Raw genomic sequence first — 54395 nt, 5'->3', positions numbered from 1 at the left:
GCGTGTTGCGCAACAGGCCGTCGGCCGGCAGGACGCCCCATGCGATCAGCGCACTCAGCGCGAGCGTTGCGTACAACGCCCAGCGCAGGCCGCGGCGTTCGTTCGCATCGGGCGGCGCGATCGTGTCGGCCGTATCGTCGACATCGGAAGTGGTGTCGAATCGCGGCGCGACATGGCGTTCGGTGACCCACGTCGCGACGCCGACGACGAGCCCCGTCGAGGCCATCATGAAATACCAGTTGGCCGCCGCGCTGACGGTGTAAGCGGGATCGACGAGGCGGGCGGCTTCCTGCGACAGGCCGGACAACAACGGATCAATCGAGCCCAACAGCAGGTTCGCCGAAAACCCACCCGACACGCCCGCGAAGGCCGCCGCCATGCCGACGATCGGATGCCGGCCCGCGCCCTTGAACATCAGCCCCGCGAGCGGGATCAGCAGCACGTAGCCGATTTCGCTGGCCATGTTCGACATCACGCCCGCGAACACGACGACCGGCGTGAGCGCCCAGCGCGGCGCCGCGAATACGAGCCGGCGCAAGGCCGCACCGATCAAGCCCGAATGTTCCGCGACACCAATGCCGATCAGCGAGACCAGCACCGCACCGAGCGGCGCGAAGCCGGTGAAGTTCGGCACCAGGCCGGTGAGCAGGCGATGCAGGCCCTCGCGCGAGAGCAGGTCGACGGGGCGGATCGTTTCGCCGGTGGAAGGATGCGCGGCGGACAGATCCAACCACGTCGCGAGCGACGAGGCGACGATGACGCAGAGCGTGAGCAAGGCGAACAGGGTCGCCGGATGCGGGAGTGCGTTGCCGCCGACTTCGACGACGCGCAGGAAACGGTCGGTCAGGGAGCGTCGCGGTGCTGCGCTTTGCGCGGAAGAGGCCATGGCAGGATCGACTCGGGGAGACCGGCAGTCGAACGCGCAGGCGCGATGCTTTCAATTGTCCCTTCGGGCAAATCCGTCAGGACGAAGCCCAGGGTTTCGCCAATGCCAGGCGCACTGTGCGCACGCCGGGAATGCTGCGCAACACGCCGGGCAATCCGGCATCGGCGCGCACGCCCTGGCCCCCATTGATGCTCAGGCGCCCGACCGCGGTTGCGGTGATCGCTTCGAGCAGCATCGGCGTGGCGCCGGGCAGATAGGGATGCAGGGCGCGTTCGAAATGCGCGAGCGCATCCTTCTGCCGCAGGTCGAGTTTCACCGACAGGCGTTGCGCGTACTGGCTGCACACTTGCGAGAAATCCCAGCAACGCTTCGCACGCAGCGAGAAGCCGCCGCTGAATTCGTCTTCGCGCAGGCCGCCTTCGATCACCAGGATGCGGTCGCGCGTCAGCAACTGCGCGAAGTTGTAATACGCCTCGGCGAAGAACGCGCATTCGATGCGGCCGCGCCCGTCTTCGAGTTGCACGAAGGCCTGGCTGTCGCCGCGCTTGCGCAGGCCGATCACCTGGCCGGCGATCACCACCGCCATTTCCGGGCGCCAGCCCTTGCGTTCTTCGTCCGGGCGCTCGCTCCACATCCGGTCCAGGTCGCTGAGGTCGTGGCCGACCAGGCCGCGCAGTTCCTCGCGATACGGATCGAGTGGATGGCCGCTGAGATAGTGGCCGAGCGTCTCGCGCTCGCCCTGCAGCTTCTGCAGCAGCGACCATTCCTCGGATTCGGGCAGCGACAGGTGCAGTGCGGGTGCTTCGGGCATCGCGCCGAACAGCGATACCTGGCCGGCTTCGCGTTCGCGCGCGAGCTGGTCGGTGGCCTTCAGCACTTCAGGCAACTGCAGCATCAGCGAGGCGCGGTTGCGGCCGAGTGCATCGAGCGCACCGGCGTTGACCAGCGCTTCGAGCGCGCGGCGATTGAGCTTGGAGCCTTCCACGCGCTTGCAGAAATCGAGCAGGTCGACGAACACGCCGTTGCGCTCGCGCTCTTCGGCGATCGCCTCGCACACGCCGCGGCCGACGCCTTTCACCGCGCCCAGGCCGTAGCGGATGGTTTTCGGATCGATCGCTTCGAACATGTACACCGACGCGTTGACGTCGGGCGGCAACACCTGGAGCGACAAGGTGCGCGCTTCGTCGAGGAAGCCGACGACCTTGTCCGTGTTGTCCATGTCCGAGGACAACACCGCCGCCATGAATTCGGCGGGGTAATGCACCTTCAACCACGCCGTCTGGTAGGCGACCAGCGCATAGGCGGCCGAGTGCGACTTGTTGAAGCCGTACTCGGCGAACTTCTCCATCAAGTCGAAGATCGACGAGGCCACGCGCGCGTCGACGTTGTTGGCCGCCGCGCCGGCTTCGAACTTGACGCGCTCCTTCGCCATTTCCTCGGGCTTCTTCTTGCCCATGGCGCGGCGCAGCAGGTCGGCGCCGCCGAGCGAATAGCCCGCCAGCACCTGCGCGATCTGCATCACCTGTTCCTGGTACACGATCACGCCGTAGGTCGGCGCGAGCACGGATTCCAGCAGCGGATGCGGATAACTGACTTCGGCGTTGCCGTGTTTGCGGTCCACCCAGTCGCGGTCCATCCCCGAGCCCAGCGGGCCGGGGCGGAACAACGCAGCGAGCGCGATGATGTCTTCGAAGGTGTCGGGCTTGGCGCGCTTGAGCAGTTCGCGCATGCCGCGCGATTCGAACTGGAACACCGCGACGGTGTCGCCGCGCGCGAACAGTTCGTAGGTCGGTTTGTCTTCGAGTGCGAGCGCGGTGATGTCGAGCGGCGCTTCGCCGGCGACCGCGCGGCGCAGGTTGATCGCCTTCACCGCCCAATCGATGATCGTCAGCGTGCGCAGGCCGAGGAAGTCGAACTTCACCAGGCCGATGGTTTCGACGTCGTCCTTGTCGAACTGGGTGACGGGATTGCGGCCGCGGCCGCCTTCGTCGTGTTCGGCGAACAGCGGGCAGAAGTCGGACAGCGGGCTGGGCGCGATCACCACGCCGCCAGCGTGCTTGCCGGCGTTGCGCGTGAGGTCTTCCAGGTCGCGCGCGAGCGAGAGCAGGTCGCGGACATCGTCCTCGGCCGCGTTGCGCTGCATCAGTTCGGCCGATGCGAGTTCCGGGTTCTTGCGCGCGGCGTCGGATTCGCCCAGCGCATCGTCCAGGCTCACGCCCAGCGTGAGCGGGATCAGCTTGGCGATGCCGTCGACGAAACCGTAGGGATGGCCGAGCACGCGGCCGGTGTCGCGCACCACGGCCTTCGCGGCCATCGTGCCGTAGGTGATGATCTGGCTGACGCGGTCGCGGCCGTATTTGGCGGCGACGTAATCGATCACCTCGTCGCGCCGGTCCATGCAGAAGTCGATGTCGAAGTCGGGCATCGACACGCGTTCGGGGTTGAGGAAGCGCTCGAACAGCAGGTCGTAGGGAATCGGATCCAGGTCGGTGATGCCCAGCGCCCACGCGACCAGCGAACCGGCACCTGAACCGCGCCCCGGGCCCACGGGAATGCCGTGGTCCTTCGCCCAGTTGATGAAGTCGGCCACGATCAGGAAGTAGCCGGGGAAGCCCATCTTGATGATGACGTCGAGTTCGATCTCGAGGCGTTCGAAATACGACTCGCGCGTGTGGCCGGCGGCGATGGGCGCCTTCTCCAGGCGCTTGGTCAGGCCCTCGCGCGCCTGCACGCGCATCCAGCTGTCCAGCGTTTCGTCGTCGGGCACCGGGAAGGCGGGCAGGTAATACGTGCCCAGGCGCAATTCCAGATTGCAGCGCGTGGCGAGCGCGATCGCGTTGTCGAGCGCGTCGGGCAGGTCGGTGAACAACGCCGACATCTGCTCGGAGGACTTCACGTACTGCTCGGGGCTGTAGTCCTTCGGGCGCTTGGGATCGTCGAGTACGCGACCGGTGGCGATGCACACGCGTGCTTCGTGCGCGTCGAAGCCGTTTTCGTCGAGGAAGCGCGCGTCGTTGGTCGCAATGATCGGCACGCCGCGGCGCGAGGATGCATGCAGCGCGAAGGCGTTGAATGCGTCTTCGTGTTCGCGCGCGGTGCGCGTGAGTTCCAGGTGCAGGCGCTCGCCCGTGGCCTGCTGCCACTGCGCGAGCCATTGTTCGGCGAGTTCGTGTTTGCCTGCGAGCGCCAGGCGCCCGGCTTCGCTGTGGCGGCCGGCGAGCAGGAACAAGCCGTTGTTCGCTTCCTCCAGCCATTGCGGGCGCACGACGACACCGTCGTTGCGATGGCCTTCCATCCACGCGCGCGTGAGCAGGCGCGACAGGCTCAGGTAACCATCGCGATCGCGGCACAACACCGTCATGCGCGTGGGGGCTTCGTCGCCGTGCGCGAGCAACAGGTCGGCGCCGGCGATCGGCTTGATGCCCGCGCTCTCGGCCGCCTTGTAGAACTTCACCAGCGCGAACAGGTTGTTCTGGTCGGTGATCGCCACCGCCGGCTGCCCCTGCGCCACGCAGCGGCCGACCAGGTCCGCGATGCGGATGGTCGAATCGACCAGCGAATACTCGCTGTGCAGGTGGAGGTGGGCGAATGCGGGCATGCCGGGACGTTCGAAGGCGTCCCGGCAGGTTAGGGGCCTGACTGGCGTGGCACAAGAATTGACACGCAAGCCTGCAGGTGGGCGATCAATTGCCGACCCGGAACGGCGCCTCCGCATGCCCGCGATGGCTGTAGTGGCTCGCGTTCACGCGCATGTTGTGCTGCCACAACTGGATCTCGGCCAGGCGGTCGCGGATCCACGCGGCGCGTTGCTGGTCGCCGGTGCCGGCCACCGCGGTCTCCGAGCGATAGGCGCAGAAGTCGCGGTAATCCTCGGCCTCCGATGCGAACGCAGGCCACGCCAGTTCGAGCAACAGCACGTCGTCGAGCTTGCCGAGCAGCGGCTCGCGGTCGGGGATGAGGTCTTCATCCTCGTCCAGGTAGCCGATCAGCTTGGCCAGCCGCGCGCGCAGGGCGTCGGGCGGGTCCCAGCAGTCGTCGCTGAGCATCGCCCGCAGCTCCTCGATGCGGCGCAGGCGGCGATCGAGCACGTCCTGCGCGGCCTGGGCGGGCATCGAGGCCAGCCAGACGCACAGGTTGCGCACGCGGTCGGCGTCGACGCGCACCGCATCGGGATAGAGCTCGTGGAGCAGGGCATCGAACTGGACGACCGCCTCGGGCCGGATCGCGGGGCCGTCGCCGGAATCGGTGCCGAAATGCATCGGCAGGGGTTCGTCGGTGATGGTGGGGGCGGATAGACGCATGGCGCACCTCCCGTACCGGCTTTTCCGAAGGTTGCGTGCGCCGGCCGGCGCGGCGCGCGACCGAAAGGTGGGACGGTGGCCGAAGCGGTTCGGTTCCGGGGCCCCGATCCCGATTGGATGCGTCCAGAGTCTCCTCCGTTGCATGCCGGATGTCTCGGCCGGGAAGTCGGGGTGCCGAACGTCCCGACCGGCGGTAGCCGGGATGTGCGGGTTTGCCCGTTGGGCCAATCGATGCAGGACTCCTTTCGCGACCCCGGGCAGGTCTACAAGTTCGACGACGTCGAGGTGCGCGCGCGCCCGATCGGCGTGCGTCGCGGCGACCGGATGATCGGCGTGGAACCCAAGGCGCACGCGGTGCTCCTGCAATTGCTGTCGCACGCGGGCGAGGCGATCGAGCGCGAACGCCTGCTCGATACCGTCTGGGGCCATCGCCACGTCACGCCGAGCGTGCTCAATCGCATCGTGGCCCAGTTGCGGCGCGCGCTGGGGGACGATGCGTCCAACCCGCGCTACATCCAGACCCTGCACGGCCGCGGCTATCGGTTCATGGTGCAGCCCGAGAAGGTGGCCGACGGGCACGACGATCCGACGCAGTCGCCGACGTCGCACTGAGTCGAGGTTTCACCGACGCTGTCACAACGCGCAGCCGCGCGCGTGCATGGAACGCAGGATCACTTCGGCGTTCGCCGCTTTCGCCAGGGCGGCCCGCAGTTCGGCGCAATCGCGCGCGGTGCTGCTTCCCTCCAAAGAGGCTTCGCGCATTTGGAAGCGCGGCAGGTGGTCGACGGTCAGCGATGCTGGCCGAGGCCGAAGGGGATTGGGCGCGAAGGAAACCGGCGCGGTCTCGGGAAGCCGGAGGTTGAGCGGCGCCGCCGGTACGGATGAGATCGGTTCGGACGTTCGTTTCACGACGCGCGCGGCATCCGATGGCTTTCGTTTCGGCGCGGCAGGCCGGGCGGTGCCGCGATGCGTGCTTTCGATGGACGGCGTTGGCTTCGCTCGCGGGAGCCAAGCGACTTGCAGCGCCGTCGAATCGGCCACGATCGTCGGTTGCGTGGGCTTCCACGCCATCAGCCAAGCCAGGGCAAACACCGTGATCGCGAGCGATGCGGTGAGGGCCAACAGGCGATCGCAAACGGGCGTCACTCCGACGCGGTATCCAAATGGAAGCCCTCGTCGAGAAGGACTCGCGCCAGACCGGTGCCATCGAGCGCGTCGCGAAGCGGAATCGAGGCGAAAACGACAGCGTGCTGCGCCGTCGCCTTGCGAAGACCTTCGCGCCATGCGTCGTGCACGTGGGCTTCCAGATCCGCGATGCCCTGGCTTCGCGCGATGGCCGCGTTGGTCAGCGTCGACCAGCAGGCTTGCACCGGTGCCTTCGATCGGACTTCGCGTGCCGCGTTGACGTCGCCCACGGCCCACGCATCGGCAAGGGCCTGCGCCGCGGGCAACCACGCGTCGATCCGCGACAACGTGTCGGACAGGCACGCGATGTCCTGTTCGCGCGGGACATCGAAGGTTCGGACTGCCTTGCGCGCGTCGTCGATCGGCATGCGTGCGCGGACGTCGACGATGGGAACGTTGCGCGCTTTCGCAGCGTCGCTGACGATGGATCCCGCGAGGTCGTCGTTCGAAAGGCCATGCGTTTCGAGGCCCGCCCGGTACAGTTCGAACGCAGCGTACATGGGGCGCAACCGCTCCATGCCATCGTCGCGGCCGACGTAGCGGGTTTTCGCATCCATCCAGCGTGCGTGCACATCCAGCGGCAGCAGGTCCGCCAGGCGCGCGCCATCGGCATTGAAGCGCACCTTCCGGATCGCAGGCCACAAGGTCAGCGTGCGGAAGATCCCGATGTTGTCCCCGACGACGAGGCCCTGGCGCCCGAGCACCGCTCCCGATTCCACGACGCGCGCGCGAATCGCAGTTTCATTGATCTTTGTGCCCTTGCGAACGACGCCAAGGTCGCCGACGACCCAAAGCGTCCTGTCGCCGCGAACGTATTTCCAGAGGGGAGGCCCGGCGGCCGCGCGGACTTCGACGGTGTGCAGCACGGTGTGGGTGGTGCGGTCGGTCGCGTGCGCCAGCGGCGCGAGCGATGTGAGGAGGATAGCCAATGCGAGTCGGATCATGGTGGCTCCAGGACAATGGGTTTGCGGAACGCAGCCCGCATTCGCGGATCTCTGAAAAAGGCCTTGATGGCCGTGCGACCGGACCGTGCGTCGAGCGAGGGGAAGACAGCGCTTTGGGCGAAATGCGACCGGACGTGCTGCCAGTGGATGTACTGATCCTCCATGGCGCATTCGATCTTCCGGAACAGCTCCAGGACGAAGGTGTAGTCGTTGAACTGCTCGTCCTGCGTGGCGTCATCGCCGGCAACAAAGGGTCCGTACTCCATCGGCGCGGAGAAAACGGTTCGAAACTCGGGGCGTCCGATTTCGACTCGCGACACGGCCGGAAGTACGCGGGCACCTGTCCTGCGTGCCAGTACGGCCGGCCCCAGCATCACCGGCATCTGGCGACCCGCGAAGGGAATCAGGAAAGGTGAACTTGCCGCTCGTGTTGCGTCGGGCATCAGGAAAACGACTGCGCCGCGCTTCAATCCCCGCACGACGTCCGCCAGACCTCTGGTTGTGTCGTGGACAACCCGGAATTGGCCATGATCGTCGCCGAGGCGTCGATGCAGATCATCGAACAGCGCATTCCCCGGGCGGGCAGCGGGTGCGCTGTAGAACACCAGCCTTTCTCGATTGCGGAACTGCCGGAGCAATCCAAGCATGGAAAGTACATAGTGGCCATGGTGAGGGATGCAGACCAGCAGCCCCCTCGAAAGATCCGTCAATCCATGGAGCGCGGTGTAATTGGTACGATCGATGCGATCCAGTAGATGCTGCATTGCGCCCGGGGTCGCGGTTTGTGCCGAGCGAGCGACGAGCGCCTTCTGCAGATACCAGTGGTAATAGGCACCGAGTCGAGCCGGTGATCGGCGCCCGCTGGCGCGTATAGCGGCAACGTCGGGATCGGACAAATGCAGTTGGAGTGCGCGCTCCAGCCTTGCAAACCGAACGTCGAATCTGCAAAGCAAAGAGGTGGCAGAGACCAACTTGGGCCAGATCACGACATCTTCCTGAGTGCCGGAGATCGATGAAGCTGTTCGAGTCGGGCAAGGACGGCCCGATAGGCATCGATGCGAATTCGACCCTCCGCCGCAGCCGCCATCAGCGCGGATTGCAGGAGGCGAACGCGCTGCCTTGCGTCAATGCTTCGATGGCTCGGCTGCCGTTCGAACTGCGCATCGCGGGCGAGCCAGTCCTTGCTCCGACCTTCGCAGGCGGCGTGCAGGGCGAGCAGTGCTCCGAGAATGCTGCAGGCCTCCTGGTCGATGCGCACGAAGCCATCCGCCGACCAAGCCCAGATCTCGTAATCGAAATCCTGGGCGAGGCGTATTTCGAGGGCAGGGAGAAAAGTGTCGTCGGCGCCCATAACTACGCGCACCGGAGCATCGATCGCGGAGGTCAGTTGGTCGGAGAAGACCACGATGACGTCAGGTGGAGCGCCTGCATCGAGGTCTCGAAGGAGTTCCGCGACTGGCTTGCCCCAGAGTGGAGCAACGAACGCCAAATGCCCGCACGCTTGCGAACGCCACAGGTCCGTGAGCGCGCGCGTTGCCGTCGTGGAGGGGGCAATGAGCAACCGACGGCGCTCGCATTTGGCTGCGAGCGCCGCCAACTGCTCGGCGGCATTGTCCGGGGTCAAGGAATCAACTTCACCGCTCGTCGTAATTGTTCGACGAGCAACAGTCGCTCACGATCATCTGCGGCTTCGTCGACGACGTATCGACCGGCAGCAGGACATCCATCAGAGAGGCGACTCCCGCTCCGGCTTGGAGGTCGGCCAGCGTGATGTCGCTGAGGCTCAAGGCGTTGGCAGTTTGCATTCGGTGCTCCTTCGATAGTCGCGTCGCCGCTCGGGTGCGGCGACAGCAACATACGAAAGACGCTCCGACCGGGTCTGCTGGACTCCGACGATCTCCCGCAGCGTTATTTCACCGAACCCGCTAGGCGGAAATTCCGCGGCGAAGCAGTGATTTCGCCGTAGTCAGTCTTCGACCGTCGATTCGACGAGCGGCAACAAATTCCCCTGCAACACATCCCGCACGCGCGTGAAACTACGCCGATGCTGCGGGCACGGACCGTGCGTGCGCAGGGCCGCCAGGTGTTGCGGCGTGGAATAGCCCTTGTGCTCGTCGAAGCCGTAAAGCGGCCATTGGCGATGCAGTTCGACCATGTGCCGGTCGCGCGTGACCTTTGCGAGGATCGAAGCGGCCATGATCGCGCGGTCGCTCGCATCGCCGCCGATCAGGGCTTCGGCGCGGCACGACAGGCCCTTCGGGATCGCGTTGCCGTCGATGCGTGCGTATTCGCAGGCGTGGAGCACGCCTTCCACGGCCAGGCGCATGCCGAGCATCGTGGCGTGGAAGATGTTGAGGCGGTCGATGTCTTCGACTTGCACGTGCACGATCTTGTAGGCGATCGCGCGCTCGACGATGCGTTCGTACAGTTCTTCGCGTCGTTGCGCGTTGAGTTGCTTGGAATCGTTCAGGCCGTTGATTGGCGTGCGGCCCGGCGGGAAAACCACCGCGGCGACGACCACGGGTCCTGCGAGCGGCCCGCGGCCGGCTTCGTCCACGCCGGCGAAGCGCGCGGGCGGGGCAGTGGGGTCGGCGGTGGCGGGTTCGAACGACATGGCGCGCGGGACTGTGCGATGCACCGACGCATTCACGCAAGCGGGGCGGGCGCGTCGAGCAGTTCGGCGATGGCGTCGGCGGCGCGCGCGGACGCATCGCGGCGCAGCGCGAGGTGGAGCTCGCGGAAGCGGGCCTGCAGGACCAGTCCGGGTTCCGGAGTGCAGAGCAGCGGGCGCAGGGCGGCGGCGAGCTTGTCGGGCGTGCAATCGTCCTGCAGGAGCTCGGGGACGAGCGCTTCGCCCGCCAGCACGTTCGGCAGCGACACGTGCTGCACCTTGAGCAGGCCGAAGGTGCGCACGATGGCGTGCGTCAGCGGCGCGAGGCGATAGGCCACGACCATCGGCCGCTTGCAGAGCATCGCTTCGAGCGCGGCGGTGCCGGAGGCGAGCAGGACCGCATCGCCGGCGATCATCGCGCGCTGCGCCTGGCCGTCGAGCACGGTCACGTGCGCAAGCTCGGCGGGCAGCGCGGCTTCGATCGCGCGCCGGCACGCCGCGTTGGCCGCGGGTACGAGGATCTGCAGATCAGGCAACGTGGCGGACAATTGCGCCGCGGCCGCGAAGAAGGTCGGCGCGAGGCGGTGGATTTCGCCCAGGCGCGAACCGGGCAGCACCGCGAGTACGCGCGCATCCTGCGCGATGCCCAGCGCTTCGCGCGCTGCGTTGCGGTCGGGTTCCAGGGGCAGTGCATCGGCGAGCGGGTGACCGATGTAGCGCGCATCGACGCCGTGCTGCGCATAAATCGGCGGCTCCATCGGGAACAGGCACAGCACGCGGTCGGCACTCTGTCCGATCTTCGCCGCGCGCGATTGCCGCCAGGCCCAGAGCGACGGGCTGACGTCGTGCACCGTGCGGATGCCGCGCTGCTTCAGCCACTTCTCCACGCCGAGGTTGAAGTCGGGCGCGTCGATGCCGACGAATACGTCGGGTTTCCACGCCAGCATCCGTTCGCGCAGCGCGCGGCGCACGCGCAACAAGCGGGGCAGGTGGGCGAGCACTTCGGCCAGGCCGAACACCGCCAGCTCGGAGGCGTCATGCCACGCATCGAAACCGGCCGCGCGCATGTTGTCGCCGCCGATGCCGGCGAATTCGGCATCGGGGAAACGCGCACGCAGCGCTTGCATCAGCCCTGCGCCGAGTTGGTCGCCCGAGGTTTCCCCCGCGACCAGGCCGATCCGGAGGCGCCGCGCCGTCATGCGTCAGCGCAGCAGGTGGCGTTCGCCACGGCCGATGAACTCGACCATCGCGCGGACATCGTCGCTGTCGTTCGCCATTTCGCGCAGTTGATCGAGCGCTTCTTCGAGCTTGGCGCCCGAAACGTACAGCGCGCGATAGGCGCGCTTGATCGCCGACACGCGCGTGGCATCGAAGCCGCGGCGCTTGAGGCCTTCGGAATTGATGCCGCGCGGGCGGCCGTAGCTTTCCTGCGCGACCATCAGGAAGGGCGGGACATCGCCGTTGACGAAGGCCCCCATGCCGATGAACGCGTGGTCGCCGATGCGGCAGAACTGATGCACGCCGACGAAGCCGCTGAGGATCACCTGGTTGCCGACTTCGACATGGCCGGCGAGCGTGGCGTTGTTCGAGAACACGCAGCCATCGCCGATGATGCAATCGTGCGCGACGTGCACGTAGGCGAGCAGCCAGTTGCCGTTGCCGATGCGCGTGACGTGGCCGCCGGTGCCGGTGCCGCGGCTGATGGTGACGAATTCGCGCACGACGTTGTCGTCGCCGATCACCAGTTCGGTGCGCTCGCCGGCGAACTTCTTGTCCTGCGGGTCGCCGCCGATGGCCGCGTGCCCGTGGAAATGGTTGTTGCGGCCGATGCGCGCGGGCCCGCTGACCGTGCAGTGCGGGCCGACGATGGTGCCCTGACCGATCTCGACGTCCGCGCCGATGACGCAGAACGGGCCGATGCGCACGCCTTCGCCCAGGCGCGCGCCGGCATCGACCACCGCGGTGGGATGCACCTGCGCGGTCATGGGCTCAGCCCTTGACCTCGGCGCACAGGATTTCGGCGCACGCGACCTGTTCGCCGTCCACGCGCGCGATGCCCTGGTAGAGCGCCATGTTGCGGATCGTGCGCTTGAGTTCGACGTGCAGCTCCAGGCGATCGCCCGGCACGACCATGCGGCTGAACTTCGCGTTGTCGATCTTGACCAGGTAGAACAGCTTGTCGGTGGCCGCGGCCTGGTGCGTGAGCTGGGTCAGGATGCCGCCGGTCTGCGCGAGGGCTTCGATCACCAGCACGCCGGGCATCACCGGGTGGCCGGGGAAATGGCCCTGGAAGAAGGGTTCGTTGATCGTGACGTTCTTGATGCCGAGGATGCGCTTGTTCGCTTCGAACTCGGTGACGCGATCGACCAGCAGGAACGGGTAGCGGTGCGGCAGCAGCTTCTGCAGCGCGACCACGTCGAGGGGGAGTTGCACGTCCATCGTCTTCAATCCTTGTCCGGGGCCGCCACGCGGCGGGCCAGTGCATCGAGTTGCTTGAACCGCGCGGCGCTCTTGCGCCAGCTGCGATTGTCCATGATCGGCGTGCCCGAGGAGTACTCGCCGGGCTCGCGGATGGAATGGGTGACCAGGCTCATCGCGGTGACGATCACGCGGTCGCACAGTTCCAGGTGCCCGAGGATGCCGGCGCCGCCGCCGATGAGGCAGTAGCGGCCGACCTTCGCGCTGCCGGCGATCGCCGCGCATCCGGCCATCGCCGTGTGCGCGCCGATCACGACGTTGTGGCCGACCTGGATCTGGTTGTCCAGGCGCACGTCTTCTTCGAGGATCGTGTCTTCCAGCGCGCCGCGGTCGATGGTGGTGTTGGCGCCGATCTCGCAATCGTCGCCGATCACCACGCCGCCGAGCTGCGGCACTTTCAACCAGTGGCCGGCATCCATCGCCAGGCCGAAGCCGTCGGCGCCGAGCACCGCGCCGGGATGGAGGCGGACGCGCTTGCCCAGGCGCACGCGCGTCACCAGCGTGACGCGTGCGATGAGCTCGCAGCCTTCGCCGACGACGCAATCCTCGCCGACGATGCAACCGGGGCCGAGCGTCGCGCCGGCCTCCACGCGGCTGCGCGCACCGACGACGACATGCGGGCCGATGTGCGCCGAGGGATCGACGATCGCGCTGCCGTCGACGACGGCGGTGGGATGCACGCCCGGCGCGACTTGCGGCACCGGTTCGAACAATGCGGAGATGCGCGCGAATGCGGCGTAGGGATCGCGTGCGATCAGCGCGGTGCCCGCGAAACCTTCCGCGTCTTCGGCGCGCATGACGACGACACCGGCCTGCGATGTCGACAGTTGCGCGCGATAGCGCGGGTTGGCGAGGAAACCGAGCGAATCGGGCCGCCCGTTGGCGAGCGTCGATACGCCGCGAACGACGCATTGCGCGTCGCCCGCGACCTCGAGCCCGAAACGCGCCCCGAGTTCTGCAGCGGTGAAAGCCGGGGCGCCCATGGTGTCGTGTCCCGTCGCCGCCGCGGTCAGAACGACCCGCCGAAGGTGAACTGCAGGCGCTCGATGTCGTCGCCCGGGTAGAAGGTCGCCGGATTGGCGTCCTTCGAGCGGATCGGCAAGGCGTAGCTGATCGACAGCGGGCCCATCGGCGAGCGCCACAGCAGCGCGACGCCGGCCGAGGCGCGCAGTTCGCTCGCTTCGAAGGAGTTGATGTCGGCGAAGACGTTACCCCAGTCCAGGAACGCCGAGATGCGCGCGGCCGGCGAGTCGAACAGCTTCGGGAACACCAGTTCCACGGTACCGACGGTCTTCAGCGCGCCACCGATCGGCTGCGAGGTGTAGCCGTTGAATTCGCGCGGGCCCAGCGAGTTGTCGACGAAGCCGCGCACGCGGCCCGACGAGCTGATGCCGCCGGCGTAGAAGCGTTCGAAGAAAGGCAGGCCGTCGGAATTCACCGTGCGCAGGAAGTCGTCCGACGCGGTGGTGCAGGGCACCGTCATGTTGTGGCACAGGTCGCGATAGGTGACGTTGCCGTAGTTGTCGCCGTAACCGAGGTTGACCGCGGTGAGCAGGATCACCGACGGCATCAGCGGGAAGTAGCGCGAATACTGGTATTCGGCCTTCCAGTATTCGGCGGTGGAACCGGGCATCGCGATTTCGATGCTGGCGCGGTGGTAGCTGCCCATCGAGGGCATGAAGTAGTCGTTGCGCGTGTCGCGCGAATACCCGAACTGCGTGCGCCAGGCGTGGAAGGTGCGGGCGCCGATGGCGGTGATGTAATCCTGGATCGACAGCGGCGTGCCGGCCGACAGCAGGATCTCGTTGGAATCGATGCCGACCAGCGCCGAGACGGTGTCGTACTCGGTGATCGGCAGGCCCAGGAAGGTCTGAAAGGCGCCGCTGTTGGTCGAGTAGTTCGCCACGCCGTAATCGCTGTAGTCGAACTCGCGCCACCACAGGTTGTAGCCCAGCGACATGCCTTCGTCGGTGAAGTACGGGTTGGTGAACGAGAAGTCGTAGCGCTTCTGGTAGCTGCTCTGCTGCGCGGCGATCGACACGCGGTTGCCGCTGCCGAGGAAGTTGTTTTCCTGCAGCTGCACCGAGAGGTTGACGCCCGACAACTGCGAATAGCCCACGCCGAACATGAAGCTGCCCGAGGTGGTTTCCTTGACGGTGAAGGTCACGTCGACCTGGTCGTCGGTGCCGGCGACCGGCACGTTCTCGACTTCGACGGTTTCGAAGTAACCCAGGCGCTGCAGGCGGACCTTCGAGCGGTCGACCGCGGCCTGCGAATACCACGCGCCTTCGAACTGGCGCATTTCGCGGCGCAGCACTTCGTCGGCGGTGCGCGTGTTGCCCTTGAAGACGATGCGGCGCACGTTGACGCGCGGGCCGGGCACGACCTGGAAGTTGATGCCGACGGTCTTCTTTTCGTTGTCGACTTCCGGGATCGGATTGACCTGCGCGAACGCGTAACCGATGTTGGCCAGCATCGCGGTGATGCCGTCGGAGGTGTATTCCAGCAGGCGGCGGGAGAAGATCTGGCCGGCCTTCACCGGGACCATCTTTTCGATCTCGGCCAGCGGGAGGATCGTGTCGCCGGTGACCTTGACGCTGGAGATCTTGTACTGGTCGCCTTCGGTCAGGCCCGCGGTGATGAACATGTCCTGGCGGTCGGCGCTGATCGCGACCTGCGTGGAGTCGAGGCTGAAGTCGACGTAGCCGCGGTCGAGGTACCAGCTGGTGAGCTTTTCCATGTCGCCGGACAGCTTTTCACGCGAATACTGGTCGTCGCGGCGGTACCACGAGAGCCAGTTGTGCTCGCGCGATTCCCACTGGTCGGTGATCTGCTCGTCGGAAAACTTCTCGTTGCCGACCAAGTTGACGTGCTGGATCTTCGCCGCCTTGCCTTCCTTGATGTTGATCACCACGTCGACGCGGTTGCGATCCAGGCGCGAAACCGTCGGCGTGATCTCGACGTTGTACTTGCCGCGGTTGTTGTACTGGCGGTTGAGTTCCTGCGTGACGCGGTCGAGGGAAAGGCGGTCGAAGGTTTCGCCTTCGGCCAGGCCGATGTCCTTCAGGCCCTTGGTCAGGTCTTCGGTCTTGATGTCCTTGTTGCCGGTCAGCGTCAGCTTGTTGATCGCCGGGCGTTCCACCACGGTGATCACCAGGATGTCGCCCTGGCGATCCAGGCGGACGTCTTCGAAGAAGCCGGTGCCGTAGAGCGCGCGGATCGCGTCGCCGGCGGTGGACGCATCGAGGCGGTCGCCGCGCTCGACGGGCAGGTAGGTGAACACCGTGCCCGCGGAGATGCGCTGCAGGCCTTCGATGCGGATGTCGCTGACGGTGAAGGCGGCCGGATCGGCCGTCGGGCCCGGCGCCGGGGAGGCGTCCTGCGGCTGCTGGAGCGCGAACGGGTTGGCCGTCTGCGCCGCCGCGGGGGCGGCTATCGCCGAAGCGAGGGCGAGGGCGAGCAGGCGGCGGGAAAGGTGTCGCGTCATCGTCACGTCCGGTTGGGGGTTCGGGCCACCGTGGTGCGGCGGTGGCGGGTCTTGCGGTTGTCGCTTCAGGGTGTCGGTGGCGCGGTGGCTAATGGAAGAAGACGTCGTTGAACAACGCCAAACCCATCAGGCCGACCAGCAGCGCCAGGCCCACGTACTGCCCGGCAGCCATCGTACGCTCGCTCAGCGGGCTGCCTTTGACCAATTCGATAAGGTAATACAGCAGGTGTCCCCCATCCAATAGCGGGATGGGGAGCAGGTTGAGGATCGCCAGTGAGATCGACAGGACGGCGAGGAAGTTCAAAAACCAGGCCAGCCCCAGTTTTGCCGTCGCATTGGCGGCGCGGGCCGTGGTGACGGGGCCCGAAACGTACTTCAGCGAGGCATTGCCGGTCAGCATGCGCCCCATGAAACCGACGGTATCGTGCGCCTTGTGCCAGGTTTCGACGAGGGCCATCGGGATGGCGTCGATCGGGCCGTAGCGGCGGACGGCATCGAATTCCGGCATCGACCCCGAGGTCTTGTGGATCACGCCGATGCGCGCGACGGGCTTGCCGTCCTCGCCCTTGTCCATGCGCGGCGTCAGCGGGAAGGCCTTGCGTTCGGGCTCGGCATTGCCTTCCTTGCGCAGGACTTCGACCATCCCGGGGCCGCCGCGCGCGGCGAGCGCCTGGACGGCGGGCGCGATGTCCGCGTAATCGTTCACCGGCTGGCCGTCGATGGCGAGGATGCGGTCCTTTTCGGCGAGCACGCCCCAGGCCGGCGAATCGGGCACGAGGTCGTCGACGGTCGGCGGTTCGAGCTGGTAGCGCGCGGTGAGGCCGACGAGCGTCGGCGCCTGCAGTTCGTCGAAATCCGCGGGCAGCTTGGTCAGGTCGAGGGTGCGCGTGTGCGTTTCGCCGCCGGCGTTGCGGACTTCGATCGACACGCGTTCGCGATCCAGCCCCGCGAGCGCGAGCGCGAAGCGCACGTCGGTCCATGTCTGGATGCTGCGATCGCCGATGCGCAGCACTTCATCGCCCGCGTGCAGGCCCGCCGCAGCGGCCAGGCCATCGGCACGCCCGACCACGGGCGCGTATTCCTTCAGGCCGACGACGAAGGCGCCCCACAGGAACAACACGCACAACAGCACGTTGGCGACGGGCCCTGCGGCGGCGATGGCGATGCGACGCCACGGCGACTGGCGATTGAAGGCGCGATGCAGGTCTTCGGGCGCGACGTCGGATTCGCGCTCGTCGAGCATCTTGACGTAGCCGCCCAGCGGAATCGCGGCGATGGCGAACTCGGTGCCTTCCTTGTTGCGGCGCATCCACAGCGGTTTGCCGAAGCCCACCGAAAAACGCAGCACCTTGACGCCGCAGCGTTTGGCGACCCAGTAGTGCCCGAACTCGTGGAAGGTCACGAGCACGCCGATGGCGACGATGTACCACCACAGGCTACCGATGGCTTCCATTACTCAGCTTCCGAACGTGCGTTGACGACGGCCTGCGCGTACGCCCGCGCGGCGCGGTCGGCCTCGCGGAGCGTATCGAGCGTGTCGGCCGGCGTGGGCGGCAGGGCGGCGAGGGTTTCGCCGACCAGCGCAGGAATGCCTAGGAAAGCGATCCGGCCCTGAAGAAAGGCTGAAACCGCCACTTCATTGGCCGCATTGAGGGTCGCAGGCGCGGTGCCGCCGGCGCGCAGCGCCTCGTAGGCCAGCCCCAGGCAGGGGAAGGCGTCGCGGTCGGGCGGTTCGAAATCCAGGCGGCCGTGCTGCAACAAGTCGAGCCCGCCCACGCCCGAGGCCACGCGCTCGGGCCACGCCAGGCCCACGGCGAGCGCGGTGCGCATGTCGGGCAAGCCCAATTGCGCGAGCGTGCTGCCGTCGACGAATTCCACCAGCGAATGCACCAGGCTCTGCGGGTGCACCAGTACATCGATGTGGTCGGCCGACACCCCGAACAGGTGATGCGCTTCGATCACCTCCAGGCCCTTGTTCATCAGCGTGGCCGAGTCGACCGAGATCTTCGGCCCCATCGACCACTTCGGATGCGCGACGGCCTGCGCCGGCGTGACGTCTTCGAGCGCCTCGCTGTCCCATCCGCGGAACGGGCCGCCCGAGGCGGTGAGGCAGATGCGCTTGAGGCCGTTGCGCGCGTGCGCATCGGGCAGGCACTGGAAGATTGCGTTGTGTTCGCTGTCGATCGGCACGATGGTCGCGCCCGCGGCGTTCGCGGCGTGCATCAGCAATTCGCCGGCGAGCACCAGCGATTCCTTGTTGGCGAGCAGCAGGCGCTTGCCCGCGCGCGCGGCGGCGAGCGTCGAACGCAACCCCGCGGCGCCGACGATGGCGGCGACGACGGTGCTGCACGCATCGCTGTCGACGAGCGCATCGAGCGCGTCTTCTCCGGCATGCGCCTGCGTCTTCAGGCCGGCATCGTGCAGGCCCGCGCGCAAGCGCGCGAAACCCGACGGATCGGCGATCACCGCATGGTCGGGCCGGTGCGTGCGGCACAACGCGAGCAGCGCGTCGACCTGCGTGCCCGCGGCCAGCACGCTGGCGCGCATGCGCGCAGGGTGGCGGGCGATCACGTCGAGCGCGCTCGTTCCGATCGAACCGGTGGCACCGAGGACTGCGACGTGCTGCATGTCAGAAGCCGAGCAGGCCCTTGCCGAGGGCGAACACGGGCAGGGCGGCCAGCACGCTGTCGATGCGATCGAGGATGCCGCCGTGGCCGGGGATCAGGTCGCCCGAATCCTTCGCACCGACATGCCGCTTGAGCAGGCTCTCGAACAGATCGCCGACCACCGAGAACAACACGGTGACCACGACCACGAGCGCGACCCACGGCAGCTGCGCGACCGTCGCGCCGGCGAAGGGCGCTGCGATCAAGGCGATGACGACCGAAGCCACCATCCCGCCGACCAGGCCTTCGATCGTCTTGTTCGGGCTGATGCGCGGGCTGAGCTTGTGCTTGCCGAACCGGCGGCCTGCGAAATACGCACCGCTGTCCGCGCCCCAGATCACCAGCAACGCGATCAGCAACCAGCGATGGCCGTTGGGCTGCCCGCCGTGGATGAGCGCGAGCGCGCACCAGGCCGGCACCACCGCCAGCGTGCCCGCGGCGAGCTTGAACATGCGCGCGTGCGTGTCGTGGTCGGAGGCGAAGCTGTAATTCTTCAGCCACAGCAGCGACAGCAGCCACCAGACCACGCCCACGACGGTGGCGACCTGGAAGAGCACGAAGCTGTAACCGGTGCCCGAGCGCGAGGCCCAGACGATGGCGACCATCAGCGCGAGGTTGGCGACCAGCAGCACGCTGCGATGGAGCGTGTCGTCGATCTCGGCCAGGCGGAACCATTCCCACAGCCCGGCGAGGAACAGGACCGCCGCGCAGGCGACGAGCCACGGCGTGTCGAGGAACAACACGAGCGCGATCGCGAGCGGGGTCATGATCATCGCGGCCAGCAGTCGCGTGCGGGTCATTCGGGGGTCCCGTGGTCGGGTGGCAGTGGGAAGGACGCGGAAACCTGCGCCCCGGTGAGACCGAAGCGCCGCTCTCGCATCGCGTAGTCGGCCAGGGCCTCGCGGAGTGTGGCGGCATCCACGTCCGGCCACAACGTTTCAGTGAACCACAGCTCGGTGTACGCCAGCTGCCAGAGCAGGAAGTTGCTCACCCTCACGTCACCGCCGGTGCGGATGAACAGATCGGGCGGGGGAAGATCGGCCAGCGCGATGCGCGATGCGAACGCCTTCTCGTCGATGTCCTCGGCCTTCACGCGGCCGGCGGCGACATCGGCGGCCAGCGAACGCGCGGCGTTGACGATGTCCCAGCGGCCGCCGTAACTGGCGGCGATGGTCAGGTGCAGGACGTCGTTGCCGCGCGTGGTCGACTCGGCGGCATCCATGCGCGCGCGAATCGCGGCAGCGAACAGTTCACGTTGCCCGATGAAGCGGATGCGCACGCCGCGGCGGTGCAGTTCCTCCACTTCGCGCTCCAGCGCGTTGAGGAACAACTTCATCAGCGCGCCGACTTCCTCCTCCGGCCGCCCCCAGTTTTCGCTGGAGAAGGCGAACAGGGTGAGCGCGTGGATGCGGTGCTCGATGCAGAAATCCACGCACTTCTGGACCGCGCGCGCGCCGGCGCGATGGCCGATGGCGCGCGGACGGCGACGGCGTTCGGCCCAACGGCCGTTGCCGTCCATGATCACGGCGAGGTGGCGCGGAATGCGCGCCGGCGATGCGTCGGAAGACATGCGAACCGTGGCGTCAGACCGCCATCAGTTCCTGTTCCTTGGCCTTGACCACCTCGTCGACATCCTTGATCGCCTTGTCGGTGAGCTTCTGGATGTCGGCTTCGCTGTTGCGCTCTTCGTCTTCGGTGATCTGCTTGTCCTTCAGCAGTTCCTTGATTTGGTGGTTGGCATCGCGGCGGATGTTGCGGATCGCGATCTTCGCGTCCTCGCCGCCGGCGTGCACGTGCTTGGACAGTTCCTTGCGGCGCTCTTCGGTGAGCGGCGGCAGGTTGATGCGGATGGTGGTGCCCGCCGTGTTCGGGGTCAGGCCGAGGTCGGAGGCGAAGATCGCCTTCTCGACGACCGCGACCATGGGCTTCTCCCACGGGGTGATGGTCAGCGTGCGCGCATCGGCGACGGCGACCGTGGCGACCTGGCTCAGCGGCATTTCCGAGCCGTAGTAGTTGACCTTCAGGTGGTCGACCAGCGCGGAGGTGGCGCGACCGGTGCGGAGCTTGGTGAGTTCCTGCCGGAAGGCATCCACGCTCTTCTGCATGCGGGCGGTGGCGTCTTTCTTGATGTCGCTGAGCATCGCGGGCTCCGGGTCCTTTCGATCAGCCCGGGATTATAAGGGGTCGAACAGCCGGTTCCCCCTGCCGAAGGGCCGGGCCTTAGTAATGGGGGGCCTTGTCGTGCTCGTCGTGGCAGCCCGTACCGAACTCGATCTGCAGCGTCGGGTGGTTGATCCCGAAGCGTTCGTCGAGATCGTGGGACACCGAATCGATGAAGACGTCGTGGTCCTGCGCATTGGCGCGGACCAGGTGCGCGGTCATGGCCACTTCGCCCGCGCCCAGCGACCAGATGTGCACGTGGTGTACGGCGGTCACGCCGGGGCAGGAGCCCAGGAAGGCGCGGACCTGCGCCTGGTCGATCTGGCGCGGCACGGCATCCATCGCCGCGTTGAAGCTGTCGCGCAGCAGGCCGAAGGCGCTGACGGCCACGACCGCGCCGACCAGCAGCGCGGTGAGCGGATCCAGCCAACGCCAGCCGAAGGCCAGCATGCCCGCGCCCGCGAGCACGGCCGCGAGGGACACGGCGGCATCGGCGATCAGGTGCAGGAACGCGCCCCGACGGTTGAGATCGTCGTGGCCGCCATGCATGAACCACGCGGCGCCGAGGTTCACGGCGATGCCGATGGCGGCGACCACCATCACCGTCGTGCCCGGTACTTCGGGCGGCGAGACGAAACGCCGCACCGCTTCCCAGGCGAGCGCGCCGGAAAATCCGGCGAGCACGATGGCGTTGGCCAGCGGTGAGAGCAACGTCGCGCGACGCCATCCGTAGGTGTGCCGCTCGGTGGGCTTGCGCTTGGCGAGCACGGCCGCGCCCCAGGCCAGACCGAGGCCGAGCACGTCGCCGAAGTTGTGCAGCGCATCGGACAGCAGCGCGAGCGAATTGGTCGCGAAACCGTAGCCGGCTTCGAGCACGGTGTAGGCGAGGTTGAGCAGCGTCACCCACGCGAAGGCGCGGATGCCGGCATCCCCGTGGTGGTGGTCGTGCGCGTCGTGCGAATGCCCGGCGCCCATGCCCGGCCTCAGCCCCGGCCGCGGACGAGCGTGCCGATGTTTTCGCCGCGCAGGATCTTCAACAGCACGCCCGGTTGCGACATGTCGAAGATGCGCAGCGGCAGGTCGCTGTCGCGCGCCAGTGCGAAGGCGGCGGTGTCCATCACCTGCAGGTCGCGCGAGATGACTTCGTCGTAGGTCAGCGAGTCGAAACGCACGGCGTCCTTGTGCTTCTTCGGATCCTTGTCGTAGACGCCGTCGACTTTCGTGGCCTTGAGCAGGAGGTCGGCGCCGATCTCGATCGCGCGCAGCGCGGCGCCCGAATCGGTGGTGAAGAACGGCGCGCCCACGCCCGCGGCGAAAATGGTGATGCGGCCCTTCTCCAGGTGCCGGATCGCGCGGCGGCGGATGTAGTCCTCGCACACGTCGTTGATCTTGATCGCGCTCATCACGCGCGCGCGGCCGCCGCGTTTTTCGAGCGCGTCCTGCATCGCCAGCGCGTTGATGACGGTGGCGAGCATGCCCATCTGGTCGCCGGTCACGCGGTCCATGCCGCCGGCGGCCAGGCCCGCGCCGCGGAAGATGTTGCCGCCGCCGAGCACCAGTGCGATTTCGGCGCCGGCTTCGCGCGCTTCCATCACTTCGTCGGCGAGCCGGCCGATGACCTTGGGGTCGATGCCGTAGTCCTCATCGCCCATCAACGCTTCGCCGGACAGCTTGAGCAGGACACGGCGACAGGCGAGCTGGGACATCGGCGACTCCACGGGGGCAAGGGAAAATCCTCGGCGATTCTAGCCGATGGCCAAAGCCCGCCCCATGCCCCGGCCGATCATGCGCGTGCGTCCAGGGTCAGGGCGCCGCTGCGGGCCAGCGCGTAATCGCCATCGCCCGACAGCCAGAGCACGATCGACACGACGATCAGGAACAGCGGGTATTCCCAGCCGCCGCCTGTGGCGGTGAACACCCAACCATTCGGCACGTGGGTCCACAGCGCGACGGCGAGGATCGGCACGAGCAGCAGTGCGACCTGCCGCGCATAGACGCCGGCGAGGATCGCCAGTCCGCCGGCGATTTCCGCGACGACGACCGGGTAGGCGAGAAACCCGGGGATGCCCTTGGATTCGAAGAAGGCGGCCGTGCCGGGCAGGGTGAAGACGAGGATCTTGAGCAGGGCGTGCGACAACCACATCGCGGCCAGCGCGAGGCGGAGCAGCAGCGGGGCGTACTGGCGGGTGTTCACGGGAGACTCCGGTTGCGGGGAAGGTGCCGGAACTCTAGGATTGCGGGCGCGCAATCGGAATATGTGGAATCACAAATGGCCGTTGCATCCGTGCAATACGAGCTTGGGCCCGCGGATCTGCGTGTCGTCCTTGCCCTCGCGCGGCGGGGAACCCTCGCGGCGGCCGGCGAATTGCTGGGCGTGGATGCGTCCACGGTGTTCCGCGCGCTGCAACGCGTGGAGAAGGGATTGCAGCAGCGCCTGTTCGAACGCACGCGCGCCGGCTATCGACCGAGCGAATTGGGTGCGCAGCTGGCGCGGCACGCCGAACGCATCGAAACCGAACTCGACACGGCGCGCGGCATTGCGCAGGCGCCGGGGCAGGCGGTGTCGGGTACGGTGCGCATCAGCACGACCGACACCTTGCTGCACGGCCTCGTGCTGCCGGCGCTGCGCGATCTGTCGCAGACGCATCCGCTGCTGTCGTTCGAAATCAACGCGAGCCACGAACTCGCAAGCCTGACCAAGCGCGACGCGGACATCGCTTTGCGCGCGACCTTGCGTCCACCCGATCACGTCGTCGGTAAACACCTGGGCACGATTCGCGTCGCGATCTATGGCGCGCGTACGCGTGGCCGCAAGCCCGATCCCGCGACGAGCCCGTGGATCGCGCCCGACGAAGCGCTTCCGCAACACCAGAGCGTGCTGTGGCGCAAACGCCACATGCCCGGCATCGTTCCGCGCGTGCAGGTGAACAGCATCCTGTCGGTCGCCGAGGGCATCGCCGCGGGCCTTGGCGTCGGCGTGCTCCCCTTGTTCCTCGCACGCGATCGCAGCGATCTGGTCGCGCTCACCGAACCCCTCGCGGATGCCGAAACGCAACTGTGGTCGCTCACGCATCCCGAATCGCGACACCTGCGGCGCATCGCGACAGTGGCGCAACATCTGGCGGGCAATATCGCGCTGCCGGATTGAGGGATGGTGTTCGGTGGTCGAACAACAAAAAACCCGCGGTTGCCCGCGGGTTTTTCGTCCCAACGCTTGTCGCGATGGATCAGACCTGCATGGCCTTGGCCACTTCGGCTGCGTAGTCTTCCTTCACCTTCTCGATGCCTTCGCCGACGGCCAGGCGCTGGAAGCCGACGACATCGGCGCCGGCGGCCTTCGCCGTGGCTTCGACCGTCTTGTCCTGGTCCAGCGCGTAGGGCTGGCCGTACAGCGTCACTTCGTTGACGATCTTCGCGATCTTGCCGCTGATGATCTTCTCGAGGATTTCGGCCGGCTTCTGCTTGTCCTTGTCGGACATCTTGGCCAGTTCGATTTCCTTTTCCTTCGCGACGAAGTCGGCCGGCACGTCGGCCGCCTTGTTGTACGGCGGGTTCAACGCGGCGATGTGCATCGCGATGCCGCGCGCCAGGTCGGCGTCGCCGCCCTTGAGTTCGACCAGCACGCCGATCTTGTTGCCGGTGTGCACGTAGGCCGCGACGTTGTTGGCGGTGTCGATGCGCACGAGGCGACGGACCTGCACGTTTTCGCCGACCTTGGAGATGACGGCGGCGCGCGCTTCTTCGACCGTTTCGCCCGACGGCATCTTCGCGCTCTTCAGGGCTTCGACGTCGGCGGCGCCGGAGGCCAGCGCGGTCTGCGCGACGGCATCGGCGAAGTTGATGAAGTTGCCGTCCTTCGCGACGAAGTCGGTTTCGGAGTTGATCTCCACCAGCACGGCCTTGTTGCCCGACTGGGCGACCGAGACGCGACCTTCGGCGGCCACGCGGCCGGCCTTCTTGTCGGCCTTGGCCAGGCCCGACTTGCGCAGCCATTCGGCCGAAGCTTCGATGTCGCCGTTGTTTTCGGTGAGCGCCTTCTTGCACTCCATCATGCCGGCGCCGGTGCGCTCGCGCAGTTCCTTGACGAGGGAAGCGGTGATTTCAGCCATGGGGGTTCCTCTTGGAAATGAGTACGTCATCCCCGCGCGTGCGGGGATGGCGAAAATGCAGATCGCAGCCGCGCAGTCTTGCGCGGCTACGTGACAGCCGGTGCTTACTCGGCCTTGGCGGCCGGCTTGCGCGGGGCGGGCTTCTTGGCCGGCGCGCGGCGCGGGCCCTTCTTGTCTTCGCCTTCGGCACCGGCGGCTTCGGCGAAGTCTTCTTCGCGGACGTTGGCGGCCGACGGGGCGGCAGCCTTGCCTTCGAGCACGGCGTCGGCCGCGGCGCGGGCGTACAGCTGCACGGCGCGGATGGCGTCGTCGTTGCCCGGGATCGCGTAGTCGACCAGGGCCGGATCGTAGTTGGTGTCGACGACGGCGATGACCGGGATGCCGAGCTTCTTGGCTTCCTTGACGGCGATGTCTTCGTGGCCGATGTCGATCACGAACAGCGCGTCGGGCAGGCGGTTCATGTCCTTGATGCCGCCGAGCGAGGCTTCCAGCTTGTCGCGCTCACGGCGCAGGCCGAGCACTTCGTGCTTGACCAGCTTCTGGAACGTGCCGTCGGTTTCGCCGGCTTCCAGTTCCTTCAGGCGCTGGACCGACTGCTTGACCGTGCGGAAGTTGGTGAGCGTGCCGCCCAGCCAGCGCTGGGTCATGTACGGCATGCTGCAACGCGTGGCTTCTTCCTTGATCGCTTCGCGCGCCGAGCGCTTGGTGCCGACGAACAGGATGGTGCCGCGCTTCTGCGCGATCGCCGAAATGAAGTTCATCGCGTCGGAGAAGAGCGGCATCGTCTTCTCGAGGTTGATGATATGGATCTTGCCGCGGGCGCCGAAGATGTACGGGCCCATCTTGGGATTCCAGTAGCGCGTCTGGTGGCCGAAATGGACGCCGGCTTCCAGCATCTGGCGCATGGTGACCTGGGACATTGCTTGTAACTCCTGACAGTGGAACCTGCCGCCCAATGGGTTGGGGCGGACGATGGTTCCGGGGTTGGGCCTCCCTGGCGCTTCCGCCTCCGAACCTCTTGCGAGGCACCCCGGGGCGGGCTGTTGCGGCAGGTGTGGATTCGAGGGTGGCGCCCCTCGTGGGCGGCTTCCGGGGGCAGGTGCCCGGGGAAGAAGCGGAATTCTAGCGGTTCCGGGCACTTGCGGGCAAGCCGTGGAACGCTCCGGGACGGGGGCGTGATGGCTTCGACGGCCCCCGGGAGGCGATAATCCCCCCATGTCGATCACCATCAAGTCCCCCGAGGACATCGAAAAGATGCGCGTCGCCGGCCGCCTGGCCGCCGAGGTGCTGCAGGTCGTCGCCCCGCACGTGAAGCCGGGCGTGACCACCGCCGAACTGGACCGCATCTGCCACGACCACATCGTCAACGTGCAGCAGGCGATCCCGGCCAACGTGGGTTACCGCGGTTTCCCCGCCACGGTCTGCACGTCGGTCAACAACGTCATCTGCCATGGCATCCCCAGCGAGGCCAAGGTCCTGAAGGACGGCGACATCCTCAACATCGACGTCACCGTCATCAAGGACGGCTGGCATGGCGATACCTCGCGCATGTATTACGTCGGCACGCCGTCGGTGATGGCCAAGCGGCTGGTGGACACCACGCGCGAGGCGATGTTCCGCGGCATCCGCACCGTGAAGCCGGGCGCCACCCTCGGCGACATCGGCAATGCGATCCAGCAGTACGCCGAAGGCGAACGCTTCAGCGTGGTGCGTGAGTACTGCGGCCACGGCATCGGCAAGATCTACCACGAAGACCCGCAGGTGCTGCATTACGGGCGCCCGGGCGAAGGCATGGTGCTCAAGCCGGGCATGACCTTCACGATCGAACCGATGATCAACGAAGGCGCGCGCCACACCAAGCTGCTGCCCGACGGGTGGACCGTGGTCACCAAGGACCGCAAGCTTTCCGCGCAATGGGAGCACACGGTGGTGGTGACCGACGATGGCGTCGAGATCCTCACCCGCGTCCCCGGCGACGACAACGACCTATGAGCGACCCCGCCGCCGCCTCCAGGCCGGCGGCGACTGCGCCGCCGAGTGAACCCGCCGCATGGGCGATGCAGGCGCGCGCGCGCTTGGTCGAGGCCGACGCCGCACTCGCCGCGCGCTTCGACCGCAACGAAGACATCGACACGCTGCTGCGCGACCGCGCGATGGCCGTCGATGCGATCGTGCGCGAGGCCTGGTCGCAATGCATCACCGACGACGCGAAGCTCGCCCTGTTCGCCGTCGGCGGCTACGGCCGCGGCGAGTTGTACCCGCAATCGGACATCGACCTGCTCGTGCTGGCCGAACCCGACGCGCAGGCCGCGCAGCACGACGCGCTCGCGCGCTTCTTCGCGCTGCTCTGGGATGCGGGCCTGCCGACCGGGCACGCCGTGCGCTCGCACAACGAATGCACCGCCGCCGCGCGCGAAGACATCACCGTGCTCACCGCCCTGTCCGAAGCGCGCCCGCTGGTCGCCGACGAACACGACCTGCGCGCGCTGCTGCACGCGATCGACACGCGCCACGTCTGGCCCGCGCGCGAATATTTCCGCGCCAAGCGCGAGGAACAACGCGTGCGCCAGGCGCGCTTCGGCGACACCTCGGACAATCTCGAACCCAATCTCAAGGAAGGCCCGGGCGGCCTGCGCGACATCCAGACGCTGCGCTGGATGGCCTTGCGCGTACTCGGCCAGCGCGATGCGCAGGGCATGATCGCGCTCGGGCAACTGGGCGCCGACGAATACGCCACGCTCGAACGCGAGCGCCGCGCACTCGCACGCCTGCGCTACGGCCTGCACCTGGTGGCCGGTCGCCGCGAAGAACGCCTGCGCTTCGATCACCAGAAGACGCTGGCCGCGCGCCTGGGCCACGTCGACGCCGACGGCACGCTCGCCGTCGAGCAGATGATGCAGGGCTTCTATCGCAGCGCGTCGATCGTGCTGCGCATCAACGACCGGTTGCTGCAACGTTTCGAAGAACAACTCGAAGGCGAGGTCGCGCCCGAGCCGATCGATGCGGCGTTCGAATTGCGTCGCGGCTACCTCGCCGCGCGCGATCCACAGTGGCCCGAAGGCGACACCGCGGCCATCTTCGCGTTGTTCGCGACCTGGGCGGCGCAACCGCGCATCCGTGGCCTGCATTCGCAAACCGCGCGCGCGTTGGCCGAATCCTTGCCCACGATCCCCGCGTATACCGACGCGACGCCGGCGTTGCGCGCGCGGTTCATTGCGCTGCTGCGTGGGCCGCAAGCAGTGGAAACCGTCGCGCGTCTTGCCCGGCTCGGCGTGCTCGCACGTTGGCTGCCGGCGTTCGCGCAGGTCTCCGGGCGCATGCAGTTCGACCTGTTCCATGTCTTCACCGTCGACCAGCACACGCTCGCGGTGCTGCGCAACATCGCCGGGTTCGCCGCCGGCACGCAGGACGAGCGCTTCTCGATCGCGCATGAAGTCCACCCGCGCCTGCGCAAGCCGGAGTTGTTGCTGCTCGCCGGTCTCTTCCACGACATCGCGAAAGGGCGGGGCGGCGACCATTCCGAACTCGGCGCGGTCGACGCGCGCGAATTCGGCATCGCGCACGGCCTGAGCGAGGCCGACACCGAATTGATCGCCTGGCTCGTGCGCAAGCACCTGCTGATGTCGGTGACCGCGCAGAAGCAGGACATCTCCGACCCGGAGGTCATCCATCGCTTCGCGCATGAGGTCGCCGATCGCGAACGGCTCGACCTGTTGTATCTGCTGACCTGCGCCGACATCGCCGGCACGTCGCCGAAGTTGTGGAACGCGTGGAAGGATCGGTTGCTGGCCGATCTGTACACGGCGACACGCCTGGCCTTGCGCCGCGGCCTGGAACATCCGGTCGCCGCCGCCGATCGCATCGCCGAATCGCGCGCCGCCGCGCAGGTGTTGCTCGCGGAGTTCGGCATCCTGTCCGATGAAGCGCAGCGCTTGTTCGCGCTGATGCCCGATGAAACCTTCCTGCGCGCGCGGCCCGACCAGATCGCCTGGCAGGCCACCGTTGTGCGTGGCGCGAAGGCCGAGGGTGTGCGGGTCAGTGCTCGCACCTTGAACGCGCAGGGCGCGGCGCGCATCGGTGCGCTGGAAGTGTTCGTGCTCGCGCCCGATCGCGACGGCCTGTTCGCGGCGATCGTCGCCACGCTGGATCGCGCGGGACTGGCGATCATGCAGGCGCGTCTGTTCGACGGCCCGGATGCGCGCGTGTTCGATACCTTCGAAGTGCTGCCGGCCGAAGGCCAGCGCGCGGTCGCGGCCGAAGATGTCGAACGCCGCATGGCGGGCGCACTCGCCGTCGCCGACCTGGACACGATCAAGCCGGTGCGCCGCAACCAGCCGCGGCACCTGCGACACTTCCGCATCGCACCGCAGATCGGGTTCGTCGACGCGGCCGACGGGCGCCGCACCTTGCTCAGCCTGGTCTGCACCGACCGGCCGGGGCTTCTCGCCGATGTCACGCAAGTCTTCCGTGCGCAGCGCCTGCGCGTGCACGATGCCCGCATCGCGACCTTCGGCGCACGCGCCGAGGATGTCTTCCAACTCACCGACGAGCGCGACCAGGCGCTCGACGACGCGCGTCGCGACGCCCTGCGCGCGGCGCTGTCGGCCTTATTCGATGGAGATCCACGATGACCGTCCGCAAGACCACGAGGAAGAAGGCCGCCGCGCCGCAGCCCGCACCGGGCCTGAGCGTGGAGGAGTTGAAGTTCCACATCGACAGTGCGTGGGAACGCCGCACGATGCTGACGCCCGAGGAAATCGAGTGGGCCACGCGCCCCTCGGTCGAACGCGTGATCGAAGGCATGGAGAGCGGCGAGTTCCGCGTCGCCGAGCCCGATGGCAAGGGCGGCTGGCAGGTCAACGAGTGGCTGAAGAAAGCGGTGCTGCTGTACTTCCGCACGCGCGACATGACGTTGATGGAAGGCGAGCCGGCGCCGTTCTGGGACAAGGTGCCGCTGCGCTTCCAGGGGTTCGGCGAATCGCAGTTCCGAAAGCTCGGCGTGCGCGTGGTGCCGGGCACGGTGGTGCGCCGCGGATCCTACCTGGGCAAGGACGTCGTGTTGATGCCGAGCTTCGTGAACATCGGCGCGCATGTGGGCGCGAACACGATGGTCGATACCTGGGCGACGGTGGGTTCGTGCGCGCAGGTGGGCAAGCATTGCCATATTTCCGGCGGCGCGGGCATCGGTGGCGTGCTGGAGCCGCTGCAGGCCTCGCCGACGATCATCGAGGATCATTGCTTCATCGGTGCGCGCTCCGAAGTCGTCGAAGGCGTGGTCGTCGGCCACCACAGCGTGATCGGCATGGGCGTCTTCCTCGGCCAGAGCACGCGCATCTACAACCGCGCGACGAAGGAAATCACCTACGGTTACGTGCCGCCGGGCTCGGTGGTCGTGTCCGGTTCGCTGCCCGCGGCCGATGGCACGCATTCGCTGTATTGCGCGGTGATCGTCAAGCAGGTCGATGCGAAGACGCGCGCGAAGACGTCGATCAACGAATTGCTCCGCGGGTAAGCGATGACCACTCTCTACGGCTTGTCCAACTGCGATACCTGCAAGAAGGCGCGCAACTGGTTGGAGCGCTTCGGGATCGAACATACCTTCGTCGACTATCGCGACCACCGCCAGTCCGCGGCCACGCTGGCCGGCTGGGCGCAGCAGGCGGGGAGCTGGGAGGCGTTGATCAACAAGTCTTCGACCACGTGGCGCGAACTGCCGCCGGCCCGCAAGACGCCGGCCAGCGACCCGGAATGGCAGTTGTTGCTGAAGGAATATCCGCAGCTGATCCGCCGCCCGGTCGTCGTGACCGACGATGGCACGGTGACGCAGGGATTCACCGATAGCGGCTTCAAGCTGCGCTTCGGAGTGCGCAAGTGAGCGATGTGCTCGCGTTGACGAAGGCGTTGATCGAACGCGCGTCGGTCACGCCGGACGATGCGGGTTGCCAGGCGATGCTGTCGCAGCGTCTGTCGCATGCGGGGTTCGCATGCGAATCGCTGCGCTTCGGCGACGTCGACAACCTGTGGGCGACGCATGGCAGCGATGGCCCGGTACTGGTGTTCCTCGGCCACACCGACGTCGTGCCGCCGGGCCCGCGCGAAGCATGGGCGAGCGATCCCTTCGTCCCCACCGAACGCGACGGCCTGCTGTACGGCCGTGGTACGGCCGACATGAAAGGCAGCGTCGCGGCTTTCGTCGTCGCGCTGGAGCGTTTCGTCGCCGAGCATCCTTCGCATCGCGGCACGGTGGCGATGCTCGTGACCTCCGACGAAGAGGGCGACGCCATCGATGGCGTGCGTCGCGTCGCCGATGTGTTCCGCGAACGCGGGCAACGCATCGACTGGTGCGTGACGGGCGAGCCCTCGTCGAAAGCGAAACTCGGCGACCTGCTGCGCGTCGGCCGCCGCGGCACGTTGTCGGCGACCATGAGCGTCCGCGGCATCCAGGGGCACGTGGCGTATCCGGACAAGGCGCGCAACCCGATCCACCAGGCGCTGCCCGCGTTCGCCGAACTCGTGGCCCGCAAGTGGGACGAGGGCTTCGAAACCTTTCCGCCCACCAGCCTGCAGATCAGCAACATCCATGCCGGCACCGGCGCGAACAACGTGATTCCCGGGGAACTGCAGGTTCTGTTCAACCTGCGCTTCAATCCGCGGTGGAGCGCGGAGAAGCTGGAAGACGAGTGCGAAGCGATCTTCCGCAAGCAGGCGCTCGATTACGCGATCCATTGGCATCGCGGCGGCGAGCCCTTCCACACGCCCGAAGGTCCGCTGCGTGCGGCCGCGCGCGAAGTGCTCGCGCAAGTCGCCGGCTTCGCGCCGGAGGAAAGCACCGGCGGTGGGACGTCGGATGCGCGTTTCATTGCGCCGCTTGGGGCGCAATGCGTGGAGATCGGGCCGGTGAACGCCAGCATCCACAAGGTCGACGAACATGTGTCGATTGCCGACCTCCAGGCGCTCCCGGATCTCTATCTGGCCCTGATGCGCCGGCTCCTGGCGTAGCGAGCCGGCGCGTTCGACTCAGAAGCGATAACCGATGGATACGCCGTAGAACACCTTGTCGGCGCTGACCGACTTCTTGACGATTTCCAGCGACGAGACATCGTTCGAGGAATCCATCCAGCGCACGTCGCCGCGTGCGAACCAACCCTTGGCCAGGGCGACATCGAGGCCGGCGACGGCGGCGAAGCCGTTGTCGTTCGACAGATCCAGGCCCGTGAGTTCGTCGTAGGCCGGGTTCGTGGACACGCTGCCGACGTTGGTCCAATGCCAGCCGGCGCCCACGAACGGCGTGATGCGCCCCATGCCACCGAAGTGGTACTGCGCCATCAGCGTGACCGGCGAGGAGTCGTACGAGGCCAGGTAGATATCCGGGCCGAATTCGGTGTCGATGTGCAACGACTGCCCGGCGTCCGGCGCGGTCCACACTTCGATGGCCCAGTGCGCGTTGATGAACCACGAGGCCGACAGGCTCCACACATCGTCGCCGTCTTCGTGGTCGATCGTCGCCAGCGGGCCCGGCATGGAGATCGCCTGGCCCGCGAGCGGATTGCCGCCGCCATCGAGGTTGCCGTAGCCGGCGGTGAACGCAAAGCCGCCGCCGTCGCTCGCGAACGCAGTGGTCGGCGCGATGGCGAGCGCCAGCGCGATCAGTTTCAATTTGGTCATGCTCGAATCCTTGGGGGGAGGGAAACGCCGCCGAATCGTAGTGGCGCGTTGCCCCCGACCCTTCTCGGATTCGGCCGGTTGGTGCAGACGAAACGTCGCTATTTCAGCGTCAGCGTGTGTTCCGTCGGGCCCGGGAGAAACGGCGTCGGTCGCCCCTGTACCCAGTCTTCGTGTCCCGCGCCCCAATACGGCGACAGCGGACTGCCGCTCTGTCCACCGGGCATGTGGAAGATCCCCTCGGCTTCGTGGCCCGGCGAGACCACCATGCGTTCGGAGGCGCCGTTGTCGGGCGATTGCGCCCGGGGCGTCGTTGCATCGCCATCCAGCGCCTGCGCCGGCATGCACAACACTCGGCGCGCGAAGAACAAGGCACGCGCCAACGGATGACAGATGCGCGCGGTGTTCGCCTCGCCCCAGGTGCGCTCGGCAAGCGGGCCTTCGTGTTCCAGGTCCGCGCGCACTTCCTTCGCCGCATCTTCGAACAACGCCGTCCACGTCGCGTAGCGCCGTGGCAACAGATGCATCGGCCGCTGCGAGACGAGCGGCCACGCAACGCCTTCGAATTGCGGCATCTGCGGCATCGTGAAGTCCTGCCCGAGTTCGGCCTGCGCCGGCGCGGTCAGCCCGTCGGCCAGGCGATCGTGCACCGCGCGCCGCCATGCCTTCGCGATGCGGAAGCTCACCGACGAGGGCTCGGCGCGGCCTTCCCAGTGGCGCGACGCTTCCGCCAGCGCATGCAGCGCGGGCGTGCCGTCGGCCTTCGCCTGCGATTGCAGGAGTTCCCACCAACGCTGCAGGAACACCGCGCGATCGTCGAGCTGGATCGCGAGCAACGCGCGTTCGTCGAACTGCGGGCGCTCGAACAGATCGTGCTTGATCCGGTTCGCGCGCACGCCGAGCCAGAAGTTGCCGTCGTACAGGCGCGCCGCGCCCGGACGATCCTGGATGACGCGCGCGTTCGCGCTCCACAGGCGCGCGGAAATCGGCCGCGCCACCACGGGCGAGGCGTCCAGCCGCACGCCCCAGGGCGCGCATGTTCCTGCATCGGGCATCGGTGCATCGCAACCGGCCACGCGTTGCGGCAATGGGCCGATCACGCGCCACGCGATGTCCTTCTTGCCCGCGACCAGCAGGTTCTGCGCCGGAATCGCGGCGCGATTCGCACGCAGCAGGGCATCGTCGACATCGCGCGCATACGCCATGTCCATGAACCCCAAGCGCAAGGACCCGGCCAAGTGCGCCGACCAGCGCAGCGCCAGTGCATCGCCATTCTCGGCCTCCGCAAGCACCGGCCCCCACGGCGATTCTTCGACGGCGATGTCGACCGGCGCGCCGCCCGCCACGTCGATGCGCTCGCGATGCACCGCCAAGGGCACGCACGCGTCACCGATGCGATAGCGCGCATCGCCGCACTTCACCAGGCGTCCCCAGTCGGCGTTGTCGATGTAGCCGTTGGTGAAACCCCATGCGACATGCCCGTTGCTGCCGACGACGATCGCGGGCATGCCGGGCAGGGTGACGCCGTTGAGATCGACGCGACCGCCTTCGGCGCGCGCATCGGGATAACGCAAACGCGCGCGGAACCAGATGTTCGGCGCGCGCAGCGCCAGGTGCATGTCGTTGGCGAGGATCGCGCGGCCGTCGCGCGTGGCGTCGCCGCTGACGGCGAAGTTGTTGCTGCCGATCGCGGGCGGATCGGGCAAGGCGTGCACCGATGCGAGCATCGGAACGGGCAGGTCGCGCAGGTTCAACGCGTCCGGGCCGGGCAACACCGCGTCGCCGGTGGGCGCGCCGGTGATCGGCGCATCCCAACTCGACCCATCGTGCGTGAGCAGCGCATACAGCGCCGGCGGAACGTGAGGCTGCAATTTCCACAACGCGAGCTCGCGCTTGTTGGCTGCGTCCTGGAGGTCGAAGTACATCGCGTAGCCGACCAGCGGCGTGTCTTCCGCGCGCCACGGTTGCGGATGTTGTCGCAGGACCAGGTAGGCCCACGGGCGTGCGGACAAGGCGTTCAGGCCGGCATTCACGCCCTGCGCATACGCATCGAGTTGCGCGCGCCGATCGCCCGCGATCTCGTCCAGTCGCTCCTGCACGCGCGCCCGCATCCGATGCACGCGTGCGGCCTTGTCGACTCCCAGCGCGATGTCGCCGAACAGGCCGGACAACTCGCCCGCCGCCGAGCGCCGCATCAGGTCCATCTCGAAGAAGCGTTCCTGCGCGTGCACGTAACCGAGTGCGCGCAGCGCGTCGGTTTCGTTGCTCGCATCGATGGTGACCACGCCGAGCGCATCGCGCTGGATCGTCACCGGCGCCGAAAGCCCGAGCAGCGATTGCGTTCCGTCCAGGGGCGGCAGGCTCGCGCGCATCGCCAACCATGCGGCGATCAGTGCGATCAGCAACAGCCCGAGCAACCCCAGTGCGATCCGGATGATCCAGCGCCGCATGCAGGCCCCTTTGGTGCGGCGCGCCTCAGCGCCGTTGCATTCGATACGCCACCGCGTGCAGCGCGGTCACGCCTTCGTTCCGGAAGGAATCCTGGTAGGCCAGGATGTCGCGCCGCACGAGCAGTTCCACCTCCCACTCGGGCTCGAACAACGCACGCACTTCCGCCTCGGGGACGGAGAAGGGCGGGCCCGGTTTCTGGTGTTGCGGGAATTCGAGCGTGACCATCAAGCCCACGCAACCGCGCGGCAACTTCGCGTAGACCTCGCGCGCGTAACGCCGACGCAAGCCCTCCGGTAGCGCGATGATCGCGGCGCGATCGAAAAACGCCGTGCAATCGGCCAGGTCCTGCGCATCGAGCGCGAACACGTCGCCGTTCAACAGCGCGATCGGACCCGAACGCCACAGCGCACCCTCCGGCGTCTGCTCGACATCCGCCTGCAGCCGCTGTTCTGCGAAAAACTGTTCCACCGCGAGCGCCGCAAGCTCCACGCCGAACACCGCATGCCCGTGTTCGACCAACCACGGCATGTCGACCGATTTCCCCGCGAGCGGCACGAAGACCGTCGCGCCCTGCGGCGCACCGATGCGATCCCAGCATTCGACCAGCAAGGGCGACGGCGTTTCCTGGTGGAAACCGATCCGGCCCTCGCGCCAACGCGACAACCAATTCTCGCGATCGCGAAGCAACTCTTCGCTCATTCGACCGCCAGTCCGTCGACCTTCTGCCAACCGCGCGGCAACAGCCCGCCACGCGACGCACGCGCCCCGACGTACTCGTCGAGTTCCTTGAACGACAGCGTCATCGAACGCGACCCCGACTTCACCGACAGCTTCCCACCCGGCGGCACGACGGCCACCGCGACGACGCGTTCGGTGCCGAGCTTCGCCTTCGGAATCTCGATCAGCTTGTTGCCCTTGCCCTTGTCCAGTTCCGGCAGATCGCGCACGGGGAACGCGAGCAGATGTCCCGCGCTCGTCACCGCGACCACGCGATCGCTCTCGACCGAACCGACCTGCGCCGGCTGCACGACCTTCGCGCCCGGCGTCAGCGACAACATCGCCTTGCCGGCCTTCTGGCGCCCGGTGAGGTTGACGAACTTCGTGACGAACCCGTAGCCATGCGAGGAGGCGAGCACGAAACGCGCTTCATCATCGCCGCTGGCAATCGCCTGGAACGACGCACCCGATGCGAGCTGGAAGCGGCCGCTCAAAGGCTCGCCATTGCCGCGCGCACTGGGCAGCGAATGGGCGAGGGTGGAATAACTGCGCCCCGTCGAATCCAGGAACGCCACCTGTTGCGTACTGCGCCCCCGCACGGCGGCGAGCAAGCCATCGCCTTCGCGATACGACAAGCCGGCCGCATCGACATCGTGGCCCTTGGCCGCGCGGATCCAGCCTTTCTCGCTGAGCACGACCGTCATCGGCTCGCTCGGCACCAATTCGGTTTCGTCCAGCGCCTGCGCGGCATCGCGCGCGACCAGCGGCGAACGCCGCGCGTCGCCGAACTTCTTCGCATCGGCGAGCAACTCGTCCTTCACCAGCTTCTTCAGCTTGGCCTTGCTTTCCAGCGTATTGAGGATCTTCTCCAGTTCCTTGGCGAGCTCATCCTGCTCGCCGCGGATCTTCATTTCCTCCAGGCGCGCCAGCTGCTTCAGGCGCGTGTCCAGGATGTAGTCGGCCTGGTCTTCGCTGAGCGCGAAGCGCGCGATCAACACATCGCGCGGCTCGTCCTCGGTGCGGATGATGCGGATCACTTCATCGAGGTTGAGGAACGCGACCAGCAAACCTTCCAACAGGTGCAGGCGGCGCTCGACCCGTTCCTTGCGATGCTGCAGGCGCCGCACGACGGTGTTGGTGCGGAACACCAGCCATTCGGACAGCAGCTGCTTGAGGTTCTTGACCTGCGGGCGGCCGTCTTCGCCGATGACGTTGAGGTTGACGCGATACGAACGCTCGATGTCCGTCGTGGCGAACAGATGGCCCATCAACTGCTCGGCGTCCACGCGGTTGCTGCGCGGCACCAGCACGACGCGCACCGGATTCTCGTGGTCGGATTCGTCGCGGATGTCTTCCAGCCACGGCAACTTCTTCGCGCGCATCTGCGCGGCGATCTGTTCGATCACCTTCGACGAGGACACCTGGTAGGGCAGGGCGGTGATGACGATGTTCGCCGCTTCCTTCACGAAGGTGCCGCGTGCGCGCACGCTGCCCAGGCCCGTTTCGTACATCGCCAGCAGGTCGCTGGCCGGCGTGATGATTTCCGCCGTCGTCGGGTAGTCGGGGCCGCGGATGTGTTCGCACAGGTCGCGCACGCTCGCGTCGGGATCCTCGAGCAGGCGGATGCACGCGGCGACGACTTCGTTGAGGTTGTGCGGCGGGACGTCGGTGGCCATGCCCACCGCGATGCCCGTGGTGCCGTTGAGCAGCAGGTGCGGCAGGCGCGCGGGCATCCACGAGGGTTCGTCGAGCGTGCCGTCGAAGTTCGGCACCCAGTCGACCGTGCCCTGGCCCAGTTCGCCCAGCAGCACTTCGGCGATGGGCGTGAGCTTGGATTCGGTGTAACGCATCGCGGCGAAGGACTTGGGGTCGTCGCTCGAGCCGAAGTTGCCCTGGCCTTCGATCAGCGGATAGCGATACGAGAAGGGCTGCGCCATCAACACCAGCGCCTCGTAACAGGCCGAGTCGCCGTGCGGATGGTATTTGCCGATCACGTCGCCGACGGTGCGCGCCGATTTCTTCGGCTTGGCCCCGGCGTTGAGCCCGAGCTCGCTCATCGCATAGATGATGCGGCGCTGCACCGGCTTGAGCCCGTCGCCCAGGAAGGGCAGGGCGCGGTCCAGCACGACATACATGGAGTAGTCGAGATACGCGCGTTCGGCGTATTCGCGGAGGGGGATCTGTTCGAAGCCGTGGAAGACGGGGCGGACGGTGTCGTTCATCGATTGCTGCGAAAGGCGAGTCGCAGGAAGTGTACCCGCCGCCGCCGGATGAAGAATGTTTCATGTTCGGGCAACGGGCCTGCAAGCCGCCGGGGCGCAGCCTCGGTCCTGCGATATCCATCGCCCACATCCACAGGAGTTCCGCCATGATCGCCCGCAAAGCCCTGCTGCTTCTCGCCATGAGCGCCGTTGCCGGCTCCGCCTTCGCGGCCACGCCGCAGGCCGCTTCCACCGCCGCGCAGCCCGCCAAGTCGACGACCGCCAAGTCCGAGCATCACGAAAAGCGCACCTGCGAAAAGCAGGGCAAGACCGGCCATTGCGAGAAGTGGTCGAAGTCGGAGATGAAGTCGGACACCAAGGCTGCCGCCAAGAAGTGATCCCCGAGGCGACCCCGGGCGGCGCGGCGATCCCCTGACCCCGCACCGTCGCGACCGCCCGGGCCATCGCATGCGCACGTCCACATCCCGGCCCGGCGTTATGCTCGGGTCGGAAGGAGACGGCGATGCGCATCCTGTTGATCGAAGACGACCCCGATACCGCCGCCTGGCTCCGACAGGGCCTGAAGGAAGCGGGGCACGCCGTCGACCACGCGGCCGACGGCAAGCAGGGCCTCTTCCTCGCCACCACCGAACCCTACGACGCGCTGGTCCTCGACCGCATGCTCCCCGCGCTCGACGGGCTCACCTTGCTGCGCACACTGCGCGGCGCCGGTAACCGCGTCCCCACCATCGTGCTCACGGCGCTGGGCGACGTCGACCATCGCGTCGAAGGCCTGCGCGCAGGCGCCGACGATTACCTGTGCAAGCCCTTCGCGTTCTCCGAGTTGAACGCACGCCTGGACAACATCCTGCGCCGCAATGACGGCGGCGGCGCCACGGCGGCAGAAACCAAACTCAAGGTCGCCGATCTCGAATTGGACCTGCTGCGCCGCCAGGCACAACGCGGCCCGCGCCGCATCGACCTGCAACCCCGCGAATTCCGCCTGCTCGAAGCGCTGATGCGCCAGGCCGGGCGCGTGGTGACGCGCACGATGCTGCTCGAACAGGTGTGGGACTACCACTTCGATCCGCAGACCAACGTCATCGACGTGCACATCAGCCGCCTGCGCCAGAAGATCGACCACGGCGAGGCGACACCGCTGCTGCACACCGTGCGCGGCGCCGGCTATCGATTCGGCGACGCGTGAACCTCGGACGCGCCCTGCGTTCGACCAGCGGGCACCTGGCCTTCGCGGTGTGCGTGTCGTTCCTGATCGGATTCGCGCTGCTCGGTGGCGCGGTGTACGCGGCCGTCTCGACCCTGCTCATCCGCGATGCGCGCGAAGCGATCATCGCCGAGGGCGACGGCCTGCGCGATGCCTGGCGCGACGGTGGGCGCACGGGCCTGTCCGAAGCGGTGCGCGATCGCATCGCGACGCCCGACGAACCCGATGCCCTGTATGCCGCCTGGTTCGACAGCCGCGCGATCGCGACCAACGTGCCTCCTGCGAGCGTGCCCGCGCACGATGGCTGGCGCGAAGCGCGCGACCACGACAACACGCGCGTGCTCGTCCAACGCACGACGCTTGCGCCCGGCGTGGTGGTCGCCACCGGGCTTCGATTGCGATCGGAAAGCGGCTTCCTAGCCCTGATGGCGCGCACGACGCTGGCGGCCCTGGCCATCGCGGTCGTGCTGGGCCTGGTGATCGGTGCGTTGACCGCGCGTTGGGTCGCGCGCCGCCTGCAAGCGCTCGACGCCACCGCGATGCGCGTGGGCGCCGGCGAAATCGACCTGCGCGCGCCCGTCGACGGGACGGGCGATGCCTTCGACCGCCTCTCGCTGCGTTTCAACACGATGCTCGACCGCATCGAAGCTTTGCTGGCCGGCGTGCGCGAAGCCACCGACCACATCGCCCACGACCTGCGCACGCCGCTCACGCGCATGCGCACGCGGCTGGATCAATTGCGCACGCAAGGCTCCGTGGATCCCGAAGCCCTCGAGCCGGCCATCGCCGACGCCGACCAACTCCTGCAGGCCTCGGGTGCATTGCTGCGGCTGGCCCGCATCGAAGCGCAGGCGCGCATCGAGGATGAGGCGACCGTCGACCTGTCCAAGCTGGCGAGCGACGCACTGGACCTCTACGAACCGATCGCCGCGGAGCGGGGCATCGCGCTGTCCCTTGCCACCGCGCCACTGCACGTGCGCGGCGACGCCGACCAACTCTTCCAACTGGTCGTGAACCTGCTCGACAACGCCATCAAGTACGCGCCCGCGAACACCGGTGTCGAAGTCGCGGTCACGCGGACCGGCAACCACGCCTGCATTTCCGTGGGCGACCGCGGCCCCGGCATCCCCGAGAATGAACGCGACCGCGTGTTCGACCGCTTCCACCGCGGCGAACGCCATCGCGGCACCTCCGGCAGCGGCCTGGGCCTGAGCCTGGTCCGCGCGATCGCGGTGCGCCACCACGCCCGCGTGGTCCTCGACGACAACCACCCGGGCCTGCGCGCGACGGTGTCCCTGCCGCTGGCCTTCGAGGGCGACGTTCCCCCGGGCGAGGGCGCCCAAAATCATGCGCCAGCGCGTTGACATCGGCCCCGCCGCACCGCACCATACGCGCCCACCTGCCCGGGTGGCGGAATTGGTAGACGCACTAGTTTCAGGTACTAGCGAGTAAAATCGTGGAGGTTCGAGTCCTCTCCCGGGCACCAGATTCAAAAAACAAAAACCCCCGAGCGATCGGGGGTTTTTGCTACTGACGGGTTGAAAACACCGGTACTAACCGGGTACACGTAACTCGTCAGGGGGGGGCTCGATATGACAACGCTTCGCACGTTCGGGTACGAGGGACTTGAAGTCGACCAGTTCATTCGGCGCCTCCGAGCCGCCGGAGTTCGAAACGTGGTTGACGTTCGCGAGTTGCCCCTTTCGCGCAAGCGCGGCTTCTCAAAAAAGGCATTCGCTGAAAACCTAGCCGACGCGGGTATTGGCTACTCGCATATGCCTGGCCTTGGTTGCCCGAAGGACATCAGGAACGCCTACAAGGAGGATGGCGACTGGCCCAAGTACGAAAAGGCCTTCTCTGCGCATCTAGCGACAAGAAACGCAGATGTGCGTGATCTGGCAGACATCGCAAGTGCATCCGCGTCGTGCCTGATCTGCTTTGAAGCAGACTTCACTCGGTGCCATAGACGACTCGTCGCCCTAGCAACCGCCAAGCATCGCGATCTTGACGTGGTTCATCTGACCATCAAAACAGCTGTCCCTGAGACCCGTCATCGATAGGTGCCTTGGGTGGATAGATCAAGCTGACGATCAGCCATTGATCGGGGAACCTGTGGATGGTCCCCATCAGGAACATCAGATCCTTGCTCGGCAAGTCTGTCTCCAACTTGGCGCGGAATGGAGCCTCCCAATTCGGGCCATGTGATCTCTGCACGTTCCAATATAGAGCGCCGGCTTCCCAATCGACGATCTTGTGTCGGTACTCTTTCTGCCCAGACTCCTGGATGCATTGATACCGATAGTGAAATTCGTGCGGAAGTTTGCGAAGCGTGCGAATGCTCGCAGGATCCCCTTCGTCGAACAGACCACCCTGGCGTTGGGTTTGAAGTAGCTTGTCTCTCTCTTCGGCAGTCCAGTCCGGATTTCCTGCATTGCGGATGTCGAGTCCGAGTATGCGTTGCGGTCTCAAGAGCGCGAGCGTAACGCCTGTTGACTTACGAGCGGCCTCAAGGTCATCGAAATCATCGAATACGGGAATGCCAGAAATGGGTTGGCGCGTTCCTCTCGGTCGACCCGGTCACCGCCGACGATAGGCTTGGGCACAGCTCCAATCGGTATTGGTACGCAAACAACAATCCATATCGTTTCGTTGATCCGGACGGGCGCGATGCAGCAGATCGGGCTTACGGCGCAGTTGTCGCTTATAGGCTTCGGAACGACCCCGAAAGGCTACGTATCTGGCTCGGTGGGGAAGCGGCTGCGACTACTGAGGGGAGCGCGGCGGAGGAGGGTGCCGCGATGGGCCTAGCTTTCGGACGTTTTGTCGACACTGGCGACTACTCAAGGCAGGCGGTCGCTCAGTTCGCCATTTTTACCGCGTTCGGAATTCTGACCCACGGTAGGTACCGGGGACCAATGCGAGGATTCTGGCCCAAGGTTCACCCCGGAAAACAAGGGAAACACCAGCTTGGGCACAACAACTACGTACCCGGTAAAAGCATATTGACTGCTGATCCCGAGGAGTTGGCAAAATTTGCAGGCACTGGCAAGAAAGCTAATTCGATTGACGTTGGGTTGCCTGGCTCTAAGGAACGCGTCGACTTCGGACGCGTGATTGGAACCTACGTCGACGATAAGACAGGGCTCACAGCACCAACGACCAATGGCATGATCATCTACGCAAAGGACGGCATCCACATAGTCCCGATTAGGCCTAACCCATGATTACACGTGAAAGCATCATCATCAGCGTTGTAAGGGGCTTGTGGGGAGAGATCACTCCCGAGCTGCGGGCAGTAGTATGTATAAGACGCGGTCCAGACGCTTTCGATATTGTTTTCTATGTTGACGGCGAACCAAGTGACGCCCTGCTGGACGCCGCATCTAGCGCGACTGGAGAAGCCTTAGGCGACTACCCGGACACTGCCGAAATCGAGGAACGCATCGAGCGGGTCGACGTGCCGGAAAGAATTCCGTTGAACGAAGATTCAATTTTGATCTTCTTGCGAAAGGAGGCCGACGTAGCGGGGGGGTGACATGTTCGCTGAACAGAACGCGTCTTCGGCGTCGACCTTTAGATGCCCTTAACCTGATGGCGTGACACACTTTGATCGAGTCCTTCGCTGGTGGGAGGCCGGCTGCTCAGGTGTTTTGTGTTGCTTTCGAAAGGCATGGAATTTTGAAGTTGTCCATATCCCAGTCAACCAAAAGGAAAGGCTTGATCATTTGTTCGACGAGGTAGCTCTCTTCAGTCCACTGCCCCGTGAAGTGAGAGTACAGGGATCCCAATGAGATTCGCTGTCTGCGCAAGATGCGCTGCTTGCCGACCGCGTCTTGCGGCGAGCAACGCATTGAGAAGCGCACGTCTCTGGTTTCGAGCTGCGCGCTCGATGAGCGGTAGCCCACTTCGGACTTCCCGTGTGGCGGAGTGGTAGACGCACTAGTTTCAGGTACTAGCGAGTAAAATCGTGGCGCTTCGAGTCCTATCCCAGGCAGCGGTTTGGCCCTCCATTACGCGCCACACGAAGTCGGCGTCGCTTGGGCCTGTATCCAATATGTCGCTGAGCTTTCTGGCGGCAGCAACGGCTTTGTTGTAGCCGAACCAATGCTCTTTGCGTGTCAACGGATGCCGACTTGAACTCGTCCCGGTTGAGTACATTTTTTTCGGCCAATCCTTACGAGACGCGCCTGCGTCCCATGCAGGTAAGTATGTGCTTGCAGTGGCAACGCCGTGGTGAAGTAGCGGCCCGCGCAGGCCGCCGAACATCGAAGTTCGCCGCGTTCGCCTACGGCCCGCGCTGATCAAGGACCAGGCATAGAGCGGCTTCCAGCTCCTTGCGATTTCATGCCCTCTATGAAGTCGAGAATTTCCCCAGCGGGAATCGGTTGGTAGTCGCTATTGTCAAAACTGGCGGAAAACTCGTTCCCGTAGAGGTCCTCGTAGTTGGCCCAAAGTTTCAGACCCTTTGCGGCATGGAAGCTCGCCCGGAAATTATTGGTCGTATCTTTGACGATCAGCATGAGCTGGCTTCTTGTGCCATGCGGAATGGCAGTACCCAATGCTCTATGAGTCTCCCCAGTTAGGTACTCGAAGTCGCAGGGTATTTGAAAATTCGTTGCGTTTGGGATTGCGCGAGGAAACTGCCTTTGTGCAATTGGGTCAAAGAAGTCGTAGTCAGTGCCGTCGAGCGTCGCGCCAATCCGTTTCAGGACCGCGGCGCCGTACCCATGGTTGGCTAACCAGATTCCACCTTCTCCATCCGGCGCCCAAATATCGACATCGAAGTCTAGGAGCGGGCGAACGGAAAGCTCATTGTGCCGTTGGTTCTGTTCCAACTGTCTGATGGACGCAATGTACGCACGGTACGCAATCATTCCGGTGATAAGTGCAGTACCCAACGCAGCCAGGGCGATGTAGTCACCACTTGTCCAGGACGCAGCCTGCTCGGAACACTGTTGCACTGAGTTGAAAATCGGCACGTCAGCCCCCTTTGCTCTACCGTCCGATTGATTGTCACTGTCAGTAGCGCGCCTTGCGTGCCTCCTCAGGCAGATCATTGGCTGGAAACAGAATTGGAACACTGAACTGCACGCGATTGACTGCGAGCTGGCTATTTTCGCTTGCGCCGCCCGCGTTGAGATTCAGCAGCCCCGTTGCCACGCCGATTTTGGCGCCTGTGTTGGTGCCTTCTTGCACCGTAAGCGCAACGTCAAAGCTAATAGATCGAGCGTAGTTGTTGTTGCGGTTATCCCACAAGGCAGACTCACCGCGATCTTTGGTGGACCCCATAAGGTTGCCAGGATTTACGAAGGCCCCGTGGGCGTCGATGCGGGCTTGTGCCTCGACCAAGCCTTCAATGATTCCAGAGATCGTATTTGCGACGAAGTCTTTGAGATCCATGCGTGTCTCCTGTGCGCCCCAACTGCCGACCTGCGGGTCACGTTATACAGATAGGGCGTCCCTAGGCTAGAGACGGCGCTGGAGTCCGAAGGTGACGGAGCTGGTTGCGCAATATAAGGGCGTAAGTATTTGTAGGAGTTGATCGGCGATGATCGGAATTGATCGCCCTCAAAAATGCCGATTCTCAATAGAATCAGCAGCATGCGTGTCTACGCGTGCCCCTTCCGGGTACTAGCGAGTAAAATCGTGGGGGCCGAGTCCTTTCCCGGGCACCAGACATCAGTCACCGGGCACCCCATTTGCGTGACGCCAAAAAATCCCGCCCACGTGCGGGGTTTTTTGTTGTCCGTCGCGGCGAAAAAACGCCCCGTACATCGCTCGATTCGGGTTGCGCGCGTGCCTGACCGCTCGTGACGAAGGAGTGAAAATCCCTTTAAAAATAATAACTTCCATTGTTCGAACGCGCCCCCCATAGTGCCGGACTACTTAGGGGGAACAACAAGATGGCCGTCCTGCAGCAACGCACGATCGAATCGATCCGAAAGAACGAAGCCGGGATCCTGTCTCGCTGGACCCAGAACCTCACCGAGAGCGGTGCCCAGCGCGATACGCGCATCGGCAGCGACGAAGTCGCGCGCCAGGCGAAGGAGTTCCTGGGCCATCTCGTCGAGGCTTCCTCGAAGGGCGACGCCGCGGACGTGCGCGCCAACGAATGGGGCGCCACGCGCGGGTTCCTTGAAAACCTCTCGCGCGCACGCGCGCTGCAAGGCTTCGAGGCCGCGCAGACCGCCAACTTCATCTTCTCGCTGAAGCAGGCGATGTTCGAGCAGATGCGAAACGAGTACCAGGATTCGCCACAGATGATGGCCGACCAGACCTGGCAGGTGAGTGAGCTCATCGACCGCCTGGGCATGCTGACGATCACCGCGTTCCAGAAATCGCGCGAAGACATCATCGCGCGCCAGCAGGAAGAACTGCTGGAGCTCTCCACGCCCGTCGTGAAGCTGTGGGACGGCGTGCTGGCGCTGCCGATGATCGGCACGCTCGACTCGCAGCGGACGCAGGTGGTGATGGAGTCGCTGCTGCAACGCATCGTCGACACCGGGTCGGAGATCGCGATCATCGACATCACCGGCGTGCCGACCGTCGACACGCTGGTCGCCCAGCACCTGCTCAAGACCGTCACCGCGATCCGCCTGATGGGCGCCGACGCGATCATCTCGGGCGTGCGTCCGCAGATCGCGCAGACCATCGTCCATCTCGGGTTGGACCTGCAGGGCATCGTCACCAAGGCCAACCTCGCCGATGCGCTCGCGCTGGCGATGCAACGCCTGAACCTCAAGGTGACGAAGGCGAACTGACGCATGGACCGTATCCCCATCCTGCGCATGGGCCAGTACCTGCTGGTCACCATCCAGGTCGACATGCACGATCAACTCGCGCTGACGTTGCAGGACGATCTCGCCGAGCGGATCCGCACGACGGGTGCGCGCGGCGTGCTCATCGACATCTCCGCGCTGGAAATCGTCGACTCCTTCATCGGCCGCATGATCGGCACGATCTCCGGCCTGTCGCGCATCATGGATGCGCAAACCGTGCTGGTCGGCATGCAGCCGGCCGTGGCGATCACCCTGGTGGAACTCGGGCTCACCTTGCCGGGCGTTGCGACCGCGTTGAACGTCGAACGCGGCATGGCGCTGTTGCGCCAACGCGCGGTCAATCAATGAACACCAGCGCCAGCGGATCGCAACCGATCCTTGTCGAACAGGATGTCGTCGTCGCGCGCCAGACGGTGCGCAAACTGGCGATCCACATTGGCCTGCGCCTGGTGGACCAGACCAAGCTGATCACCGCGGCCAGCGAATTGGCGCGCAACACCGTCATCTACGGTGGCGGCGGCGCGATGGACTGGTCGATCGTGTTCAACGGCACGCACAAGGGCCTGCGCCTGATGTTCCATGACGAAGGTCCGGGCATCCCCGACCTCAAGCTCGCCATGACCGACGGTTGGACCTCGGGCAACGGGCTGGGCCTGGGGCTCACGGGCTCCAAGCGCCTGGTCGACGAATTCGAGATCCAGACCGCCGCCGGCAACGGGACGCGCGTGACGATCACGAAGTGGACCTGAGCGCTCGATGGACGTCGTCCTGGCTGGCCACACGCCGCATCGGATCGCGATCGAGGATGCTTCCTGCGTCGGGCAGGTAAGGCGATACGCGCAGCACGCCGCGCATGCCCTGGGGTTCGACGAAACCGACGCGGCGCGCGCCGCGCTGGTGGCGACCGAGCTGGCCTCCAACGTCTTCAAGCACGCCGGGCGCGGCGCGTTCTACGTGCAGCAGGTCGCCGCGCGCGACGGCGGACGCGGCCTCGAATTGATGGCGGTGGACCGCGGCCCCGGCTTCGACCTGTCGCGCTGCATGGAGGACGGCATGTCCACGCGCGGCACGCAGGGCATCGGCCTGGGCGCGGTGGCGCGGCAATCGCAGGTGTTCGACGTGCACTCCGATGCCAACGGTTCGGTCGTGCTCTCGCGCCTGCACGCGAAGCAGAAGCCCAATGTCGACCTGCGCTATGGCGCGGCGGTGCATGCCTACGAGGGTGAACCGGTGTGCGGCGATGCCTGGCGCGTGTCGTTCGACGCCGGATGCACCAGCGTGCTGGTGATCGACGGACTCGGCCACGGCGCGCTCGCGCACAAGGCCGCGGTGGAAGGTGCGATCGCGTTCGAACAGGATCCCTCGCAGGCCGTCGGCACGGGCATGGATGCCTTGCACGTGGCGATGAACGGCACGCGCGGCGGCGCGGCGGCGATCGCGCGTTACGAACACGACAGCGGCGTGTTGCGATTCTCGGGCATCGGCAACATCTCCGCTGCGCTGCACACGCTCGAAGGTTCGCGCGGGCTCGCGTCGAATCCCGGCATCGTCGGCGTGGCCTATCGCAATGCGAAGGCCTTCGACTTCCCGCAGTCCACCGGCAAGCTGCTGGTGATGTACAGCGATGGCCTGGCGACGCGCTGGACCTTGCGCGACACGCCCGGCCTGATGAACCGACATCCCGCGGTGATCGCCGCGGTGCTGTTGCGCGACCATGACCGCGGCCGCGACGACGCCACTGTCGTCGTCGTGCCACTCGGAGGCCGACCATGACCACACCCGAGCACGCCGACCTCGAACGCCTGCGTGCGGAAAACGCCGCGCTGCGCGAGGAACTCGACGAGACCAACCAGGGCGTGCTCGCGCTCTACGGCGAACTCGACACCCAGGCCGAGCAGCTCAAGCAGGCCTCGGAGCTGAAGTCGCGCTTCCTGTCGTACATGAGCCACGAATTCCGCACGCCGCTGGGCTCCATCCGCAGCATGACGCGCCTGCTCGACGACGAACTGGACGGCGCGTTGAACGAGGAACAACACAAGCAGGTGCAGTTCATCAGCACCGCCGCGGCCGAACTGAGCGAGATGGTCGACGACCTGCTCGACCTGGCGAAGATCGAAGCGGGCCGCATCACGATCTCGCCGGGCTGGTTCGAGATGGTCGACCTGTTTTCCGCGCTGCGCGGCATGTTCCGCCCGATCGTGGAAGGGAAGGACGTCGACCTGGTGTTCGAGGAACCGGTGGGCATTCCCAAGCTGTATACGGACGATAAAAAGGTCGCGCAGATCCTGCGCAACTACATCGCCAATGCACTGAAGTTCACGCCGTCGGGCACCGTGCGCGTCTGCGCCGAGCGCGAGGGCGAGAACCATGTGCGCTTCACCGTCGCCGACACGGGCATCGGCATTCCCGCCGGCATGTTGGACATGTTGTTCGAAGATTTCGCCCAGGTGGACTCGCCGCTGCAGCGCCGCGTGCGCGGCACGGGGCTGGGCCTGGCGCTTTGCAAGCGATTCGCGGCCCTGTTGGGCGGCACGGTCGGCGTCACCTCCGAGGTCGGCAAGGGATCGCAGTTCCATGTGTGCCTGCCGATCGCCTTGCCGTCGGTGGCCGAACCCGAGGCGTTGCTCCATGACTAAGCCCGTGATCCTGATCGTCGACGACAACGCCGTCACGCGGTACGCGATGCGGCGCGTCATCGAGCGCCAGGGCTACCACGTCCTGGAGGCCGGCACCGGGCAGGAGGGCCGCGCGCATATCGCCGCCGACGAGATCGACGTCGTCGTCCTGGACGTGAACCTGCCCGACGATTCGGGCTTCGACATCGTGCGCGACTTGCGCGCCGACCCGCGCACCGCCTTGTTGCCGATCATCCAGGTCTCGGCTGCCGCGATCCACACGCGCGACGTGATCGTCGGCCTCGAAGCGGGCGCCGATTCCTATCTGATCCACCCGGTCGATCCGGGCGTGCTGATCGCCACCGTGCGCACCTTGCTGCGCGTGCGCGCCGCCGAGGAAGAACTGCGCGCCATGCGCGAAGCCGCGCAGCGCGAACGGTTGGAAAACGCGCACACGCAACTGGAACAGGAAATCTCGGCGCACCAGCGCACCGAAGCGCAATTGATGCAGGTGCAGAAGATGGACGCGCTGGGCCAGCTCACCGGCGGCATCGCGCACGACTTCAACAATCTGCTGACCGGCATCCTGACCTCGTTGAGCCTGATGCTGCGCGACGTGGAAGCCGGCAGGACCGACACGGTGCGCGGATTCGCCGAGGCCGCCAGCGATTCGGCCAGGCGTGCCGCCGCACTCACGCATCGCCTGCTCGCTTTCGCGCGGCAACAACCGCTGGACGCGCGCGCGGTGGACATCAACGCACGCATCTCCTCGCTGGGTGACCTGCTGCGCCGGACGATCGGCGAACGCGTGTCGCTCACCCTGGACCTGGATCCGGCGGCGCGCATCGCGCGCGTGGACGCCAACCAACTCGAGAACGCAGTCCTCAACCTGGTGGTGAACGCGCGCGACGCCATGCCCGACGGCGGCCACGTGCGCATCAGCACGCGCCGCGCCGTGTCGGGCGAAGGCGAAGACGTCGCGGCCGGCGAGTACGTGGAACTGACGGTCGTCGACGATGGTGTCGGGATTCCCGCGGACGTGCTCGACCGCGTCTTCGAACCGTTCTTCACCACCAAGCCGATCGGGCAGGGCACCGGTTTGGGGTTGGCGATGACCTACGGCTTCGCACGCCAGTCCGGCGGCGATGCACGCATCGCGAGCGTCCCGGGCCAAGGCACGACCGTGACCCTGCGTCTGCCGAGCGGCGACGGCCTCGCGCTGCCGATGGAAATCGCCCGGGTGGGCCTGTTGCCGAAGGTCGGCAACGGCAAGCACATCCTCTTCGTCGAGGACTCCGACTCGGTGCGCGAGGTCACGACGCTGGTGCTGGTCTCCTTCGGCTATCGATGCACGGCCGTCGACACCGTGGAGAAGGCGCTCGCCCTGTTGGAGAACGAGCGCTTCGACCTGCTGCTCACCGACGTCGGCCTGCCGGGCATGGACGGACGCCAGTTGGCGGATGTCGCGCGTGCGTGCGATGCGACTTTGCCGGTGTTGTTCCTCACCGGCTACTCGCGTCACAGCGCGGAAGTGGGTTCCTTCCTCGGTCACGGCATGGACTTGATGACCAAGCCGTACGAGGTCGAGCATCTGTTGTCGAAGGTGGGGCAGATGGTGCGGGTGGTCTGACCGCTGCTCCAAGGTCCTCGTGCAGGATGCGCAGGACTTCCGCGATGTCGTTCAGAAGTCGAAGCGGATCTGCACCTGCGCGAGGTCCGCGTCGAGATCCTCGATCTCGAATCGGCTGTATTCACCGCGCAGCGCGATGCGATCGTTGATGCGGTACTGCACGCCGACGCCATAGGTCGGGTCGCTGCCACTGTCGTCGGTGCTGCCCGTCAGGGACGGCAGCGCGTTGTCCAGGTTCCAGCGATGCACGCCGGCCTTGCCATAGGCGGAGAACTTGTCGGTGATCGGAATGATGCCCACCGCGGTGAGATACGCGGTGTCGCCTTCCAGCGAAGGCTGGCCGGGGCGGTCGGATTCGATCTGGCCGAAATCGGCGTAACCGCCTTCCAGTGCGAAATAGCGATTGAACTGATAACCGCCGAAGGCGGAGAACGCAGTGTCCTGATCGTCGTAAGCACCTTCGTCGACGAAGGATTGGCCGACGCCGGCACCGGCGTAGAAGCCCTTGTCCTGCGCCTGCGCGCCGAAGGCGGCGGCGCCCAGCGTGGCGGCGAGGAGAAGGGAAGAAACCAGCTTGGTATTGCGCATGATGTGTTCGTTCCTTGTTGGAGGGCCCGGGCGAGCGCCAGGGCAACGTGCAGCGAGACCTTTGTGTGGGCCGCTGTGCGACGAACAATTGCGCGAAACGAAGACAAACATTCCCATGAGTGGGATATTCGTCAGTGCGAGTACGGCTTGCGCCCAAGGACCGATACGCGATATGGACACGATCGAAATCCGCCCGATCACGCCGAACGACCATGCGCAGTGGTTGCCACTGTGGCTGGGTTACAACGCCTTTTACGGCCGCGAAGGCGCGACGGCGCTTGCGCCGGAAATCACCGCCACGACGTGGGCGCGGCTCCTCGATCCGGCCGTGCCCATGCATGCCTTCGTGGCGGAGCACGAGGGCGCGCTCGTCGGTCTGACCCACATCGTCCTCCACCACAGCACGATCCAGGTCGAATCCAATTGCTATCTGCAGGACTTGTTCGTCTCCCCCGCGGTGCGCGGCCGCGGCGTGGCGAAGGCCCTGATCGAAGCGGTGTACGACTTCGCCCGTCAGGCGCGCCTGCCGCGCGTGTACTGGCAGACGCACGAAACCAATGCGGTCGCTCGCAAGCTTTATGACACCGTCGCGGAGCGATCCGGCTTCATCGTGTATCGCCGGATCCTTTGATGGATCGAGCGCCGGCCGCCACCTGTTGCGCCACCCAATCGCGATCATGCGTCGGGGCCGCGTCGACGAGACGATCGGCCAGGCGCCAGTAAGTCGTGCGCAATGCGTCTTCGTCTTCGAGTGCATCCCGCCACAGCGGGACCGACGCGTGGAGCTGGAACAGGGCGGCATCGAGTTCGGCGCGCGACAACTGCATCTTCGATCTCCCGGGGGGCGCAGGCAGGCAAGGATCGTAGTCCCGGGTGGGTCGACGGGCCAGCCCGCTCGTCGTGTTCAGCAAATCGCGGGTCAGCGCCCGTTCCCGGAGCGGGCTGTCAGGCGGTCGCCCCCCGCGCCCGCCACCGCAGCAGCCAGCGCCGCGCACGCGTCCGCAACGGAAGCACCGTCGCGCGATAGACCGCCGACAGCCTGCGTCGCGCCGGCGGGATGCGCCAGCCGAATCCCTCATCGATCACATAGCGGCAGGGATTGCACAGGCCGCAGGGTTGCGCATTGCGCGTGGGGCGATGGCAGAACCAAGTCATGCCCATCAGTTCGCCCCAGCCGTTGCGTTTGACGACCTGCGTCATGTCCTCGCGGGTCGTGCCGATCATGGGGAATGCAAAGGCCCCGAACACCACGCCGATATCCGGATCGGCCGTGTCCGGCGCCACGCGGAAGGTCGGATACCCATGCGCCGATTGCGCGGGCACGGTGCAGTCCATCAACACGCCGCTGGCACCGTGTCGTGCGCGCTCGCTCGACATCTCCATGTCCTGCAGCCCGCGCTGTTTGGCGAAGCGGGCCAGCCAGGCGTATTGGGACCCGATGCCATACCGCAGCGCCATGCGGTCGAACGCATCCTGCACCGTCGGGTCCGGCGCAAGATCCGCAACCCGCACCATCTCGGTGGGGTGGAGCAGTGCACGCGTTTCCGGATGCGCTTGCGTCAGCGCCTCGCGAATGCGGTCCATCGTCTCCAGTTCGATCAACGAAGACTTGCGCGTGGGATCGACCAGGTAGATCGGCACGACGGGAAGGCGATGTTCGAACAGCAGTTGCAGCAGGTGGAAGGTCGAATCCCAGCCGCCGGTCCACAGCATCAGTACGGGCGTTTGGTTCATCGGCGATGCCTAGTGTTCCGTCTTGGCTTCGTGCTTGTCCGCCGCGCGCTCCCTGGCCTGGTCGGCGGGTGTTTCGATTTCCATGCGCACGACTTGCCCGCTCGTCGCGTCGACCTGGATTTCATGGATGTCCTTCGAGGCCGGCGTTGCGATGTCGAAGGACCACACTTGTTTGCCGTGCTCGGTTTCGAGTTCGGCGCTCTTCACCACGCCCGTCGGGACGCGCACCAGTGCGGCCTTTTCGGCCTGGGCGCGCGTCACGGTCGAATCGGCCGCCACGGCGGGAAGCGCCGCGACACACAACACCAACGTCAGGACACGAAAGCGCATGGACCTCTCCCTGCCATGCGAGGGGCACGGCCAGTCCGGCGACACTACCCAAAGGCGGTTACGCCCAGGTGGGGCGAAACTCAGGCATCTGTTACCGCGCGCGATCGCCGATCCCGGACTTAACGCACCGCTGAGTTTCCGCCGAGCATCGGCTAACGCGCGAGGGCGAATAACGGCTGCAAGAACGCCAGGAGTTCGCCCATGTTTCCTCGTCGCGCTGCCCCCGCGCTCTTCCTGGTCGGCGCCTTGCTCGTGCCGTGCCGATCCCACGCCGGCAACCCGTTCCTGATCGACCATCTGGTCACCTACGACGACTCCGGCATCTGGAACCGCGACACGCAGAAGAAATTCGCGCTCACCGCCGCCGTCGTCACGATCGGCGGCGCGCTGTTCGTCGACAACGACTCGCGCATGGGGCGCACCTTCGACCAGGCGCTGGATTCGATGGTGCTCACCGCAGGCACGACGACGGTCATGAAGGCCGTGTTCTCGCGCGAACGTCCCAGCCAGAACACCGATCCCGGCGATTTCTTCGACGGCAGCGGCTATGGCAGTTTTCCAAGCGGCGAAGCCGCCGAAATCAGTTCGATCGTGACGCCCTTCATCGCTGAGTACCACGAGGACCACCCGGCGGTGTGGGCGCTGACCTTGTTGCCGGCCTACGACATGATCGCGCGCGTCAAAGTGCACGGGCACTGGCAGAGCGACGTGATCGTGGGTGCGGGCATTGGTATTGCGTGGGGGATCTGGGCGCACAAGCGCGAGCACCCGTTGATCATGGGATTGCTGCCGCATGGTGGCGTCATGGTCGCCTATCAGAAAAAGTTCTAAGCGTCCGTCGATTCGCGCCACGCACCGCACAGCGCGTGGACCAACAGCACGATCCCCCAACTGATCCACAGCGACCACAGTGTGTGCGAAAGGAAATGCGCGCCCCGGGCCTGCTGTATCCATCCGAGCGCGAGCGCCCACGCCAACGCGATGACACCAACGACGATGCAGCGTCGCGGTTTCTCCGGATACCACAGGCACGCGAAGGACAGCATCCAGGAGCCGACCGTCACGAACCGCGCCGGGAAACAATGGCCGGCGCGAACGCCGACGGCCGGCGCCTGCAGCAGATCGCGGTAAGGCGCGGCGCCGCCGTACTCGATCACGTCCCACGGGCAGTGCATCGTGCTCATGGTCTGCAGGATCGCCATCACCGCCGGCACGGCGAGGAAACAAATCGCGATGCACCACAGCCGTCGCCTGTGCGTGGCCAGGAAGCCCGTGCGTGCGCGCAAGGCACGCAGGGCCATCCACCACATGACCAGCCCCAGGAGGATGGACAGGAGCTTGAGCTGCCGATGGATGGCGTACGTCGTGATCCACGAGGACCGCAAGGGAAACGAATGACTGACCGGGTCGTACCAGGGGTTGGCAAGACGCAGGTCCAGTGCGGTGGCGTGGAAGACCCACGCAAGGGCGACGGCGGCCACCGCCATCGCGATCAACTGCGGGCCATAGAGCCGCGCGGGTGTCATGCGTGCGGCGTCATGGGTTCGACGGCGTTTCGACGCGGAAGAACACGCGCCCGCTGAACGGAGCACCGAGCGCGACGGCGCGCTGGTCGCGCGCGTGCAGGTAGGCCTGG

At 66.2% G+C, this 54395-nt stretch carries 57 protein-coding genes, 1 tRNA gene and 1 pseudogene (2 of these 59 cut by a window edge); 22 read left to right on the top strand and 37 right to left on the bottom strand.

Translation table 11 applies throughout. From position 1 onward, the window contains the following. From AB4059_RS04400 to AB4059_RS04390, 3 genes are all read right to left on the bottom strand, one after another. On the bottom strand, nucleotides 1–886 hold the 5' portion of the coding sequence (locus tag AB4059_RS04400) for an AbgT family transporter (RefSeq protein WP_498976940.1). It extends 659 nt beyond the left edge of the window; 886 of the gene's 1545 nt are visible here — the first part of the coding sequence; the start codon lies at nucleotides 884–886; its stop codon lies beyond the left edge, outside the window. Between the two features lie 76 nt (nucleotides 887–962). Beyond that, nucleotides 963–4484, bottom strand: coding sequence for a DNA polymerase III subunit alpha (gene dnaE / locus AB4059_RS04395; protein ID WP_498976938.1), 3522 nt, complete (start codon nucleotides 4482–4484; stop codon nucleotides 963–965). Nucleotides 4485–4569: 85 nt separating this feature from the next. After that, on the bottom strand, nucleotides 4570–5187 hold the full coding sequence (locus tag AB4059_RS04390) for a hypothetical protein (protein ID WP_498976936.1): 618 nt from the start codon (nucleotides 5185–5187) through the stop codon (nucleotides 4570–4572). 231 nt (nucleotides 5188–5418) lie between these two features. On the opposite strand from AB4059_RS04390, the gene AB4059_RS04385 reads away from it, so the two are divergent. Then, nucleotides 5419–5799 carry a winged helix-turn-helix domain-containing protein gene (locus tag AB4059_RS04385; RefSeq protein WP_498976935.1) on the top strand — a complete coding sequence of 127 codons (381 nt, stop codon included), beginning with the start codon at nucleotides 5419–5421 and terminating at the stop codon, nucleotides 5797–5799. 21 nt (nucleotides 5800–5820) lie between these two features. Here the strand turns inward: AB4059_RS04385 and AB4059_RS04380 are convergent, their stop codons facing one another. The 19 genes and pseudogenes from AB4059_RS04380 to AB4059_RS04290 form a co-directional block, all read right to left on the bottom strand. Beyond that, a complete protein-coding gene (locus tag AB4059_RS04380) occupies nucleotides 5821–6309 on the bottom strand; it encodes a hypothetical protein (protein WP_498976933.1) in 489 nt (162 codons plus the stop codon). 20 nt (nucleotides 6310–6329) lie between these two features. After that, a complete protein-coding gene (locus tag AB4059_RS04375; protein WP_498976932.1) occupies nucleotides 6330–7316 on the bottom strand; it encodes a TraB/GumN family protein in 987 nt (328 codons plus the stop codon). Beyond that, complete coding sequence (locus tag AB4059_RS04370) at nucleotides 7313–8302, bottom strand: LpxL/LpxP family acyltransferase (protein ID WP_498976931.1); 990 nt, start codon at nucleotides 8300–8302, stop codon at nucleotides 7313–7315. Before AB4059_RS04370 ends, AB4059_RS04375 begins: the two co-directional genes overlap by 4 nt. Then, nucleotides 8299–8940 carry a hypothetical protein gene (locus AB4059_RS04365; protein WP_498976930.1) on the bottom strand — a complete coding sequence of 214 codons (642 nt, stop codon included), beginning with the start codon at nucleotides 8938–8940 and terminating at the stop codon, nucleotides 8299–8301. Before AB4059_RS04365 ends, AB4059_RS04370 begins: the two co-directional genes overlap by 4 nt. 10 nt (nucleotides 8941–8950) lie before the next feature. After that, entirely contained in the window at nucleotides 8951–9121 is a 171-nt protein-coding gene (locus AB4059_RS04360; RefSeq protein ID WP_498976929.1) for a hypothetical protein, read from the bottom strand. Between the two features lie 161 nt (nucleotides 9122–9282). Continuing rightward, a pseudogene (rnhB, locus tag AB4059_RS04355) lies at nucleotides 9283–9879 on the bottom strand (ribonuclease HII); the annotation flags it as partial. A gap of 83 nt (nucleotides 9880–9962) precedes the next feature. Beyond that, nucleotides 9963–11126 (bottom strand): lipid-A-disaccharide synthase, encoded by a 1164-nt coding sequence (gene lpxB / locus AB4059_RS04350; RefSeq protein WP_498976928.1) that lies wholly within the window; start codon nucleotides 11124–11126, stop codon nucleotides 9963–9965. Nucleotides 11127–11129: 3 nt separating this feature from the next. Beyond that, nucleotides 11130–11912: an acyl-ACP--UDP-N-acetylglucosamine O-acyltransferase gene (lpxA, locus tag AB4059_RS04345; RefSeq protein ID WP_498976927.1), complete on the bottom strand. Its 783-nt coding sequence runs from the start codon at nucleotides 11910–11912 to the stop codon at nucleotides 11130–11132. A 4-nt stretch (nucleotides 11913–11916) separates the two neighbouring features. Then, nucleotides 11917–12366, bottom strand: a complete 450-nt coding sequence (fabZ, locus tag AB4059_RS04340) for a 3-hydroxyacyl-ACP dehydratase FabZ (protein WP_498961345.1) — start codon at nucleotides 12364–12366, stop codon at nucleotides 11917–11919. A 5-nt stretch (nucleotides 12367–12371) separates the two neighbouring features. Next, entirely contained in the window at nucleotides 12372–13388 is a 1017-nt protein-coding gene (gene lpxD, locus AB4059_RS04335; protein ID WP_498976925.1) for a UDP-3-O-(3-hydroxymyristoyl)glucosamine N-acyltransferase, read from the bottom strand. 26 nt (nucleotides 13389–13414) lie between these two features. Beyond that, entirely contained in the window at nucleotides 13415–15892 is a 2478-nt protein-coding gene (gene bamA, locus AB4059_RS04330) for an outer membrane protein assembly factor BamA (protein WP_498976923.1), read from the bottom strand. A gap of 88 nt (nucleotides 15893–15980) precedes the next feature. After that, nucleotides 15981–17345 carry an RIP metalloprotease RseP gene (rseP, locus tag AB4059_RS04325; RefSeq protein ID WP_498976921.1) on the bottom strand — a complete coding sequence of 455 codons (1365 nt, stop codon included), beginning with the start codon at nucleotides 17343–17345 and terminating at the stop codon, nucleotides 15981–15983. Further along, nucleotides 17345–18520: a 1-deoxy-D-xylulose-5-phosphate reductoisomerase gene (locus tag AB4059_RS04320; RefSeq protein WP_498976919.1), complete on the bottom strand. Its 1176-nt coding sequence runs from the start codon at nucleotides 18518–18520 to the stop codon at nucleotides 17345–17347. The genes rseP and AB4059_RS04320 overlap by 1 nt, the downstream gene beginning before the upstream one ends. Before the next feature lies 1 nt (nucleotide 18521). Further along, a complete protein-coding gene (locus AB4059_RS04315; RefSeq protein WP_498976917.1) occupies nucleotides 18522–19358 on the bottom strand; it encodes a phosphatidate cytidylyltransferase in 837 nt (278 codons plus the stop codon). Further along, entirely contained in the window at nucleotides 19355–20128 is a 774-nt protein-coding gene (gene uppS / locus AB4059_RS04310) for a polyprenyl diphosphate synthase (RefSeq protein ID WP_498976915.1), read from the bottom strand. The genes AB4059_RS04315 and uppS overlap by 4 nt, the downstream gene beginning before the upstream one ends. Before the next feature lie 13 nt (nucleotides 20129–20141). Further along, on the bottom strand, nucleotides 20142–20699 hold the full coding sequence (gene frr, locus AB4059_RS04305) for a ribosome recycling factor (protein WP_498961359.1): 558 nt from the start codon (nucleotides 20697–20699) through the stop codon (nucleotides 20142–20144). A 79-nt stretch (nucleotides 20700–20778) separates the two neighbouring features. Further along, nucleotides 20779–21693 carry a cation diffusion facilitator family transporter gene (locus AB4059_RS04300; RefSeq protein ID WP_498976913.1) on the bottom strand — a complete coding sequence of 305 codons (915 nt, stop codon included), beginning with the start codon at nucleotides 21691–21693 and terminating at the stop codon, nucleotides 20779–20781. 8 nt (nucleotides 21694–21701) lie between these two features. After that, entirely contained in the window at nucleotides 21702–22424 is a 723-nt protein-coding gene (gene pyrH / locus AB4059_RS04295) for a UMP kinase (protein ID WP_498976911.1), read from the bottom strand. A gap of 77 nt (nucleotides 22425–22501) precedes the next feature. Then, nucleotides 22502–22912: a DoxX family protein gene (locus AB4059_RS04290; RefSeq protein ID WP_498976909.1), complete on the bottom strand. Its 411-nt coding sequence runs from the start codon at nucleotides 22910–22912 to the stop codon at nucleotides 22502–22504. 75 nt (nucleotides 22913–22987) lie between these two features. On the opposite strand from AB4059_RS04290, the gene AB4059_RS04285 reads away from it, so the two are divergent. Further along, complete coding sequence (locus AB4059_RS04285; RefSeq protein ID WP_498976907.1) at nucleotides 22988–23866, top strand: LysR family transcriptional regulator; 879 nt, start codon at nucleotides 22988–22990, stop codon at nucleotides 23864–23866. Nucleotides 23867–23945: 79 nt separating this feature from the next. On the opposite strand, the gene tsf is transcribed toward AB4059_RS04285, so the two are convergent. Beyond that, nucleotides 23946–24827, bottom strand: coding sequence for a translation elongation factor Ts (gene tsf / locus AB4059_RS04280; RefSeq protein ID WP_498961370.1), 882 nt, complete (start codon nucleotides 24825–24827; stop codon nucleotides 23946–23948). A 104-nt stretch (nucleotides 24828–24931) separates the two neighbouring features. Next, on the bottom strand, nucleotides 24932–25747 hold the full coding sequence (gene rpsB / locus AB4059_RS04275) for a 30S ribosomal protein S2 (protein WP_498961372.1): 816 nt from the start codon (nucleotides 25745–25747) through the stop codon (nucleotides 24932–24934). 295 nt (nucleotides 25748–26042) lie between these two features. Between rpsB and map the strand changes: the two genes are divergently transcribed. The 5 genes from map to dapE are packed head-to-tail and all read left to right on the top strand — an operon-like array spanning nucleotide 26043 to nucleotide 31826. Further along, a complete protein-coding gene (map, locus tag AB4059_RS04270) occupies nucleotides 26043–26819 on the top strand; it encodes a type I methionyl aminopeptidase (protein WP_498961374.1) in 777 nt (258 codons plus the stop codon). Further along, nucleotides 26816–29458, top strand: coding sequence for a [protein-PII] uridylyltransferase (gene glnD / locus AB4059_RS04265; protein WP_498976905.1), 2643 nt, complete (start codon nucleotides 26816–26818; stop codon nucleotides 29456–29458). Before map ends, glnD begins: the two co-directional genes overlap by 4 nt. Continuing rightward, nucleotides 29455–30339, top strand: coding sequence for a 2,3,4,5-tetrahydropyridine-2,6-dicarboxylate N-succinyltransferase (dapD, locus tag AB4059_RS04260; RefSeq protein WP_498976903.1), 885 nt, complete (start codon nucleotides 29455–29457; stop codon nucleotides 30337–30339). The genes glnD and dapD overlap by 4 nt, the downstream gene beginning before the upstream one ends. A 3-nt stretch (nucleotides 30340–30342) precedes the next feature. After that, on the top strand, nucleotides 30343–30702 hold the full coding sequence (locus tag AB4059_RS04255) for an arsenate reductase (protein WP_498976901.1): 360 nt from the start codon (nucleotides 30343–30345) through the stop codon (nucleotides 30700–30702). Beyond that, a complete protein-coding gene (dapE, locus tag AB4059_RS04250; RefSeq protein WP_498976899.1) occupies nucleotides 30699–31826 on the top strand; it encodes a succinyl-diaminopimelate desuccinylase in 1128 nt (375 codons plus the stop codon). Before AB4059_RS04255 ends, dapE begins: the two co-directional genes overlap by 4 nt. 18 nt (nucleotides 31827–31844) lie before the next feature. Here the strand turns inward: dapE and AB4059_RS04245 are convergent, their stop codons facing one another. The 4 genes from AB4059_RS04245 to parC form a co-directional block, all read right to left on the bottom strand. Next, nucleotides 31845–32492: an OmpW/AlkL family protein gene (locus AB4059_RS04245; protein ID WP_498976897.1), complete on the bottom strand. Its 648-nt coding sequence runs from the start codon at nucleotides 32490–32492 to the stop codon at nucleotides 31845–31847. A gap of 98 nt (nucleotides 32493–32590) precedes the next feature. Then, complete coding sequence (locus tag AB4059_RS04240; RefSeq protein WP_498976895.1) at nucleotides 32591–34939, bottom strand: penicillin acylase family protein; 2349 nt, start codon at nucleotides 34937–34939, stop codon at nucleotides 32591–32593. A gap of 25 nt (nucleotides 34940–34964) precedes the next feature. Next, the gene (locus AB4059_RS04235; RefSeq protein ID WP_498976893.1) at nucleotides 34965–35639 is read right to left on the bottom strand and encodes a thiopurine S-methyltransferase; all 675 of its coding nucleotides are present in this window, start codon (nucleotides 35637–35639) and stop codon (nucleotides 34965–34967) included. Continuing rightward, nucleotides 35636–37879: a DNA topoisomerase IV subunit A gene (parC, locus tag AB4059_RS04230; RefSeq protein ID WP_498976891.1), complete on the bottom strand. Its 2244-nt coding sequence runs from the start codon at nucleotides 37877–37879 to the stop codon at nucleotides 35636–35638. Before parC ends, AB4059_RS04235 begins: the two co-directional genes overlap by 4 nt. A 146-nt stretch (nucleotides 37880–38025) precedes the next feature. Here parC and AB4059_RS04225 point away from each other — a divergent pair, with 146 nt between their 5' ends. The 5 genes from AB4059_RS04225 to AB4059_RS04205 all read left to right on the top strand — a co-directional run bounded on the left by AB4059_RS04225 (nucleotide 38026) and on the right by AB4059_RS04205 (nucleotide 41143). Further along, a complete protein-coding gene (locus AB4059_RS04225; RefSeq protein ID WP_498976889.1) occupies nucleotides 38026–38256 on the top strand; it encodes a hypothetical protein in 231 nt (76 codons plus the stop codon). A gap of 125 nt (nucleotides 38257–38381) precedes the next feature. Further along, nucleotides 38382–39065, top strand: a complete 684-nt coding sequence (locus AB4059_RS04220; protein WP_498976886.1) for a winged helix-turn-helix domain-containing protein — start codon at nucleotides 38382–38384, stop codon at nucleotides 39063–39065. Next, a complete protein-coding gene (locus tag AB4059_RS04215) occupies nucleotides 39062–40447 on the top strand; it encodes a sensor histidine kinase (protein ID WP_498976884.1) in 1386 nt (461 codons plus the stop codon). The genes AB4059_RS04220 and AB4059_RS04215 overlap by 4 nt, the downstream gene beginning before the upstream one ends. Before the next feature lie 37 nt (nucleotides 40448–40484). Next, a tRNA-Leu gene (locus AB4059_RS04210) sits at nucleotides 40485–40569 on the top strand. A 106-nt stretch (nucleotides 40570–40675) separates the two neighbouring features. Next, nucleotides 40676–41143 (top strand): DUF488 domain-containing protein, encoded by a 468-nt coding sequence (locus AB4059_RS04205; protein ID WP_498976882.1) that lies wholly within the window; start codon nucleotides 40676–40678, stop codon nucleotides 41141–41143. Here the strand turns inward: AB4059_RS04205 and AB4059_RS04200 are convergent. Further along, nucleotides 41109–41552 (bottom strand): DUF8757 domain-containing protein, encoded by a 444-nt coding sequence (locus tag AB4059_RS04200; RefSeq protein ID WP_498976880.1) that lies wholly within the window; start codon nucleotides 41550–41552, stop codon nucleotides 41109–41111. The genes AB4059_RS04205 and AB4059_RS04200 overlap by 35 nt on opposite strands. A gap of 20 nt (nucleotides 41553–41572) precedes the next feature. On the opposite strand from AB4059_RS04200, the gene AB4059_RS04195 reads away from it, so the two are divergent. Both AB4059_RS04195 and AB4059_RS04190 read left to right on the top strand, forming a co-directional pair. Further along, a complete protein-coding gene (locus AB4059_RS04195) occupies nucleotides 41573–42307 on the top strand; it encodes a polymorphic toxin type 50 domain-containing protein (RefSeq protein ID WP_498976877.1) in 735 nt (244 codons plus the stop codon). After that, complete coding sequence (locus AB4059_RS04190) at nucleotides 42304–42618, top strand: MafI2 family immunity protein (protein WP_498976875.1); 315 nt, start codon at nucleotides 42304–42306, stop codon at nucleotides 42616–42618. Before AB4059_RS04195 ends, AB4059_RS04190 begins: the two co-directional genes overlap by 4 nt. Nucleotides 42619–43384: 766 nt before the next feature. Here AB4059_RS04190 and AB4059_RS04185 read toward each other — a convergent pair. After that, nucleotides 43385–44062 carry a hypothetical protein gene (locus tag AB4059_RS04185; RefSeq protein ID WP_498976873.1) on the bottom strand — a complete coding sequence of 226 codons (678 nt, stop codon included), beginning with the start codon at nucleotides 44060–44062 and terminating at the stop codon, nucleotides 43385–43387. 40 nt (nucleotides 44063–44102) lie between these two features. Then, nucleotides 44103–44483, bottom strand: a complete 381-nt coding sequence (locus AB4059_RS04180; RefSeq protein WP_498976871.1) for a hypothetical protein — start codon at nucleotides 44481–44483, stop codon at nucleotides 44103–44105. Between the two features lie 503 nt (nucleotides 44484–44986). Here AB4059_RS04180 and AB4059_RS04175 point away from each other — a divergent pair. Genes AB4059_RS04175 through AB4059_RS04150 form a run of 6 tightly spaced genes read left to right on the top strand, consistent with a single transcriptional unit; the run spans nucleotide 44987 to nucleotide 50107 of the window. Next, entirely contained in the window at nucleotides 44987–45844 is an 858-nt protein-coding gene (locus tag AB4059_RS04175; protein WP_498976869.1) for an STAS domain-containing protein, read from the top strand. Between the two features lie 3 nt (nucleotides 45845–45847). Continuing rightward, nucleotides 45848–46210 (top strand): STAS domain-containing protein, encoded by a 363-nt coding sequence (locus AB4059_RS04170; protein WP_498976867.1) that lies wholly within the window; start codon nucleotides 45848–45850, stop codon nucleotides 46208–46210. Continuing rightward, nucleotides 46207–46611: an anti-sigma regulatory factor gene (locus tag AB4059_RS04165; RefSeq protein WP_498976865.1), complete on the top strand. Its 405-nt coding sequence runs from the start codon at nucleotides 46207–46209 to the stop codon at nucleotides 46609–46611. Before AB4059_RS04170 ends, AB4059_RS04165 begins: the two co-directional genes overlap by 4 nt. Nucleotides 46612–46618: 7 nt before the next feature. Further along, nucleotides 46619–47635 carry an ATP-binding protein gene (locus AB4059_RS04160; RefSeq protein ID WP_498976863.1) on the top strand — a complete coding sequence of 339 codons (1017 nt, stop codon included), beginning with the start codon at nucleotides 46619–46621 and terminating at the stop codon, nucleotides 47633–47635. Then, entirely contained in the window at nucleotides 47632–48498 is an 867-nt protein-coding gene (locus AB4059_RS04155) for a sensor histidine kinase (RefSeq protein ID WP_498976861.1), read from the top strand. The genes AB4059_RS04160 and AB4059_RS04155 overlap by 4 nt, the downstream gene beginning before the upstream one ends. Then, a complete protein-coding gene (locus tag AB4059_RS04150; RefSeq protein WP_498976859.1) occupies nucleotides 48491–50107 on the top strand; it encodes a response regulator in 1617 nt (538 codons plus the stop codon). The genes AB4059_RS04155 and AB4059_RS04150 overlap by 8 nt, the downstream gene beginning before the upstream one ends. Nucleotides 50108–50158: 51 nt before the next feature. Here the strand turns inward: AB4059_RS04150 and AB4059_RS04145 are convergent, their stop codons facing one another. Then, complete coding sequence (locus AB4059_RS04145) at nucleotides 50159–50695, bottom strand: outer membrane beta-barrel protein (protein ID WP_498976857.1); 537 nt, start codon at nucleotides 50693–50695, stop codon at nucleotides 50159–50161. 172 nt (nucleotides 50696–50867) lie between these two features. On the opposite strand from AB4059_RS04145, the gene AB4059_RS04140 reads away from it, so the two are divergent. Beyond that, entirely contained in the window at nucleotides 50868–51326 is a 459-nt protein-coding gene (locus AB4059_RS04140) for a GNAT family N-acetyltransferase (protein WP_498976855.1), read from the top strand. Here the strand turns inward: AB4059_RS04140 and AB4059_RS04135 are convergent. The 3 genes from AB4059_RS04135 to AB4059_RS04125 form a co-directional block, all read right to left on the bottom strand. Continuing rightward, nucleotides 51301–51522, bottom strand: a complete 222-nt coding sequence (locus AB4059_RS04135) for a hypothetical protein (protein WP_498976853.1) — start codon at nucleotides 51520–51522, stop codon at nucleotides 51301–51303. The genes AB4059_RS04140 and AB4059_RS04135 overlap by 26 nt on opposite strands. Before the next feature lie 118 nt (nucleotides 51523–51640). Continuing rightward, on the bottom strand, nucleotides 51641–52429 hold the full coding sequence (locus AB4059_RS04130) for a hypothetical protein (protein ID WP_498976851.1): 789 nt from the start codon (nucleotides 52427–52429) through the stop codon (nucleotides 51641–51643). A 9-nt stretch (nucleotides 52430–52438) separates the two neighbouring features. Further along, a complete protein-coding gene (locus AB4059_RS04125; protein WP_498976849.1) occupies nucleotides 52439–52759 on the bottom strand; it encodes a PepSY domain-containing protein in 321 nt (106 codons plus the stop codon). Between the two features lie 201 nt (nucleotides 52760–52960). Here AB4059_RS04125 and AB4059_RS04120 point away from each other — a divergent pair, with 201 nt between their 5' ends. Next, nucleotides 52961–53590: a phosphatase PAP2 family protein gene (locus AB4059_RS04120; protein WP_498976847.1), complete on the top strand. Its 630-nt coding sequence runs from the start codon at nucleotides 52961–52963 to the stop codon at nucleotides 53588–53590. Here the strand turns inward: AB4059_RS04120 and AB4059_RS04115 are convergent. Next, nucleotides 53587–54285 (bottom strand): phosphatase PAP2 family protein, encoded by a 699-nt coding sequence (locus AB4059_RS04115; protein WP_498976845.1) that lies wholly within the window; start codon nucleotides 54283–54285, stop codon nucleotides 53587–53589. The two genes, AB4059_RS04120 and AB4059_RS04115, sit on opposite strands and share 4 nt — an antisense overlap. Before the next feature lie 10 nt (nucleotides 54286–54295). Then, nucleotides 54296–54395, bottom strand: partial view of an ArnT family glycosyltransferase gene (locus tag AB4059_RS04110; protein WP_498976843.1) — the end only. It continues 1349 nt past the right edge of the window; only the last 100 of its 1449 coding nucleotides appear in the window; its start codon lies off the right edge, out of view — the gene reads right to left on this strand; it ends in the stop codon at nucleotides 54296–54298.

Source organism: Lysobacter sp. 2RAF19 (assembly GCF_052115395.1).
Classification (GTDB): Bacteria; Pseudomonadota; Gammaproteobacteria; order Xanthomonadales; family Xanthomonadaceae; genus Noviluteimonas.
Note: the sequence above shows the minus strand (reverse complement) of the source record. Positions and strands in the feature narration are given on the sequence as shown.

What these genes read in the sequence shown, in the direction of transcription:
- dapD (WP_498976903.1), top strand. Translation starts at nt 29,455, where the DNA reads ATGACCGTCCGCAAGACCACGAGGAAGAAGGCCGCCGCGCCGCAGCCC.
- AB4059_RS04360 (WP_498976929.1), bottom strand. Translation starts at nt 9,121, where the DNA reads ATGCAAACTGCCAACGCCTTGAGCCTCAGCGACATCACGCTGGCCGAC.
- AB4059_RS04285 (WP_498976907.1), top strand. Translation starts at nt 22,988, where the DNA reads ATGGCCGTTGCATCCGTGCAATACGAGCTTGGGCCCGCGGATCTGCGT.
- fabZ (WP_498961345.1), bottom strand. Translation starts at nt 12,366, where the DNA reads ATGGACGTGCAACTCCCCCTCGACGTGGTCGCGCTGCAGAAGCTGCTG.
- AB4059_RS04255 (WP_498976901.1), top strand. Translation starts at nt 30,343, where the DNA reads ATGACCACTCTCTACGGCTTGTCCAACTGCGATACCTGCAAGAAGGCG.
- glnD (WP_498976905.1), top strand. Translation starts at nt 26,816, where the DNA reads ATGAGCGACCCCGCCGCCGCCTCCAGGCCGGCGGCGACTGCGCCGCCG.
- AB4059_RS04145 (WP_498976857.1), bottom strand. Translation starts at nt 50,695, where the DNA reads ATGCGCAATACCAAGCTGGTTTCTTCCCTTCTCCTCGCCGCCACGCTG.
- AB4059_RS04115 (WP_498976845.1), bottom strand. Translation starts at nt 54,285, where the DNA reads ATGACACCCGCGCGGCTCTATGGCCCGCAGTTGATCGCGATGGCGGTG.
- AB4059_RS04320 (WP_498976919.1), bottom strand. Translation starts at nt 18,520, where the DNA reads ATGCAGCACGTCGCAGTCCTCGGTGCCACCGGTTCGATCGGAACGAGC.
- AB4059_RS04125 (WP_498976849.1), bottom strand. Translation starts at nt 52,759, where the DNA reads ATGCGCTTTCGTGTCCTGACGTTGGTGTTGTGTGTCGCGGCGCTTCCC.
- AB4059_RS04155 (WP_498976861.1), top strand. Translation starts at nt 47,632, where the DNA reads ATGACCACACCCGAGCACGCCGACCTCGAACGCCTGCGTGCGGAAAAC.
- AB4059_RS04150 (WP_498976859.1), top strand. Translation starts at nt 48,491, where the DNA reads ATGACTAAGCCCGTGATCCTGATCGTCGACGACAACGCCGTCACGCGG.
- AB4059_RS04180 (WP_498976871.1), bottom strand. Translation starts at nt 44,483, where the DNA reads ATGGATCTCAAAGACTTCGTCGCAAATACGATCTCTGGAATCATTGAA.
- AB4059_RS04390 (WP_498976936.1), bottom strand. Translation starts at nt 5,187, where the DNA reads ATGCGTCTATCCGCCCCCACCATCACCGACGAACCCCTGCCGATGCAT.
- AB4059_RS04190 (WP_498976875.1), top strand. Translation starts at nt 42,304, where the DNA reads ATGATTACACGTGAAAGCATCATCATCAGCGTTGTAAGGGGCTTGTGG.
- AB4059_RS04135 (WP_498976853.1), bottom strand. Translation starts at nt 51,522, where the DNA reads ATGCAGTTGTCGCGCGCCGAACTCGATGCCGCCCTGTTCCAGCTCCAC.
- AB4059_RS04225 (WP_498976889.1), top strand. Translation starts at nt 38,026, where the DNA reads ATGATCGCCCGCAAAGCCCTGCTGCTTCTCGCCATGAGCGCCGTTGCC.
- AB4059_RS04245 (WP_498976897.1), bottom strand. Translation starts at nt 32,492, where the DNA reads ATGACCAAATTGAAACTGATCGCGCTGGCGCTCGCCATCGCGCCGACC.
- AB4059_RS04315 (WP_498976917.1), bottom strand. Translation starts at nt 19,358, where the DNA reads ATGACCCGCACGCGACTGCTGGCCGCGATGATCATGACCCCGCTCGCG.
- bamA (WP_498976923.1), bottom strand. Translation starts at nt 15,892, where the DNA reads ATGACGCGACACCTTTCCCGCCGCCTGCTCGCCCTCGCCCTCGCTTCG.
- AB4059_RS04165 (WP_498976865.1), top strand. Translation starts at nt 46,207, where the DNA reads ATGAACACCAGCGCCAGCGGATCGCAACCGATCCTTGTCGAACAGGAT.
- rpsB (WP_498961372.1), bottom strand. Translation starts at nt 25,747, where the DNA reads ATGTCCCAGGTCACCATGCGCCAGATGCTGGAAGCCGGCGTCCATTTC.
- rseP (WP_498976921.1), bottom strand. Translation starts at nt 17,345, where the DNA reads ATGGAAGCCATCGGTAGCCTGTGGTGGTACATCGTCGCCATCGGCGTG.
- AB4059_RS04140 (WP_498976855.1), top strand. Translation starts at nt 50,868, where the DNA reads ATGGACACGATCGAAATCCGCCCGATCACGCCGAACGACCATGCGCAG.
- AB4059_RS04175 (WP_498976869.1), top strand. Translation starts at nt 44,987, where the DNA reads ATGGCCGTCCTGCAGCAACGCACGATCGAATCGATCCGAAAGAACGAA.
- AB4059_RS04170 (WP_498976867.1), top strand. Translation starts at nt 45,848, where the DNA reads ATGGACCGTATCCCCATCCTGCGCATGGGCCAGTACCTGCTGGTCACC.
- AB4059_RS04130 (WP_498976851.1), bottom strand. Translation starts at nt 52,429, where the DNA reads ATGAACCAAACGCCCGTACTGATGCTGTGGACCGGCGGCTGGGATTCG.
- lpxD (WP_498976925.1), bottom strand. Translation starts at nt 13,388, where the DNA reads ATGGGCGCCCCGGCTTTCACCGCTGCAGAACTCGGGGCGCGTTTCGGG.
- AB4059_RS04300 (WP_498976913.1), bottom strand. Translation starts at nt 21,693, where the DNA reads ATGGGCGCCGGGCATTCGCACGACGCGCACGACCACCACCACGGGGAT.
- lpxB (WP_498976928.1), bottom strand. Translation starts at nt 11,126, where the DNA reads ATGACGGCGCGGCGCCTCCGGATCGGCCTGGTCGCGGGGGAAACCTCG.
- AB4059_RS04120 (WP_498976847.1), top strand. Translation starts at nt 52,961, where the DNA reads ATGTTTCCTCGTCGCGCTGCCCCCGCGCTCTTCCTGGTCGGCGCCTTG.
- AB4059_RS04235 (WP_498976893.1), bottom strand. Translation starts at nt 35,639, where the DNA reads ATGAGCGAAGAGTTGCTTCGCGATCGCGAGAATTGGTTGTCGCGTTGG.
- AB4059_RS04240 (WP_498976895.1), bottom strand. Translation starts at nt 34,939, where the DNA reads ATGCGGCGCTGGATCATCCGGATCGCACTGGGGTTGCTCGGGCTGTTG.
- AB4059_RS04385 (WP_498976935.1), top strand. Translation starts at nt 5,419, where the DNA reads ATGCAGGACTCCTTTCGCGACCCCGGGCAGGTCTACAAGTTCGACGAC.
- parC (WP_498976891.1), bottom strand. Translation starts at nt 37,879, where the DNA reads ATGAACGACACCGTCCGCCCCGTCTTCCACGGCTTCGAACAGATCCCC.
- frr (WP_498961359.1), bottom strand. Translation starts at nt 20,699, where the DNA reads ATGCTCAGCGACATCAAGAAAGACGCCACCGCCCGCATGCAGAAGAGC.
- AB4059_RS04205 (WP_498976882.1), top strand. Translation starts at nt 40,676, where the DNA reads ATGACAACGCTTCGCACGTTCGGGTACGAGGGACTTGAAGTCGACCAG.
- pyrH (WP_498976911.1), bottom strand. Translation starts at nt 22,424, where the DNA reads ATGTCCCAGCTCGCCTGTCGCCGTGTCCTGCTCAAGCTGTCCGGCGAA.
- lpxA (WP_498976927.1), bottom strand. Translation starts at nt 11,912, where the DNA reads ATGACCGCGCAGGTGCATCCCACCGCGGTGGTCGATGCCGGCGCGCGC.
- AB4059_RS04160 (WP_498976863.1), top strand. Translation starts at nt 46,619, where the DNA reads ATGGACGTCGTCCTGGCTGGCCACACGCCGCATCGGATCGCGATCGAG.
- uppS (WP_498976915.1), bottom strand. Translation starts at nt 20,128, where the DNA reads ATGTCTTCCGACGCATCGCCGGCGCGCATTCCGCGCCACCTCGCCGTG.
- map (WP_498961374.1), top strand. Translation starts at nt 26,043, where the DNA reads ATGTCGATCACCATCAAGTCCCCCGAGGACATCGAAAAGATGCGCGTC.
- tsf (WP_498961370.1), bottom strand. Translation starts at nt 24,827, where the DNA reads ATGGCTGAAATCACCGCTTCCCTCGTCAAGGAACTGCGCGAGCGCACC.
- AB4059_RS04220 (WP_498976886.1), top strand. Translation starts at nt 38,382, where the DNA reads ATGCGCATCCTGTTGATCGAAGACGACCCCGATACCGCCGCCTGGCTC.
- AB4059_RS04375 (WP_498976932.1), bottom strand. Translation starts at nt 7,316, where the DNA reads ATGATCCGACTCGCATTGGCTATCCTCCTCACATCGCTCGCGCCGCTG.
- dnaE (WP_498976938.1), bottom strand. Translation starts at nt 4,484, where the DNA reads ATGCCCGCATTCGCCCACCTCCACCTGCACAGCGAGTATTCGCTGGTC.